Consider the following 57,671-nt stretch of genomic DNA (forward strand, 5'->3'; position numbering starts at 1 on the left):
ACTGCTACTTGTGGGAGAGTAGGTCGCCGCCTTTTTTTAGAAAACCCTTACTAAATTATTAGTAAGGGTTTTTTTGTTTAATCATGTAAGGTTGGAGAGATACTTTGACTAATGCTACAAATAATTTTGAAATTCATTTTATTTAGCTAAATTAGTTTCCATGAATAAAATCATTCAATCTAATCTAAAAAACCTTCAGAAATCTAAAAGGATATTATCAAATTTAACAGATGAAGTGTTATGCGAAACTTCTATTCCTCCATATTATTCTAGTATAGGTTCACACATCCGTCATATTTTGGATTTTTATGATTGTATTTTAAAAATGGACTCAAGCAAGCAAGTTGATTTGACTGCTAGAACTAGAAATAAAAGAGTTGAATCTGATTGCAAAATTGCAAGTTGTTATCTAAATATTATTATTGAAAAGCTCAATCTATTTGATTATGATATGAATGAAACAGTTGAAGTTATTGATGATTTAGGAATGGGAACTACGAAAATTATATATACTATTGGAGCATTATTTGCTCAAGCCAATAGTCATACAATACATCATTATGCTATAATCAATTACATTTTTGAAAAATTAGGTATCGTGTTGAATGATGATGATTTTGGTTATAATCCTACAACTCCAAAGGAGACTTCAGTTAATTAGAAATATTACTTTTAAACATACTATCTAGTATTGTTTTAATTCCTTTAAATCCAAAGTAGACTGCTAACGAACAAATTATTATTGCTACAATTAATATAGGTATATATAATGGTTTTTCTTGATTACTAAAAGCAATATAGATTAAGGTTGGACCGAGAAACATACATATTAAAGTAAGTCCCATTATTTTCAACCCTTTTAATAATAGGTCTTTATCTGTTCTTTTAGTTTTCAATTCTATAATTTTTAATTGCTAAACGTACACTTTGATATTTGTCAAGAAGCTTTTGAGCTTCGTTTTCTGATAAATTTAGCTCTTTCATAACCATTTTTATTCCTCTATCAACAAGCTTGTTGTTACTTAATTGCATATCTACCATTTTATTTCCTCTAACATGACCTAGTTGAATCATAGTCGAAGTTGAAATCATATTAAGTACTAATTTTTGAGCTGTGCCAGCTTTCATACGTGAACTTCCTGTTACAAACTCAGGACCTACAACAACTTCTATGGGATATTTAGCTATTTGAGCTAAAGGACTATTTTGGTTACAAGTAATACAACCAGTAATAATTTTATTCTCATTGCATTTTTTAAGAGCACCAATCACATAAGGTGTTGTACCAGAAGCGGCAATGCCCACAACAATATCGTTATTAGAAATGTGATACGCTTGTAAATCTTTCCATCCTTGTTCTATTGAGTCTTCTGCAAACTCTACAGCTTGACGAATAGCAGAATCACCACCAGCAATAATACCAATCACTAAATCATGAGGTACACCAAACGTTGGTGGACATTCAGATGCATCAACAATCCCCAATCTACCACTCGTGCCAGACCCAATATAAAATAAACGACCACCTTTTTTTAAGTTGCCAACTGCTTGTTCAACCAATGCTTTTATTTGGGGTATGGCTTTTTCAATGGCAAATGGTACTGTTTGATCTTCTTGGTTTATATTAATGAGTAATTCTTCCAGACTCATTTTTTCTAAATGATTGTAGTTTGAATCTTGCTCTGTAATTTTGTTAAAACTCATACATCAAAAGTAAACATTTATAAATGTTAATGAAAGATACAATTAACGAAATGAAGTATTAATTTTAATTTTTTAAAAAGCTAAATTCGCTAATCACGCGATAAGCGTTAATTGAATTCACTCTATTGTATAGACAAACTCATCTGTTTCAGAGAGTCTAAAATATCCAAAAGGAAAGTTGTCAGGATTTGTAATGTTTATACAATTACCTCTTACAGTCGCTGGTTGCGTTTCAAAAGGACCACCTCCATCTTCACTATTTTGTTGTAAAAGTACAAACATAAATTCATAGAATTGTTTTGAAACACCATTATTTCTTATCACAACTTCATCACCAGCTTCTAAATCTTCTTCGGTATAAAAGCCAAATACTTGGTTACCATTGGTAAATCTATCTTCGTAAACTTCAAGGGAAGGAATAGCTGTGACATCACTTATAAACTCAAAGAAATAATAGTTTTCTTCGTCTTCTGGATCTGTATAATAGACTTTAAGTTCCATTTCTTCTCCAGAAAACCCACCATCATTAATTTGCTCAACATATTCTATTGAACTAACTGATTTCAAGGTTTCGGTAGCCTTATAAGCATCACCATTATAAACAATATTGAGCGTATAGGTTTCATCTATAATAGGTATAAAGGTGGAGTTTTGATACATGCCAGTATTATTATCTTCTATAAAAACAAAGGTATTATTACTACTATCAGTTATTTCTACTACGGCATTATTAGCTGGTGGTACTGATGTATTAAAATATGGTGCAGAAAGCGAAAGTTTAATGCTTTGCTCATTTCCTGCGGTTCCTTTTACCCAATTAATTGAAGCATCTATAACTAATCTTGGAGCGGCTTCATTTAGATCAACATCTATTTGGTCTTCGCATGAAAAGCACAAAAATATAAGAAGTAAGTATATTATTTTTTTCATCGCTCTAGAATTTAAAATTATAAGAAACCGCCGGGACTATTCCAAAAATGGTTAATCGTATGGCTTCGTTATTTCCTGTTGTACGGTTTTCTCTAAAGGTAATTGAAGCGGCATTTTTTCTGTTATAAACATTATAGATTCCAAATACCCAATTGTTTTTCCAGCGCCTATCTTTTTTTGGTTTTGGTGTGTAATTAGCCGAAATATCTAATCTATGGTATAGTGGTAATCTGTTGGCATTACGTAATTCGAAACTTGGTATACTAATACCATTATATTCATATTGCGCATTTGGATAAGTTGTTGGTTGCCCAGTTTGAAGGAGAAAATTAGTACTAAAGCTCCATCGGTCATTTAACTTATAATTTCCTGTTACAGAAAGATCGTGGGTTTTGTCGTAAGCTGTATTGTACCATTGACCGTAATTTATTCCCGTTTCAGTAGGTGTTCTTCCCGCTGTTTGTTGTTCTGATTTAGATAGAGTATAGGCAACCCAACCTTGAAAATTACCTTCATTTTTTCGTAACAAAAATTCAAATCCATAAGCTCTTGCTTCACCATTTAAAATGACTTGTTCTATAGCATTATTTGCTATTAAATCGGCACCATCAACGTAATCGATTCTATTTTTAATGGTTTTGTAAAACCCTTCAACTTCTAAAGCATAGATGTTATTTATATTTTTGAAATAGCCCAAGGCGACTTGATCTAACAATTGAGGTTTTATGTATTTACCGCTAGGCGCCCAAACATCTAGAGGTGTTGGTGAACTTGTATTAGACAATAAGTGTAGGTATTGACTCATTCGATTATAACTGGCTTTGATAGAACTTGTCTCATTTAATTGATAGGCTAAAGATATCCTTGGTTCTATATTAAAGAAATCTTTTATTACATTACTTCTGCTAATACTTTCTGTGCCGATTGGTTCTGCTTTTTGATAAATTTGTAGATCTTCATTAAACACAATAGGATTATCATTATCATAGATATTTAATTCATCTTGACCTAATCTTAAAAAAGAGCTAAACCTTAATCCATAATACACTGAAAGTTTATTGGAAATCTTGTGCTCGGCATCAAGATATACGGCATTTTCAAACGCATATTTATCAATTAACTTGAAGGGATTTATACCTGAACTTTCTGTTGTTGGTTTAATATCACCAGGATTAAATTTGTAATAAATGCTATTTAAGCCAAATTCTAGTTTTAGCTTATCATTAATGTAATATTTAAAATCATATTTTAAATTGAAATTTCGAATGCCGGAAGTCCAATCAAATTCGACAAAATTTAATTTTAAATCGTAGTCATAGTCAGAATAAATTAATGAGAGATTAGAAAATAATTTACCAGAGAATAAGTGATTCCATCTGAAATTTAAGACTGTATTTCCGTAGGTGTTTTCAAAAGTATCTCCAATTTCAAAAACGTCTCTACCAAAGTAACCAGATAGATAAATGTTATTTCTATCATTTAATCTGTAGCTTAATTTGGTATTGAGGTCATAAAAATAAGCCACATTATCAATGTCAAATAGCGGCAAAAATAAATGTGCATAACTACTTCTACCACCAAATAAAAAAGCACCATTATCTTGTTTTATTGGCCCTTCCACAAGTAATCGACTAGAAATCAAACCAATGCCACCGTTCATTTTAAACGTATTGCTATTCCCTTCTTTTTGATAGATGTCAAGAACAGAAGATACGCGACCTCCATATTTTGCAGGAATGCCACCTTTATAGAGTTTGATATCTTTTATGGCATCTGGATTAAATACTGAAAACAAACCAAATAAATGTGATGAATTAAAAATAGTAGCTTCATCTAAAAGAATTAAATTCTGATCAACAGCACCACCTCTAACATTAAAACCAGATGAATTTTCACCTGCATTAGTAACACCAGGTAAAAGCGTTATAGATTTTATAACATCTACTTCACCAAGTACGACTGGCATTTGTTTAATCGTGTTAATTGATAATGCATTAACACTCATTTGAGGGTTTTTTATGTTTAACTTTTCAACATCAGTCTTTATAACAACTTCGTCTAAACTTTCTGTGCTTTCTGTAAGTTGAAAATTAAGTGTTTTATTTTCATTTAACTGAATGGATTGTTCCAAAGTTGAAAATCCTAAATAGCTAATCTGAATATTATAAATGCCTTCGGGTAATGTTATAGAGTAAAACCCATATTCGTTTGTTATCGTACCAGTCTCAAATTCGGTTATGATAATGTTTACACCTATAAGTGTTTCATTACTTTCTTGTTCTGAAATGTTACCACTTAATGTGAATTTCTCTTGTGCAGAAATTATGAGGGAACAAAAGCAAAAAGCAAAACACAAGATTGAATTATAAAACTTCACAATAGTATTTTAATTTTAAAAATAAAAAACCTACTCCTTTTAAACCTTGCTTTTTAATAAGGAAAGTCTATGACTACATTATAGAATTCAATATGCTATTAAATGTTTTGCTTGGTCTCATAGCTTGATTTACTAGATGCTCATTGGGCTTATAATAACCTCCTATATCAACAGGAGAACCTTGAGCTGCATTTAATTCATTTATAATTGTTGTTTCGTTTTCATTTAAATATTTTGCTAGTTTTTGAAACTTCGATTTTAAAATTTGATCTTTAGTTTGTTCAGCTAAAGATTGGGCCCAATAAAGAGCTAAATAAAAGTGACTTCCTCTATTATCTAACTCGCCAACCAATCTAGAAGGTGATTTTTTATTATCTAAAAACGTATCGGTTGCATCATCTAAAGTTTCTGATAGAACCAATGCCTTAGAGTTGTCATTTACATTCCCAAAATGCTCCAGAGAAACTGCTAATGCTAAAAATTCTCCGAGTGAATCCCAACGTAAATGACCTTCTTCTAAAAATTGTTCAACGTGCTTTGGAGCCGATCCACCAGCGCCGGTTTCAAATAATCCACCGCCATTCATTAACGGAACAATTGAAAGCATTTTTGCACTGGTTCCAACTTCTAATATTGGAAATAAATCGGTTAAATAATCTCTTAATACGTTACCAGTAACAGATATTGTATCTTTTCCATCTTTAATTCTTTCCAGGGTATAAAGTGTTGCCTTAAAAGGAGAAAGAATTTTAATTTCTAAACCAGAAGTATCATGATTTGGTAAATAAGTTTTTACTTTTTTAATCAGTTCAGCATCATGAGACCTGTTTTCATCTAACCAAAAAACAATTGGAGTATCTGTTGCCCTTGCTCTTGAAACCGCGAGTTTTATCCAATCCTGGATGGGAGCATCTTTAACTTGGCACATACGCCAAATATCTCCTTCTTCTACGTTGTGCTCAATCAAAATATTTTTATTGGTGTCAACAACGCGAACAACACCGTCTACTTCAATTTCAAATGTTTTATCGTGAGAACCATACTCTTCTGCTTTTTGAGCCATAAGGCCAACATTAGGAACTGTTCCCATTGTAGTTGGATCAAAAGCTCCATGCTCTTTACAAAAATCTATTGTAGCTTGATAAACAGGAGCATAACTGCTATCTGGAATAACAGCTTTGGTGTCTTGAAGCTCTCCTTTAGCATTCCACATTTTCCCTGAAGTTCTTATCATTGCTGGCATTGATGCATCAATTATAACATCACTTGGCACATGAAGATTGGTTACACCTTTATCTGAATTCACCATGGCGATTGCAGGACCATTTTGGTAAACGGCATTAATATCTGCTTCAATTTCTTTGCAAACATCTTGAGGTAATTCTTTAATTCTTTGCAGTAGATTGCCTAATCCAGAATTAACATTGACTCCCAAATTACTGATTGTCTTACCATGTTTTTCAAATACATCTTTGAAAAATATTTTTACAGCATGCCCAAAAATAATAGGATCAGACACTTTCATCATAGTGCCTTTCATGTGTAAAGAAAAAAGTACGTTTTTAGATTTAGAATCTCTAACTTGTTCTGTAAAGAAAGTGATTAGCGATCTTTTACTCATCACCGTAGCGTCAATGATTTCTCCTTCTTGTAATGCTATATCACTTTTTAAAATAGTCGTTTTGCCATTATTATCAATATGTTCTATATTTATTGAGGTGGTTTTGTTTATTGTAACAGATTTTTCATTGTGAAAAAAGTCACCTTCTTGCATCGTAGCAACATGTGTTTTAGAGTCTTTACTCCATGGGCCCATTGAATGAGGATTCTTTCTTGCATAATTCTTAACAGCTTTTGGAGCTCTTCTATCTGAATTCCCTTCTCTTAAAACAGGATTAACTGCACTACCTTTTATCTTATCGTATCTTGCTTTTACTTCTTTTTCAATTTCAGTTTCAGGCTCCTCTGGATAACTAGGAATATCATATCCTAACAATTGTAGTTCTGAAATAGCACTTTTTAATTGTGGAATTGACGCGCTAATATTAGGTAGTTTAATAATGTTAGCCTCTGGTTTTTTTGCCAATTCTCCTAATTCAGATAAAGCATCAGTAACTTTTTGTTCTTCAGAAAGGTAGTCTGGAAAATTAGCCAAAATTCTAGCTGCCAATGAAATATCTTTGGTTTCTATTTGTATGCCTCCTGTTGAAACAAATGATTGAACAATTGGTAATAGAGAATAGGTGGCTAAAGCTGGAGCTTCATCTGTTTTTGTATAAATTATCGTAGAATGATTAGACATGTAATAGATTATTTCTAGTAGATACTAAAGGTTATGTTTTTTCGAATTGCAAATATACAAAAATGAATAGGGAATAAGTGTATTTAGAATGTAGATTGGAGAAAAATTATTACACTAAAACAGGTATTTTTTTAAAAGACAAAAGCCATATCACTGTAGACTTAACTACTCTGACATGGCTTTCTATGAAATAGTTCTTGCGTGATCTATTTAGTATTTCTACTAACTCATTTAACACTTTCGTCTTAAACTTTTCAATTCAAGCTTTCACTATTTCAAGAAACGTTTTGTGTTGTAACTTTCAAAATGTATTGACATGTTACCAAATCGTTTCCGTCTAATTGTTTTTCTTGATGTTTGATTACTTATTTTTCGTTTTCACGTCAAACTTATTTTCAAACATTGCTTCCTTTTTCAAGATTTCCTTTCGTCTCTCTTGTTTTTGGAAACTTTCAACTGTTCCAGTTTGCTCTCTGCTTGCACATCTAGCTCTTCTTACAGCATCTTGGTTCTTCTGCTTCCACACGCCTACACGTGCTGCTTCTAAACCTCAAAAAACAATTATATATAAAGAACGTTGCTTTATAAGAACCTAACTCAAATTTACTTTTTCAAATAAAACCAACTTGCGTTGTTGTTAAATCCTTCTGCTAATATATATCAAGAATTCAAATTTGCAAATTTTTATAGCAATTAGATATTCACCAATTATAAACCGTAATTATTAACAATTGTTAATAAAAAAAGCCTTGATTTGTCAAGGCTTTTCAGAGATATTAAACGTTTGTTAACGTCTTCTTTCTTTAATTCTAGCTTTTTTGCCTGTAAGACCTCTGAAGTAATATATACGTGCTCTACGTACTTTACCTCTTTTATTGATCTCAATTTTCTGTAAAGCTGGCATGTTGATTGGAAATATACGCTCCACACCTACAGTTCCAGACATTTTTCTAATAGTAAAAGTTTCAGAAGCACCTGTTCCTCTTTTTTGAATAACCACACCTCTAAAGAACTGTGTACGTACCTTATCACCTTCTCTAATTTCGTAGTACACTGTGATTGTGTCTCCAGCTCCAAATTCTGGGAAGTCCTTTTTTGTTACAAACTCGTCTTGTACAAATTTTACTAAAGATTCCATTTTTAATTGATTTAAATATTTATCCGTAACAACATTCACGATTTTCGCCAGAGGTTAATCCGAAATTGGCTGCAAAGATAATTAATAATTAATAATGAACAATTAAAAATTATAATTTTTAAAACCGTTTAATCATTCAATAAATCAGGCCTTCTATCTTTTGTTCGCTGGTAAGCTTGTTCTTCTCGCCATTTTTCAATTTCTGGAAAGTTTCCACTGAAGAGTAAATCTGGTACTTTCCAACTTTTATATTCTCTTGGTCTGGTATAAATTGGAGGTGCTAATAAATTGTCTTGAAATGAATCTGTTAATGCTGAAGTCTCATTACCAAGAACTCCAGGGATTAATCTAATAATAGCGTCACAAAAAACTGCAGCACCAAGTTCTCCTCCAGATAACACATAATCACCAATAGATATTTCTCGTGTTATAAAATGGTCGCGTACACGTTGGTCTACACCTTTGTAATGTCCACAAAGAATTATGATATTTTTTTTTAAAGACATTTCGTTGGCAATGCTTTGCTTTAAAGTTTCTCCATCAGGTGTCATGTAGATAATCTCGTCGTAATCTCTTTCAGATTTTAGTTTGGTAATGCATTTGTCAATAGGTTCTACCATCATGACCATTCCTGCACCACCACCAAACTGATAGTCGTCAACAGATTTGTAATTGTCTGTTGTATAATCACGAAGATTATGTGTATGTACTTCTACCAAATTGGCTTCTATGGCACGTTTTAAAATAGAAGCTTCAAAAGGACTTTTAAGTAATTCTGGTAAAACTGTGATGATATCTATACGCATTACAAATGCTTTAAGTAATGCAAAGATAAATTATTTTGAATTGACTACTATAGGTTGTGTCCATGCAGATTCATACAACAAATTTTCAATGGGATTTCTATGTAATTTTGATGAAATCACTTTGCATCTTACAAAAAGGATATCATTAGTAATTTTAAAACTAGCTTTATTTCCTTCAACAATCATTAACTCTTCTGGGATAGTTTTTCCTTTTTTACATCCAATAAAGGATATTTTATAGTTTAAATCTTTTTCTTTTTTTACATCTATAGAAATCACATTATTATCGAAATTAATATCATTTAGTTCAACACCAGTACTTGAATAAAATTCTCCTTCCTCCAAAGCCTCAATTAACGATTTTGGATTAAGTTCATTCGACCTTACCATAATCCAACCTCTACCTGCATTACTCCATTGACTTCCATTATTGTGGTAATGATGTGAATCATCTGTTGCTAGTCCGTACATTATTGGTTTATTGTTTTTGATGTAAGCAATATTAATAAGGTCCCACATTTCTTCTGTAGAGATATGGATAGAATCTCCAAAATTATGAACCATAGGATGACCATTATATATTTCAAAAAAGCGCTCGCCTCTCAAAGCAACCATATCTTGTAGACCTATTGCATAGCCAAAATTGGGGTGATTAACATGTGGAATCATGGGAGTTCCTGTTGCTTCACGTTGGTTGATTACTGCATCAATATTATTTTGAAGCACTTCAATAACGCTATTTCCTCCTTGTGGTTCTATAAGATTTTGAATGTTGGTTGCGTTAAGATGGATTGGCTTGTTTTTATAATGGTCAGTAATTTCTTCGGATTTAATAATCAAAAACTTGCCTTGTTCTTCATATCGGTTTTGGTATTCTTCTAGAGTTTTCAATTTTACATTGATTTGACCAGAATCCACTTTGTAATTCACCCATTCTTCCCCGTAATTTTTAAGATAGTTGTTAAAACCTTGTAGATGAATACTATCATCATTGATAGTTACCCATTTATCTCCTTCTGCGAGAATATTATGATCAGACAGTGCAACAAAATTATAATTATTTGCTTTGTACCAATCCATGATTAATTCAGGAAATTCATCTCCATCACTCCAATAAGAATGAGTATGAAGATTCCCTTTAAACCAATGCTTTGTGGAAGATGATGTTTGTTTAGCACAACCATGGATTATCAAAAAAGAAGCTATTATGATTAATCTTGAAGAATGCATTCTATGATTTTTATAAAGTTTACTTGTTTGTCCAATAATAATCCAAATAGGGTTCTTTTTCCCAACCCAATTGTTCGTATAAAAATTGAGCTGGATTTTCTATACCGGTTTGCAACCCAAGACCTTTATAATTTTTCACTTTACAATGCTCTTTAGCTTTATTTAATAATGCAGATCCTACTCCTTTTTTTCTATAGTCTTTGTGTACATAGAGATCATTAAGAATATAACTTCTCTTCATTGAGACAGATGAAAAACTAGGATATAACTGTGTAAAACCAACGGCAACATCATCAATGTAAGCGATAAAGATTACGGATTGGTTTTTAGTTATTCTATCTTGTAAAAACTGTTTAGCACTTTCTTTATCTGATTCTTGTTCATAAAAAATTCTATAAGAATCAAATAATAATACTAAATCATTAACGTGTTCGGTGTTGGCTTCAATAATGTTCAAAATAAAAAAAATCTGTAAGTGAAATTACAGATTTTTAAATTATTTAAATAGGATTTTTAATTCGAAGTTTTTTGTTTGTTGATTTCGTCTTGAAGTTGGCGCCTTACTTTTTGTTCTCTTTCAAGTGCAACTTTTCTATGTTCTTCAAATTCTTCTTCGATTTCTGCAAGAGCATTTTTAGCTTGTTTTGTAACAGAGTTGCTATTTTTAAACTTGTAAATAAAAAATACCAGAAGAGCCAATAAACCAGCAATTATAACCCACATGAGCATATTGTAACCCGATTTACTCATTTGCATACCAAACAAAGTCATACTATCTTTTTCCTTATTAGTGGCATCTAGCGATGTTTGTGTTGTAGATAAGTTAGCCTTTAAATCGTTTATTTCTTTTTGCTGTTCTGAAACAACTAAATTTGTACTGTCAAGTTCATCATGAACAGCTTTAAGTGAGTCTATTACATGAGATTTCAAAGTATACAACCAGTTGGTTTTTACAACCTTGTAATCTTGATACCTGTTTGAACGTCGAATAATAAATTCAAATTGATTATCAATGCTTCCGCTATTTAAAGAAAGTGTTTCTTCTTCCTGACTTGGTTCTTGATTTGATTGTGCGTAGGTATTTACAGAACTAATTAATATTAAAAAGATTAATGCAATAAATTTAAATTGATTCATTCGGGAGTTTTTTTGGTTGAATATGTTTTTACGAATTTATAAAATAATGTTTACTTATATAGTTTAATTCAATAAAAAGCCTCTTTTTATTGAGGCCAATTTATATACGCAAAGAATAATGCTTTAGATTATTGTTTACTAATAGTATGTATAACGTCTTACTTTGGCGATATATTTTGCCAATCGGATAACTTGATGGCTGTAGCCATATTCATTATCATACCAAATATATAGTACAACATTCTTACCATTATTAGACACTATTGTTGCTTTACTGTCATAAATTGAAGGTGCCGAACTACCAACAATATCACTTGATACAAGCTCGTCACTCAATTCGAATTTTATCTGTTCAACCAAATCACCTTCCAGGGCATACTTTTTTATAATGGTATTAAAACCTTCTAAAGAAGTAGAATTTTCAAGTTCCAAATTTAAAATAGCCAAAGAACCATTTGGAACAGGAACTCTAATGGCATTAGATGTTAGTTTGCCTTCTAAACTTGGTAAGGCCTTTGCCACAGCTCTGCCAGCACCTGTTTCTGTTATCACCATATTTAATGCTGCAGCTCTACCACGACGATATTTTTTGTGAAAGTTGTCCACCAAATTTTGATCATTTGTGTAGGCGTGAATAGTTTCTAAATGCCCGTTTTTTACTCCAAAAGAATCTTCAACGGCTTTCAAAATTGGGGTGATGGCATTTGTAGTACATGATGCTGCCGAAAAAATATTGACTTTATCAGGATTATACTCATTGTGATTAACGCCATGAACAATATTTGGAATTCCTTTTCCAGGAGCAGTTAGTAATACTTTTTCAACCCCTTTTGATGCTAAATGTCTTTTTAATGCCTCTTCATCTCTAAAGGCTCCAGTATTATCTATAACTAAAGCATTATTGATACCAAATTTTGTGTAATCAATATCTTCGGGAGCATTAGCAGAAATCATTTTTACTGTAGTACCACTTAAGATTAATGCACTGTTTTTAAGGTCTGCAATAACGGTTCCTGGAAATTCACCATGCACGGAATCATTTCTTAAAAGGGAAGCTCTCTTTTCTAAAATGGTCTCATTTATTTCACCACGAGTTACAATAGCTCTTAATCGTAGTTGACTGCCTTTGCCTGTTCTAGTCATTAATTCACGAGCAACCAATCTACCAATTCTACCAAAACCATAAAGAATTACATCTTTTGGTTCTATTGTACCATTCTTATTAGCATCTTTAAGTTTGTTAGCTACAAAGGATGTGGCATTGCCATATTTCTTATCTTCAATATGATATTCATAGGTAAGTTTACCAATATCCAATTTTGCAGGCGGAACATCTAATGTTTTGATGGCTTGAGCAATTTCTACCGAATCAAAAATTGAAATTGGTTTTTGAACAAATTCGCCAGCATAAGCATGAAGGTTCAAAATCTGACTTACATTTCTGTCGATCAATTGATTTCTGAAAAGAACTAACTCAATTGATTTGTCATACCACAAATCACTCACAATTTTTATAAATTCTACCGTTGCTCTTCTTCTGTCAGCTTGAAAAGCCAACTCTTTTTCATAAGTTGTATTAAAACTCATTTGCTGATAATGTTTTGCGTTGTTAAATTTTGCGCAAAATTAGTTTATTTCAAACGTTTTCGTAAACAATTTTAACAAAAAAAACCCTCTAATTTTAATTAGAGGGTTAAGTAATTGTAACAAGAATAATCAAGCTAAACTACTTGAAATTGTATCGCTCTTTTTCGCCATTTAAATTGATAAGGTCAATTCTTAATGGCTCATAATCGCTTCTACCGCTCATAATCTGTTCAACATCATCTACAGATTTTACTTTAACGTCGTTAATTGCTGTAATAATGCAACCTTCTTTTATACCGTTGTTCTTCCAATAATCTTTATAACGGTCGCTTAACCTAGATATTTTAAGACCATTATTTACACCAAATTTTTTAAGTTCATTTTTATTAGCATTTTTCAGAACTCCTATAACTGGAACGAAAACAGTTTCATTTCTCGAGAGTTTTACAGGCAATACTTTAATATCTCCATTTCGTAGTACAGAAACTTTAACAACATCTTCTGGTCTTTTCGTACCTAGATAGCCTCTTAAATCAGCAAACTTTGAAATTTTTACATTATCTATTTTGGTAATGATATCACCACTTTTAACACCAGCCTTGTCTGCACCAGAGTCTTCTACAACTTCACTTACATAAAAACCTTCAGTAGTATTAATATCAAGCTCTTCAGCGGATTTACTATTGAGTGATCCACCTGTAACTCCTAGAATACCGTTTTGTACATTACCATACTCCATAATGTCTTCTATAACTTTTCTAGCAATGTTGCTTGGCACTGCAAAAGAATAACCGATATATGAACCTGTTTGAGAAGTAATAGCAGTATTAATTCCAATAAGTTCTCCTTTTGTATTTACTAAAGCACCACCCGAATTGCCTGGATTTACAGCGGCATCTGTTTGAATAAAAGATTGATAACTAGAACCGCTTAAATCGCGAGATTTTGCACTAATAATACCAGCTGTTACTGTAGATGTAAGATTGAAAGGATTACCGACTGCTAGAACCCATTCACCGATTTTGGCCTGATCTGAATCTCCAAAAGTAGCATATTCTAAATCTTCATCCGCTACAATTTTTAGTAGCGCAATATCTGTTTTGGCATCGGATCCAATAATTTCGGCATTATATGTTTTATTATTATTAAGTGTTACGGAAAGTGCTTGAGAACCATTTATAACATGATTGTTAGTGATAATATATCCATCTGGTGAAACAATTACACCAGAGCCTGTTCCTATTTGCTGCCTTTGTGAACTTCTACCAAATAGCAGATCTTGTAATGTCGTTGGACTGCCCACAATAGCTGTGTTCTTAACATGTACTACTGAATGTACGGCTTTTTCTGCTGCCTCTACAAAATTGCTCGGAACGGCTGTATCGTATATGTTACTAACCGTATGGTTTGTTGGCAAAAAAGTTGGTTGTTCAGTTGTTGCGACGACCATATCGCTTTTAGGTTCTAAAAAAATCTTGTAAGCACTTAAAGTTAAAATTCCACCTAATGCTGAAACAAGTACTAATCCAAAAATCTTTTTCATAATGTAAAACAGTTTAAGTTCAAAATTATAACGATTAAAATTAAATATTTATTGAATTTTCATATTTACTTTAACGACTATTTAACATCAACTTTAACGATGATTTAACAACCCATAATCCAGTTTAATATTTATATATTTGTGCTTTGTTATGATGCATACTTTTTATAAATATCAAGGAACTGGAAATGACTTTGTGATTATTGATAATCGTCAAGATATTTTTGACAAAAACAATACCAAACTCATTAAACGATTATGTGACAGACGTTTTGGCATTGGAGCTGACGGCTTAATTTTGTTGGAAAATCATAATTCTGCCGATTTTAAGATGGTGTATTATAATGCTGATGGTAACGAAAGTACCATGTGTGGAAATGGTGGTCGCTGTATTGTTGCATTTGCAAAATATTTAGGGATTGTAAAAGCAGAAGCCACTTTTGAAGCTGTTGATGGTTTGCATAAAGCAATTATTGAAGATGGTTTGGTGAAGCTACAAATGCATAATGTTCAAGGTATTCAAATGAATGATGACTTTGTTTTTTTAGATACAGGATCTCCACATCATGTTCAATTTCAAGAAAACCTAAAGCATTTAGATATAAAAACTGAAGGATCAACAATTAGGTTTAGTAATTTGTATAAAAAAGAAGGTGTTAATGTTAATTTTGTCGAAGCAATAGACACTGACAATTATTCTGTTAGAACATATGAAAGAGGTGTTGAAGATGAAACACTATCCTGTGGTACTGGTGTTACGGCAGTAGCGATTGCGATGCATTATATTGGAGAAACAGAAAAGAATCTAATTACTTTACTTACACCTGGAGGCAGCTTAAAAGTGTCTTTTGATGAAAACAAAGGAGCTTATAACAATGTTTGGTTAATTGGTCCAGCAGAATTTGTTTATAAAGGTGAAGTTTCATGGTAACATTAAAAGGAAAACATATCTACTTAAGAGCTTTAGAACCTGAAGATTTGGATTTTATCTTTAAAATTGAGAATGATGAAGATTTCTGGGAATTAAGCTCAACACAAACTCCATATTCCAGATATGTGATTAAGCAGTATTTAGAAAATGCCCATAAAGATATTTATGAAGTCAAACAATTAAGATTAATGATTTCTAGTTATAAAGATGAACCATTGGGTTTAATAGATTTTTTTGACTTTGATTTTAAAAACAAAAGAGCAGGAATAGGAATTATAATCAAAAAATCTGAAGATAGAGGCAAAGGTTATGGAGCTGAAGCTTTAGAGTTATTGGTTAATTATGGTTTTAGTCGTTTAAACTTACATCAGGTGTACTGTAATATTGCTGAAAATAATGAAGCTAGTATCAAGCTTTTTAAGAGTCAAAATTTTGAAGAAGGGGGTTTGAAAAAAGATTGGAACTTTTCTAACAAATCATTTAAAAACGAATATTTATTTCAACGTATTAACAAGTAAATGTATATCAAAAAGATTATTGTTGCTATTGCACTACTAGGTTTAGTTGCCGCTGCTTATTTCGCCTATTTTGTTTACAGTACAATGTTTGTAGACAATACAGCCTTTACTAATGATGAAGCCTACATTTACATACGAACAAACTCCAATTATCACGATGTAAGAGAAATTCTTTTTCCGTTATTAAAAGATATGGATGCATTTGATGCTCTGGCAAATAGGAAGCAATATGTATCCAATATAAAAGCTGGACGATATGTCATTAAAAAAGGAATGAACAATAATGACATTATTAACTCCATTAGAAGTAATAATATTCCAATCCAGCTTTCTTTTAATAATCAGGAAACTTTAGAAGATTTAGCTGGACGTATCTCTAATCAATTAGAAGCCGATAGTGTCTCTATTCTTGCTTCAATGTTAGACTCTACATTTTTAGAAGCCAACAGTTTTAATAAAAAAACTGCTTTAGGTATGTTTATTCCAAATAGTTATGAATTTTTCTGGAATACTTCTGCTGAAAAATTTAGAGATCGTATGCTCACAGAATATCATAAATTCTGGAATGAAAATAGATTGCAAAAAGCTAAAAGCATTAATTTATCACCAAAAGAGGTGATTACTTTAGCTTCTATTGTACAAAAAGAAACTTCAAAAGCAGAAGAAAGACCACGAGTGGCAGGTGTTTACATCAACAGATTGAAAAGAGGTATGCCTTTACAAGCCGATCCAACGGTTATCTTTGCTATTAAAGAAAAAAGTGGAAATTTCAATCAGATTATTAAACGGGTTTTATTTAAAGATTTAGAACTCGATTCGCCTTACAATACTTACAAGTATGCTGGCCTTCCACCAGGTTTAATTACCATGCCGGACATTTCTGCTATAGATGCAGTTTTAAATTATGAAAAACATGACTATTACTATTTTGTTGTTGATATAAATCGTTTTGGATATCACAAATTTGCAAAGACCTTATCACAACATAATAGAAATAGACAGGAGTATGTGAATTGGATAAACAAGCAAGGAATAAAAAGATAATGCAATATCGTAAATACTGTATTTGTTTCTTTTTATTTATTTTTTTTTGTTTGAGTACGTTTTCACAATCAAAAATCAACAATTTTTTAAAACCAAGTGACACTTTAAATAAGCCTAGACGCAATGCTGTTGTTATTACCGAAGCCACTTTGGCTGGAATAACATTAATAGGTTTAAATGAACTTTGGTACAACGATTATCCAAGATCAAAATTTCATGTGCTTAATGATAACGAAGAATGGCTTCAGATAGATAAGTTTGGACATGTTTTCACGTCTTATCAATTGGGAAGATTTGGAGCAAATATTCTGAATTGGAGCGGTGTTGATAAAAAAGAACAACTTATTTATGGTGGCACTCTGGGTTTTGTATTTTTGACTACTATTGAAGTACTCGATGGGTTTTCTGAAGAATGGGGATTTTCATGGGGAGATATTGCTGCCAATGCAGTAGGTACAGGACTCTATATTTCTCAAGAATTATTGTGGGAAGAGCAAAGAATTGCCTTAAAATACTCATTTCATCAAACAAAATATGCTTCTATGAACCCAGAAAAACTAGGAGATTCCTTTTCAGAGCAGGTTTTAAAAGACTATAACGGGCAAACATACTGGTTAAGTGCCAATATTCATTCGTTTTTTAAAGAAGCAAAATTGCCAAAATGGCTTAATGTTGCCGTAGGCTATGGAGCTGAAGGTATGTTGTATGGAATTGAAAATTCTGATAATGAGCTAATTGAAGATAGCGATAGGGTTAGACAGTATTATTTAAGTCTAGATATCGACCTAACAAAGATCAAAACAAATTCGCACCTTCTGAGATCCATTTTAGATGTTTTAAACGTATTTAAAGTCCCATTTCCTACCATTGAATTTAATAAAAATAGGGTTGCATTTCATCTATTCTACTATTAAAAAGATCACTTAAACGAGTAATTTTGAAATAATTGAAAAAAATTATAATTTTGCCGGCTCAAATTTTCAAGCATATTTCTAGTAAAAATGCTGAAGAAATTTTAAAGATTATGATAAAAAATATTGCAAGTTTTTTTGCCCTATCGCTTACAATATATTATTCATTATTGTTTGTTTCGTTTTCTAAAGATGAATCGATTGATTTGAGCAAATACTCGACTAAAGGAATGATGTTAAATTATACGGTTTCTCAAGGTGAAGATTTAGCCGATAATTCCGTATCATTTATTGAGCCTAATACAGCCTATTCTCCTTATTTAAATAAATGCTTTATTGGTTTTAAAGAGGCTTTAGCCTTTAAGGAATCTGGAGGAGACTACTTTACTGTAAACACTTTTGGTTATTTAGGAAAATATCAGTTTGGAAAAGAAACATTAAAAATGATTGGCATTAATAATCCTAACTTATTTTTAAATAATCCAGAACTTCAAGAAAAAGCGTTTATAGCTAATTTGGAGCGTAATAAATGGATTTTAAGACGGGATATCAAACAATTTGTTGGTAAGCGTATCAATGGTGTTGTTGTTACCGAGTCTGGTATTTTGGCTGCTGCTCATTTAGCAGGAGCTGGTAGTGTAAAAAAATACTTAAGAAGTTATGGCGCTGTTGGTTTTACAGATGGTTATGGAACGAGCATACAATATTATATGAAAAAGTTTTCTGGTTACGATACATCTTTTGCTAAACCTAACAGATTTGCAAAAGCTACAACAATCTAAAAGCTAAGAAATATTTAATATTTATGAATTATAAATATTGTAGGTCTCTTATGTAGGTCTACAATATTTTTTTGCCATTCAATTGCTGTTCTTGTTTTTATAAATTCTGAAGATAGAGTAATGTCTGTAGCAACACATATTTTGGTGTTTTGATCCAAAATATTGCAAAGGTCTTCAAGCATTTTGTTATTTCTATATGGAGTTTCAATAAAAATTTGCGATTGATTATTATCAAAAGAAAGTCGCTCTAATCGTTTGAGTTCTTTCCTTTTATCTTGTATATCTATTGGTAAATAACCATTGAAAGCAAAATTTTGGCCATTCATGCCAGAAGCCATCATAGCCAAAAGGATAGAAGAAGGTCCAACTAGAGGAATAACTTTTATATCTTTTTGATGTGCAATGTTAACAATATCTGCTCCTGGATCAGCTATTCCTGGACAACCTGCTTCCGATAGTAAACCTACATCTTCACCATTAGCACATGGTTCTAAAAACTTTGGAAGATCTAAAACATCTGTAAATTTATTTAACTTAAATAAATTTAATGAAGATTGAGACTTTCTGGAATGTACTTTTTTTATAAATGCTCTTGCAGATTTTTCATTCTCTACAATGTAATAATCTATTCGCTCAATTATTTTTTTTACAGAAATAGGAAGCACTTCTAAAGGAGGATTATCGCCTAAACGTGTAGGAATTAGATATAGTTTGCCTAAATTATTACTCATAATTAATTTATAATAAGCTTTTTAACTTCTTTAAATCCTTTGCTATTCATAATTTCAATTAAATATACTCCTTGTGAAATAGAACTTACTGGCAAAGTAAATATTAGATTTGTAAAGTTAGTAATAGATTTTATAAGCTTACCTTGAATTGTATAGATACTTATTGATTCAATATTTGAAAAAGCATCTGATAAATTAAAATTCACTTCATCTTTAGCTGGATTTGGATACATCTTGATTCTTGGAAGTTGATGATTTTCAGTACTTAAACTGGCATCAATTATTTTGAACACATTGCCGGAATCAACGCCAGCTAAATAAAGTTCTCCATTGATATCTTCACCAAAGCAACTCCAACCATTTCCGCTGTATTGTTGAGTAAATGACATATTCCAACTCATGCCAGATTGTTCCAAAATACCAATTTCATCACTACAATAGTCTGCAAAAAAGTAAAGGCCGTTCAAACTAGTTTGAGAAATTCCTCTGTGCCTGTAACCTCCAGTAATCGAACACTTAAAAACACCACTTCCTGAATGACTATATTCTGCAATTGGGAAAGTCATAGTACCTGGGTCTGCGCATCCTGTTGTATTGTATGTTGAATTACCTTCATAGCATCTCCAACCATAATTGAGGCCTAATGAAGAAATTGAAGGAATTGCCATATTAACCTCTTCATAGTTCATTTGTCCTACATCAGCTATCCATAAGTCATAGGTTGTTCTATCAAATGAAAATTTCCAAGGGTTTCTCAGTCCAAAAGCCCAGATTTCATCCAGCGCAGAACCACTGCCAATAAAAGGATTATCATTTGGAACGGCATAGTTTTTACCAGGATCTGTATTATTTACATCTATCCTTAAAATCTTTCCTAATAATGTCGTTAAATCTTGACCATTATCTTGTGGATCACCACCTGAACCACCATCTCCACTAGAAATATAGAGATAGCCATCAGCACCAAACGCCATATCACCACCATTATGATTTCCAAAAGGCTGTGTTATGGTAAGTAATATTAGTTCAGAAGTTGGGTCAGCTGTATTGAGAGCACTTCTTGTAAACCTTGAAATTACTGTATTCTCACTATTATTAATATAGTTTACATAAAAATAACCGTTCGTAGTATAATTTGGGTGAAATGCAATGCCTAATAAACCTTGTTCTCCACCATTATTGGAAACTTTTGTGTCTATGTCTAAAAAGGGTGTTGCGTTTACGGTGCCATCAATATTTGCAATTCTGATATAACCAGCCCTTTCAGCTATAAATAGCCTGTCATCACCAGCATGTTTGATGTTTACAGGATTATTTAGACCGGTTGAAAACGGTTCAATTTGGATGTTTTGAGCATTTAATAGATATGAGACAAATAACAAAAGTAAGGTTACATTCTTCATGGCATGGAAATTCAGGAAGTTTCATTTTACAAATTACAAAAAAAGCATATAAATGAGATCGACTAATTTTTGGTTAATCTTTGTGCTAAAATGCCACAAGCCTCATCTAGCATTTTAAAAACACTTTCAAAACCAGATTCTCCACCATAATATGGGTCTTGCACACTATAATTTTGGTTAGGATAAATCTCGTTTAGTATATATTGAACCTTATCGATATCATTTTTATTTCTAGCCAGCGATATAACATTATTGTAATTAGACTCATCCATTACAAAAATATAGTGAAAGGTGTCAAAATCAGACTGCCTAAATTGTCGGCCTTTTAAATGCGAAATATTGATACCATACTTTTTAGCAACTGCAACAGATCTTTTATCTGGAGGATTTCCAATATGATAATTGGCTGTACCAGCCGAATCAACAAAAAAAGAATTTTCAGGGAGTTTTGACCTTAAGATACCTTCAGCTAATGGCGACCGACAAATATTGCCAAGACAAACCATAAGAATTTTAACCATTTTTGAATGAATTTAAACCGAAAGTTTTTTGTTTAAATCTTCAACATACTTTCTAAACTGTTTGTCTGTTGAAGATAGATTGTCAACAGTTTTACAAGCATGTAGTACTGTAGCGTGATCACGTTTTCCAATTTGTGAACCAATACTTGCCAATGAAGCTTTAGTATATTTCTTTGCAAAGAACATAGCCAATTGCCTGGCTTGAACAATATGTCTCTTTCTAGTTTTAGATTGTAGTGTATCTACATCCATTTGGAAATAATCTGAAACCACTTTTTGGATATAATCTATAGAGACTTCTCGTTTAGTGTTTTTTACAAATTTTTCAACGACTTGTTTAGCTAAATCTATGGTGATCTCCTTTTTATTAAAGGATGATTGAGCAATTAATGAAATAATAGCACCTTCAAGCTCTCTAACATTGGTTTTTATGTTTTTAGCAACATATTCAATGATTTCGTCTGGCATTTCAACGCCATCACGATATAATTTGTTCTTTAATATAGAAACTCTGGTTTCAAAGTCAGGACTTTGTAATTCTGCAGAAAGACCCCATTTAAATCGAGATAGTAAACGCTGTTCAATATCTTGCATGTCCACAGGAGCTTTATCACTAGTCAAAATAACTTGCTTACCATTTTGGTGCAAATGATTGAAAATATGGAAGAATACATCTTGTGTTCCAGATTTTCCAGAAAAAAATTGAACATCATCAATAATTAACACGTCAATAATTTGATAAAAATGAATAAAGTCGTTTCTATTATTCTTTTTTACAGACTCAATATATTGCTGTGTAAATTTTTCGGCTGAAATATATAATACTGTTTTGTCTGGGTATTTGTCTTTTATTTGAACACCTATAGCATGGGATAAATGCGTTTTTCCTAAACCAACTCCCCCAAATACTAATAAAGGATTAAAGGAGGTTCCTCCTGGTTTTGCAGAAACAGCTAAACCTGCACTTCTAGCCAATCTATTAGAATCACCTTCTAAAAAATTTTCAAAATTATAATTTGGATTGAGTTGAGACTCAATTTTTACATTTCTAATACCAGGAATAACAAAAGGGTTTCTTAATTCTGGACTCTTATTATTAAGAGGAATATCTATATCTTGCGATTTTACATGTGTTCTGTTAGAACTTGGAATCTTTTCTGTAAAAGGTTGCTTGTTGCCATATGTGTTCTCCATTTTAATGATGTACACCAATTTGGCATTTTCTCCTAACTCTTTTGTTAATGAAACCTTTAAGATTTTTACATAATGTTCTTCAAGCCATTCATAGAAGAATTTACTAGGAACCTGAATACTTAAAGCATTGTCTGAAAGTTTAACTGCAATTATTGGTTCAAACCAAGTTTTATAAGCTTGCGGTTGGATGTTATCTTTTATGAATTCAAGACAATTATTCCATACCGTTTGCGCAGTTACACTCATTATTAATACTTATGATTTATTAGTTAGTTTACTAAAAAGAGAAGCGGATTCTCTGTTGATTTTATAGCATGACAAATATGTGAACAAAATTCTAAAAAAAAAAATGATTTGCTATTGAATTTCTAGAATTTTTTTTGCATGTTTAAAACCATCCTACAAACTACAAAAAAATATCCAAATACATTTATGAAAATCGATGAAATACAAATAAGAGTGAGATATGGAGAAACTGATCAAATGGGAATTGTACATCATTCCAATTATGCATTATATCTGGAAATGGCTAGAATTGAATGGTTGCGTAAGCTTGGGATTTCATATAAAAAAATGGAAGAAGATGGACTCATTTTACCTGTAGTTTCTTTGACTTTAAATTTCAAAAAATCAGCCTATTATGATGATGTAATTAAGGTAAAAACTCAACTTAAAAAAATGCCTATGGCAACCATAGAATTTGAGTATGAAATTACAAACGAACAAGATGAAATTATTACAACCGCAAATACAGTTTTAGCATTTCTGGACACAAAATCTAAACGACCATTAAGAGCTCCAAAATTTATTTTAGATTGTTTAAAGGATAATTTATAATTTTTTTATTCCAACTTTAAATGAAGTTTCAAAAATTTCTATCACTTTTTCTGCTTCACTTTTTCTTATCGAGATAATAATTTCACAGTTTAACTCTAGTTTTTGGTTTACAATGTTTAGGTTTCGCTCTTTTATTATACGCATAACTGTATTCATTATTTCATATTCAAATGAAATTAAATACTGAACGTCTATCGTTTTCTCGATAATTCTGGATGTTTCCAATGCCATTTGTGCAGATGTTTTGTAAGCATTTATCAATCCACTTACACCTAATTTTATACCACCGAAGTATCTTACAACTACAATTAAAACGTTGGTAAGTTCAAAAGACTGTATTTGTTTGTAAATTGGCATTCCAGCAGAATTACTGGGTTCGCCATCATCATTTACTCTATAGGTAAAATTTTCGGTTCCTATTTGATAAGCGTAACACCAATGCCGAGCTTTATGATGATAGTTCTTTACTGTGGATAGAATTTCTTTTGTATCATCTTCTGTACTTATAGGAAAAGCATAACCAAAAAACTTACTATTCTTGTCTTTAAATAAAACTTCTTCAGAAGGTTTTATAATGGTTTTGAATGTATCTTTTTCAGTCAAGAGTTAGTTGTTAAAGTAGATTTTCAGAACATCCTTTTCTATATGTTTTTCAGAAATTAACTTTCCGGAAAAAAGAGGAGCTTTTATTCCTTCACCAAATTCAACATTTCCAGTGAATATTCTGGCTTCATCCCAAATATTAGAATTAATAAACAATTGTAATGTTTTGGCACCACCTTCAACAATTACTGAAATGATGTTGTTTTGATATAATTTTTTACAAATGGCTTCAGCATCGGATTCTTTAATTAGAAGTGTTCCAGCTTTATTATTAAAAACATTATAATCTTTTGAAAGCATCTCATTTTTATCAAGTACAACTCTTAAAGGATTTTGTCCTTTCCAATCTCTTGCAGTTAAGCTTGGATTATCTTGCAGAATTGTATTTACTCCAACCATTATGGCTTGCTCTTCAGTTCTCCATTTATGTGTTAATTGCCTTGAATATACATTACTTATCCAAACAGGCTCTTTTTTATCTTTTGTTAATGGAGCAATAAATCCATCTTGTGTTTGTGCCCATTTTAAAATAATATAAGGGCGTTTTTTATTATGAAATGTAAAAAATCTTTTATGATGTTCTTTGCATTGATCCTCTAATACCCCAACTGTAACTTGGCATCCAGATTTAATTAGCTTTTCAATGCCTTTACCAGCGACCTTATTATTAATGTCTTTGATGCCAATCACCACATTAGGAATTTGGTGCTTAATAATTAAATCACTACATGGTGGCGTTTTACCAAAATGACTACATGGTTCTAGAGTGACATATAATGTTGCGCCATTTAGTAGAGATTGATCCTTTACAGAAGCAATGGCATTTACTTCAGCATGATTTCCTCCGTAAGCACTTGTAAAACCTTCACCTATTATACAATCGTTGAGAACAATCACACATCCTACCATAGGATTTGGTCTGGTTGAACCAAGCCCATTTTTGGCAATTTCAATACAACGATTTATATATTTTTCATGTATATTCACAGAGACAAAACTACATAATTTTTTAGTGTGAAGAATTATATAATAAGACCAATAAAAAAAGAAGATAATCAAGACATTGAAAACATTATCAGAGCCATTTTCCCAGAATTTAGTTTGGCTATGGTTGGCACGGCATATGAAGACAGAGAAACACCACAGATGTTTGAATCATACCAAAAAAGTAATGAAGTATATTTAATTTTGGAAGTTGATGGTAAAGTAGTTGGTGGAGCTGGAATAAAGCATTTAAAAGATTCAGGTAATGATGTTTGTGAATTGCAGAAAATGTATTTTTCTCCTGAAGTTAGAGGAAAAGGTTTTGGCAAAATAATGATACAACATTGTTTGGATAAAGCAAAGGGATTAGGCTATAAGAAATGTTATTTAGAATCTGCTTCACAACTTAAGGCAGCAATTCATTTATATAATAAATTTGGTTTTAAGAACTTAAATGCACCAATGGGTAACACAGGACACTATTCTTGTGGTGTTTGGATGATTAAGGATTTATGATTTTAAAAGACTTTCAGCAAAAATTTCACAATCATTTAGATACTATTTATGGTGAAAAGGAGGTGGATAGTTTTTTCTATTTATTGACAAATTATTATTTGTCTTTAAATAGGTTATCGCTAGTGTTAGAACCCAAATATAAATTAGATAAAAAAACTCATCATAAATTCAATGAAGCTTTAACTAGATTAAAGCAACAGGAACCTATACAATATATAATTGGAGAAGCAGAGTTTTTCGGATTAAAATTTAAGGTTAATGAGCATACTTTAATTCCGCGTCCAGAAACAGAAGAGCTTGTAGAATGGACTATTAGCAGTGTCGCTTCTAGCGCAGTTGAGAAGTCTTTAAAAATATTGGATATAGGGACAGGAACAGGCTGCATAGTTATTTCGTTGGCTAAAAATTTACCAAATGCTAAAGTTTATGCTTTGGATGTTTCTAAAGAAGCTTTAAAAATAGCCAAAAAAAATGCAGAGTTGAATAATACAAATATTGAATTCATTGAAGCTGATATTTTGTCCATTTGTGATTCTGTACTAAATGTAGAATCAAAATTTGACATTATAGTATCTAATCCACCTTACGTTAGGTTTTCTGAAAAACAACACATGAAACCTAATGTTTTAGGCTATGAACCAGAATTGGCATTATACGTTTATGATGACAACCCTTTACAATTCTATAGAGCAATCACAGAATTTGCTGTTAATAATTTGAATAATAAAGGCAAGCTGTTTTTTGAAATTAATCAATATCTTGGAAACCAAATAAAACAACTTCTATCAGATTATGAATTTAGTGATATTGAGCTAAAAAAGGATATTTTTGGCAAGGATAGAATGGTAAAATGTGTTTTTAATAAATGAATCCAAAACAACAAATAGAACAACTTCGCGAAGAACTTCGACAACATAATTATAATTATTATGTTCTTGACAACGCAACTATAAGCGATTATGAGTTTGATGTTAAACTCAAACAACTTCAGGATTTAGAGGCTAAATATCCAGAATTTTATGATGCCAATTCGCCAACACAACGTGTTGGTGGACAAATAACCAAGAATTTTGAAACCGTTGTTCATGAAAACAGAATGTATTCTTTGGATAACTCCTATTCTAAAGAAGATTTGGAAGATTGGGAAAAACGCATCAAAAAAATGGTAGATGGGAAAATACAATATACTTGTGAGCTTAAATATGATGGAGCTTCTATGAGTTTGACCTATGAAAACGGAACATTATTAAGAGCAGTTACAAGAGGTGATGGTTTTCAAGGAGATGATGTTACAAACAATGTAAGAACCATTAAATCTGTTCCATTGCAATTAAAAGGGAACTATCCAGATAAGTTGGAGATACGTGGTGAAATTATTTTACCAATAGAAGGTTTCAACCAAATGAATGAGGAGCGTATAGAAATTGGAGAGGAGCCCTACAGAAATCCTAGAAATACAGCTTCTGGAAGCCTGAAATTACAAGATAGTACAGAAGTTGCTAAACGCCCTTTAGAATGTCTTTTGTATAGCATAAAAGGAAATAATCTTGGTATAAATACACAATTTGAAATTTTACAAAGAGCTAGGGAATGGGGTTTTAAAGTTCCTAATGAGGCCAAATTAGTGAATTCTATTGATGAGGTTTTGGACTATATCAATTATTGGGACAAACACAGACATAATCTACCTTATGAAATAGATGGTGTAGTAATTAAAGTTAATAGCTTGTATCAACAGGAAGAATTGGGCTATACTGCCAAAGCACCGCGCTGGGCAATGGCTTACAAGTTTAAAGCAGAGCAAGTTTCTACACGATTAAATAGTATAACCTATCAAGTTGGAAGAACAGGAGCAATTACACCTGTAGCTAACCTAGAACCTATAGAGTTGGGAGGAACTACTGTTAAAAGAGCTTCCTTACACAATGCAGATCAGATAGAAAAATTGGATATTAGAGTTGGAGATGAGGTTTTTGTTGAAAAAGGAGGTGAGATCATTCCAAAGATTATAGCTGTAGATTTAAGCAAAAGACCTCGAGATTCAGAACCTACAATATATATTACTAACTGCCCTGAATGTAGTACAGAATTAGTTAGAACAGAAGGCGAAGCACAACATTATTGCCCGAACTACAATGGTTGTAATCCTCAAATTATAGGTAGAATACAGCACTATATTTCTAGAAAAGCAATGGATATTGAAGGTTTAGGAGGAGAAACGGTTGCACTTTTGGTTAATGAAGGTTTAATAAGTAATTACTCTGATTTGTATGAATTATCCACAGAACAAGTAATTCCTCTAGAAAGAATGGCAGAAAAAAGCGCAGAAAACCTTATTAATGGTATTGAAGCATCTAAACAAATTCCTTTTGAGCGTGTGTTGTACGCATTAGGTATTAGATATGTAGGCGAAACTGTTGCTAAAAAATTAGCCAAACATTACAAGAATATTGATGCTTTAGCTGAAGCTACTCAAGATGACCTGATAAATGTGGATGAAATAGGAAGTAAAATAGCAGAAAGTGTTATAGAATTTTTTAGTTCAGAACAAAACAGATTTATTGTTGACAAATTAAAAAGTTTTGGTGTACAATTAGCAATTTCAGCAGAAAAATTAGCTAATCAAACAGAAATTTTAAAAGATTTAACCTTCGTAGTTTCTGGTGTGTTTGAAACAGTTTCGAGGGACGAACTTAAAAAACTAATTGAAGACAATGGTGGCAAAGTATCTTCTTCTATATCATCTAAAACAAGCTTTATTGTTGCAGGAGATAAAATGGGACCTAGTAAAAAACAAAAAGCAGAACAATTGAATATTACACTGCTTTCCGAAGCTGAATTCCTACAAAAAATTAAATAATTTAAACTTTTTATCGATAAAATGTATTTTTTTATCGTTTAATTGCAAAAAATTATTTATGTTTGCCTTGTACTGTTGAATTAAATTATGAGTAGGACAAAGTTATTAGTAGGATTTCTTATAGTATTATGTATACTATTTGTCATTTTTCAATTTAATGAGAACGACAAATTTTCATGTATAACCAGATCATTGATCATTCCTGCATTTACTGTATTGTATTTTCAAAGTGTAAAGCGTAAAACTTTTTATTTTTCAATGTTTTTGGTTTTATATTCTATTTCGGAGTTAACTTCGTTAATTAGTGAATATATTCCTTATGAAGTGGATTATTTTATGGGTAATGGACTTTACATAGCGGCCTATGTCTTCTTAATTTTAGAGGTCTTGAAATCTTTAAACTTTAACTATGTCTTGAATAACTATTCAATTCATTTAATTGTATTAGGAGCATTGAATATATACATAGTGTATGTCTTACTTAAAATTGTTTATCCTTTCGTAAGTTTTTCATTTGAGTTTTTAGTAGAGCTCATGTACAATATTGTAATGTTAATATTATTATCTGTTTCTTTATTGAATTATTTTTACAGAGACAATAGAAAATCATTACTAATGTTTGTTGGCTCTTTATGTCTTGTGTTTTCTGAAGTAATTCTGGTGGCTTATTTGTATATATCGGATAAAAACCTTTTAATTTTCTCGTCTTCTATTCTATCTATCTTGGCATTTTATTTTTTTTATATTCAAGCTTCGCTTAAAAATGAAAAAGTTAAGTCTTTAGCTAATCTTTAAGTTTAGCTCCAATAATTGGAATATTTTTTCGGTATAAGTACAGAATGACAGCTGAAAGAATAAAAGTAACTACCGCAGTAATAAAAAGGACACCATGATCATTATTAACTTCAATCCCTAATTGAGTAAGATGCATGAAAATCGCACCTCCAATAAGACCAAGTGTCAACATAGCTCCAGCCCAAACCGTTTTGGGTATTAAAAGTAGAATACCAGCTATAAGTTCTAAAATTCCAATACCTATTCTTCCGGTAGGCTCTAATCCTACAGTTTCAAAAATATAAACACTATCAGGATGCGCAGTAAATTTAAAGCGTAAGGTTTGAATTAAGATTAGGGCGACCATGATTCTTAATATAAAAGGAATATGCTTCATAATGTTACTTTTCTGTTTGTTTTGACGCATTTTTCAAGAATACTTACAAAAAAAAACATCACACAATTATTGAAGTACCATTGGCAGCTTTGTTTTTGTCAGAATCAAAATAGAAGTCTATTTTACCAAGATTAATTCCATAACACCCAACCTGATTAACAAGCATGTTTTTACCTTCAACATTCTTTACTACTGTTGGTTTTGGTAAAAATGTGTGTGTATGACCGCCAATTATCAAATCTATATTCTTGGTTTTTTTTGCTAACATCAAATCGCTTATTTTGGTAGATTCATCTCCGTAATAATAACCTAAATGAGATAAACATATAACCAGATCACATTGTTTTTCTTCTTTAAGTATTCTAGTCATTTCTTGAGTAGTTTCAAGAGGATCGAGATATTTAGTTTCTTTAAAAAGTCTTTCAAGAACAAGGCCATCTAATTCAATACCTAGACCAAAGACACCAACCTTAATACCTTCTAGATCAAATATTTTGTATGGCTTTACATGAGTATCCAAAATGGTGTTTTTGAAATCATAATTAGCTGATAAAAAATCGAATTTAGCATGTGGTAATTGTGCAAAAAGACCATCTATACCGTTATCAAAATCATGATTTCCTATAGTTGCGGCATCATATTTTAACATACTCATCAACTTAAACTCTAATTCGCCGCCATAATAATTAAAATAAGGAGTGCCTTGGAAAATATCACCAGCATCAAGTAATAACGTATTTGGATTTTCCTTTCTAATATTCTCTACTAAACTTGCTCTTCTGGCAACACCACCTTTATTTGCGTTTCTCCCATCTTCTGGTCCAAAAGGGTCTATATGACTATGTACATCGTTAGTATGAAGAATGGTTATTTTCTTTGTTTTTTCTGCTATTGAAAATGATGAAAGACCCAAAGCTCCTAGACCAATAGCCGAAGTTGCAACCGTTGTTTGCTGAATAAAATCTCTTCGTTTCATAAGTTTATTTTATTTGAATAAACCTATCGTCTATAACAGGTTTGATAGTATCTGTTTTTTTAAAGTAATCTATAAGAGCATTACGTATTTTATAATTTAAATCGTACAAACTATCATTGGGTTTAAAAAAAGACATGTTATCACCACCACTGTATAAATAATCGTTTGTTGCTACGTAGTAAGTGTTAGATGTATCTATTTCTTTTCCATTAATTAAAGCTTCAATTACATCAAAATCTTTGTCAATAGTTAATTTAAGTTTAGAAATTGGGTGTGCTCTTTTGGCTTTTGTTAAATAGTCTATCAAAGCATTTACGTTTATTCCTTTTAGCTCAACAACAACTATAGAGTTTTCAAAAGGCATAATTTCATAGGCTGTTCTAGTAGTTATGTTTCCTTTAGAAAGAATAGAACGAATACTTCCATGATTTAAAATGACCATGTCAATATCTTTTCCTGTTCTACTTTTAAAAACAGGGTTGGCTTGCTCATAAACGGCATCTGCCATAAAATTACCTATAGCCGTATTAAATTCACCATCCCTTTTGGAATACGTATGAACAGCATAAGACAAAACATTATCTAAATCACTTTCAACACGTTCCTTAAATGGTTTTACATAGGCATGAATTTCAGTATTAGAATCCAAAGTATCGGTAATTTCAATTTGCTTGCCTTCAATCTTAATTAAATTATAGTGTTCTTTCTTGCAAGAGAAAATAGTCAAAACAAAAAAGAATATAAAAAAGACATTAATTTTCATGTTAAAACGTAAATGATTTAGTAATCTTTTGAGGCTACTTTTCCTACCTTTGCCTGAAACCATAAAGTTAAATGATTTTAAAGATTTTAAAAGGGTTTAAACAAAAATCTAATGAAAAATATCTGAATTCAATTTTAAATTCTCGAGAGTTAAATGTGAATAATGATAAAATAAAGAGTTTAGGTATTATCTTTTGCATTGACGAATTGGAGGATTTCGAATTGTTTAGAAATTTAGCTGAAGCTATTAAGGTAAGACCTAATAAACTAAAGATCATTGCTTATACAGAAAGTATTAAAGATGCACCCAATTTTTGGGATACATACTATCATTCTGAAGATTTTGGTTGGAATGGTAAAATTAAAAACGTAGAATTGCAATCTTTTTTAGACATTAAATTTGATGCTTTAGTTAGTTATTATGAAAAAGACATATTAGAGCTTAAGTTGTTAACAGCAATGTCTAAAGCAAAATTTAAAATAGGAATACTTAAAACAGACCAACGATTAAATGATTTTATCATTAAAACAAAGTTGAAGGAGTTTTATTTATTTAAAAGAGAACTAATTAGATATTTAAACATTTTAAAGAAGATATAAAATGAATAATAAATTTTTGGGTACCGGTGTTGCTTTGGTGACACCATTTAATGAAGATTTGAGTGTAGATTTTGATGCTTTAATTAATGTTGTAAACCACAATATTGAGAATGGAGTAGAATACCTCGTGATTAGTGGAACAACTGGTGAAAGTGTAACTATTACAAAGCAAGAGAAAAAGGAAATTACAGATAAGATTATTAAAACTAATAATGGAAGAGTTCCTTTGGTTTTAGGAATTGGAGGCAATAATACGGATGCCATAATTGAAGAAATTAAAACTACAGATTTAAATAATATTGATGCTATTTTATCTGTTTCACCATATTATAGCAAACCTACCCAAGAAGGTTTATATCAGCATTTTAAGACTATTTCAGAAGCTTCACCTGTTGATGTTATTTTGTATAATGTACCAGGAAGAACATCCAAGAACATGGAACCAGAAACAACCTTACGTCTGGCTAACGATTGTGAAAATATTATTGCGATAAAAGAGGCAGGAAACAATGTTGCTCAATATTTAAAATTATTAAAAGATAAACCTGAAGATTTTTTAATCATTTCAGGTGATGACGATCTAGCTCTTGGTATAGTGCTGGCTGGAGGAGCTGGTGTGATATCGGTTATTGGGCAAGCCTTTCCAAAGGAATTTTCAGAAATGATCAGGCTTGGCTTACAAGGCAAAGCTAAAGAAGCATACAAATTACATTACAGACTAATGGATGTAACTGGTTATATTTTTGAAGAAAATAATCCTGCAGGTATTAAGGCAGTTTTGCAAGCTTTGAATTTATGTGAAGATTTTGTAAGATTACCTTTGGTTCCAGCGTCGCAACAACTAAAGGATAAAATAAGAAAATTTGCTGAACGTTTTTAATATTATTTACAAACGTTAAATAATACTTAAACCTAATGATTACCTATTGTTATCCATTATTTTAGCCAGAAAAATATATTTTTTAATTAGATAATAATAGTTTAATTTTGCAACTTGTTTAAAAATAATGAAGAAATTCTTATACATACTTGTTTTTTTTACGATTTTAAGTTCTTGTAATGAATATCAAAAGGCACTAAAGTCTGAAGATATCGCCACTAAATTTAAAATGGGAGAAGAACTTTACAACGAAGGTAAATTTAGTAAAGCAAATAAGTTATTTGCCCAAATTGTACCAGGTTACCGTGGAAAACCACAAGCTGAAAAATTAATGTATTTATATAGTCTTTCGTTTTATGAAATGAAAGATTACTATCTAGCGGGTTACCAATGTGAAAGATTTGCCGATTCTTATCCGCAAAGCGAAAAAATAGAAGAGGTTTCATTTATTGGAGCAAAAAGTTATTACATGCTTTCTCCTGTTTATACCAAAGATCAAAAAGATACAAAGGAAGCTATTGAAAAATTACAAGGATTTATCAATCTTTTTCCAAACTCTGAATATACATCAGAAGCAAACACTTTGTTGCAGGAATTAGATTATAAATTAGAACTTAAAGCTTATAGTATTGCTAAACAGTATAATCACTTATCTGATTATGAACCTTCAATAAAAGCTTTTGATAATTTTATTTTTGATTTTCCTGGGTCTAAATTGTTGGAAGACGCCTTATTTTATAAATTAGACTCAGCTTACAAATTAGCAATTAATAGTGTAGAATATAAAAAGCAAAATCGTTTGGAAGCTGCAAAGTCTTACGCAGATGCTTTTTTAAAAAGATATAGCGGTTCAGAATATATAGAAGAAGTTAACAATATGGTTTCTGTTATTGATGAACAATTAACAAATTTCACGAATATAAGTACAGCCAAAATTTAATTTTATGATAGATTTAAAAAATCCTAACATTCCTGTTAACACCACAACTTACGATAGAAATCAAGTTGATGAGCCAACAGAAAATATCTACGAAGCTATTTCGATTATTTCTAGAAGAGCAGAGCAGATCAATGTGGAAATTAAAAAAGAACTTATAGACAAATTAGAAGAGTTTGCAACTTATAATGACAGTCTAGAAGAAATTTTTGAAAACAAAGAACAAATTGAGGTGTCTAAATTTTATGAAAGGCTTCCAAAACCTCATGCCATAGCCATTCAAGAATGGTTAACAGATAAGATATACTATAGAAATACAGAGGAAGATTCTCAAGAATAATTTTTCCAAATGTCAATATTAAGCGGCAAGAATATACTATTGGGCGTAAGCGCAGGTATTGCCGCTTATAAAACGGCTTCTTTAGTTAGACTTTTTATAAAAAAAGGAGCCAATGTTAAAGTGGTAATGACACCTGCGTCAAAAGACTTTGTTACACCTTTAACCTTATCTACACTTTCTAAAAATCCTGTTCATTCTTCATTTACCAATGAAGAAGATGAGAACGCCAGTTGGAATAACCACGTGGAACTAGGTCTATGGGCAGACCTTTTTATTGTAGCTCCAGCAACAGCAAACACACTTTCTAAAATGGCTAATGGCAGTTGTGACAATTTACTGTTGGCAACATATTTGTCAGCAAAGTGTCCTGTATATTTTGCTCCTGCAATGGATTTAGATATGTATAAACACCCTTCAACTTTAAGATCGTTTAAGCTTTTAAAAGATTTTGGAAATATTATAATTCCTGCGACTTCTGGTGAATTGGCTAGTGGATTGGTCGGAGAAGGCAGAATGGCAGAACCAGAAGATATAGTTTCTTTTATAGAAAATCATATTCTTGATCAATTACCTTTAAACGGTAAAAAGGTTTTAATAACAGCTGGTCCAACTTACGAAGCTATAGATCCTGTTCGTTTTATTGGAAATCATTCAAGCGGTAAAATGGGATTTGAATTGGCAAAAGTTTCTGCAAACCTTGGAGGAGAAGTAATTTTAATTACTGGCCCTTCGCATGAAAAAGTAACTCATAGTTTAATAAATACAATACCGGTTACCAGTGCTCAACAAATGTATGATGAGGTTCATGCTCATTTCAATAATGTTAATGTGGCTATTCTTTCGGCAGCAGTTGCAGATTATAGACCAAAAGAAGTTGCCGATCAAAAAATAAAAAAGAAGGACAAAACGTTAACTTTAGAGTTAGAAAAAACAGTTGATATTTTAGCATCTTTAGGTGAAATAAAAAAACATCAGTGCCTTGTTGGCTTTGCATTAGAAACCAATAATGAATTGGAAAACGCAAAAGCAAAACTAAAAAAGAAGAATTTAAATTTAATTGTTTTAAATTCGTTGAATGACAAAGGAGCTGGTTTTAAAAAAAACACTAATAAAGTGACTATCATTGACCATTATGATAATATCACTCGTTATGAATTAAAGCCTAAATCTGAAGTTGCTAAAGACATTTTAACAGAAATAATAAAACAATTAAATGCGTAGTTTCTTAATAATTTTATTCTCTTTTTTTGGCTTCTTAAGTTTTTCACAAGAATTAAATTGTACTGTTGTGGTAGATGCTACACAAACGGGTGATGAGAATTTACCAATATTTAATACTTTAGAAAGACAACTCACAGAGTTTATTAATAACACTACTTGGACTAACAAGACTTTTGCAACACAAGAACGAATAGAGTGTAGCATGTTTATCAATATTTCACAACGTTCAGGAGACGCCTTTAATGCTACATTACAAGTTCAGTCTTCAAGACCAGTTTTTGGATCTTCATACAGCACACCTATCTATAATTTTAACGATCGTGATTTTACTTTTAGGTATTCGGAGTATCAGAATATGATTTACAATCCAAATCAATTTGAGTCCAATTTAATCTCTGTTATAGCATTTCATATACAAATGATTTTTGCATTAGATGCGGATTCATTCTCCTTGAATGGAGGAGATCAATATTACAGGCAAGCTCAAAATATTGTTAATTATTCTCAACGGGATAATACTAAAGGGTGGAAACTTGAAGACGGTCTTCAAACACGTTATATACTAATTGATAATATCTTATCTCCTACTTTTAAAGAGTTTAGAACAGTTATGTATGAATACCACAGAGAAGGTTTGGATGTCATGAGTGAAAACCCTAAACAAGGTAAACAAAAAATTGCTGCAAGTCTCCAAGATTTTAATGCAATGAATAGTAGAAGGCCTAATTCTTATTTGTTACGAACTTTTTTTGACGCTAAAGGAAATGAAATACAAGAAATATTTTCAAGTGGACCTAGTATAAATACTGCTACTCTCGTTGAAACATTAAATAAAGTATCTCCTACTCAAGCAAGCAAATGGAGAAATATTAAGTAAGTTTTAATTTGCAACAAAATTAAAACTCGACTATATTTAATTCTATTTAATAACTCAATACATTGCTCACATCACTTTCAATAAAAAATTATGCATTAATAGATAACCTAGATGTTAATTTTAACAATGGATTAACCATAATAACTGGTGAAACAGGAGCAGGGAAATCTATTCTATTAGGTGGGCTTTCATTAATTTTGGGAAAGCGAGCAGATTTAAGCAGTATCAAAGACGCAAGCAAAAAATGCGTTATTGAAGCTGTTTTCGATGTTACCAATTATAACCTGAAAAATATTTTTAAAGAAGAAGATCTCGATTATGAAGAGCAAACCATCATAAGACGAGAAATTCTTCCATCTAGCAAATCCAGAGCATTTATTAATGATTCACCTGTAAATTTAGATAGCTTAAAGCGATTAGTAGAACAACTTATCGATATTCACTCACAGCATCAAACATTAGAGTTAGTAAGTAATGATTTTCAATATCAGGTCATCGATTGTTTAGCAAATAATGAAAAATTATTGGAAGATTACACAAATGAGTTAAATGACTTTAAAAAACTTGAAAAAGAACTTCAAGAACTTATAAAATTTCAGGCTGAAGCTATAAAAGAACATGATTACAACTCGTTTCTTTTAAATGAATTAACAGAAACCGAGCTTGAAAATATTAATCTTCAAGAGCTTGAAGAAGAATACGAAACTTTAGATAATATTGAAGACATTACAGAAAAATTATCTTATTCTAATCAACTATTAAATAACGAAGATATTGGGTTGTTAAAAACACTTTTAGAGTTAAAAAACACAATTCAAAAGCTTTCAGGTTTTTCAACTAGATATGAAGCTTTATTTAACAGAATAGATAGCAGTCTTATCGAATTGAACGATATTCAGAATGAAATAGAATTGCTTAAAGAAAGTTTAGAGACCAATCCGGGTAGATTAGAAGAGGTTAACTTTCAATTACAGACACTTCATAATTTAATGCAGAAACATGTTGCCCAAGATGTTGGGGAACTGATTGAAATCAGAAACAAATTGAACGATAAAGTTTTGGTTACCCAAAACATGGAAGAAACAATAATACAAAAGAATAAAGATATTTTAGAAACAAAGGCTGTACTGCTAAATCTTTCAAAAAATATTCATAAAAATAGAAAATCAGCAATACCTTTATTAACAAAACAATTAGAAGACATCCTAAAAAGTTTAGGAATTCCAAATGCAAAATTCAACATCGAATTAAATAATACAGATACTTTTTATAAAAATGGTTGTGACGATTTAATTTTTTTATTTTCAGCCAATAAAGGCGGTAATTTCAATGAATTAAAAAAGGCAGCTTCAGGAGGAGAACTTTCCAGAATTATGCTAGCTATAAAATTAATTTTATCAAATTATGTACAATTACCAACCATTATGTTTGATGAAATTGATTCTGGAGTGTCTGGAGAAATCGCAAATAGAATGGCAGATATCATGTTGCAAATGAGTAAAACTATGCAGGTTTTCACCATTACACATTTACCACAAATTGCAGCAAAAGGACATACACATTTTAAAGTCTTTAAAGAAGATATTGACGATGTTACACAAACAAGTTTAACAAAATTAAATCACGACGAACGTGTTGTAGAAATTGCACAAATGTTAAGTGGTATAGAATTATCGACTTCTGCAATTGCCCATGCAAAACAATTATTGAATTAATAGTATATTTATACTCTATTATAGACCAATACTAAAAAGTAAAACGAACTAAACATGTCATACAACTTATTGAAAGGAAAAAAAGGAATCATTTTTGGAGCATTGGATGCCAATTCCATAGCTTGGAAAACAGCAGAAAGAGTTCATGAAGAAGGAGGTCAGTTTGTGCTTACAAATGCACCAATAGCTATGAGAATGGGGCAGATTAATGAACTTGCAGAAAAAACAGGATCTCAAATTATTCCTGCTGATGCAACTTCTATTGAAGATTTAGAAAATCTAATAGAAAAATCAGTGGAAATTTTTGGAGGCAAACTTGATTTTGTTTTGCATTCTATAGGAATGTCTATTAATGTAAGAAAAGGACGAGCTTACACAGATCAAAACTACGATTGGACTCAAAAAGGAACAGATGTATCAGCTATGTCTTTTCATAAAGTAATGCAAACACTTTATAAGAAAGATGCAATGAACGAATGGGGAAGTATAGTGGCTTTAACTTATATGGCTGCCCAACGTGTATTTCCAGATTATAATGATATGGCAGACAATAAAGCATATTTAGAAAGTATTGCACGTAGTTTCGGTTATTTCTTTGGAAGAGACAAAAACGTTCGCGTTAATACTATTTCACAATCACCTACACCAACAACTGCAGGTCAAGGTGTTAAAGGCTTCGACGGCTTTATTGCTTATGCAGATAAGATGTCTCCTTTAGGAAATGCTACTGCTTTAGATTGCGCAAATTATACAGTTACCTTATTTAGTGATTTAACCAAACGTGTTACGTTACAAAATTTATTTAATGATGGTGGCTTTAGTAATATGGGAGTTAGTAATGAAGTTATGGAAGCTTTTATGAAAGAAGAATAAAAATTTCAAAATATTATGTAATTAGCCACCTTTTTTACGGTGGCTTTTGTTTTTTGTTTAATTACATTTGTAATGTATGAAAGTTCAAGATTTTTCATTTATTATTCCTGTTTATAATAGGCCTGAAGAGGTTAAAGAACTTCTTGAAAGCTTTGTTAACTTAAATACCAACAAAACATTTGAAATAGTAATCATTGAAGATGGATCTCCATTGCCCTCAAAACAAGTAATTGACAGCTTTACGGATAAGCTGAATATATCATATTATATAAAAAATAACACAGGACCTGGAGATTCTAGAAATTTTGGAATGCAAAGAGCCAAAGGCAATTACTTTATTATTCTGGATTCTGATTGTGTTCTTCCAAAAGAATACTTGAATAATGTTATTTCTAGCTTGAACGCAGAATTTACAGATTGTTTTGGAGGGCCAGATGCAGCAGATAATTCGTTCACTAATCTTCAAAAAGCTATAAATTTTGCCATGACATCTTTTATAAGTACTGGTGGTATAAGAGGAAAAAGTCAAAGTATTAATGAGTTTCAACCAAGAAGTTTTAATATGGGAATTTCAAAAACTGCTTTTGAAGCCTCTAAAGGATTTGGTAGAATTCATCCTGGAGAAGATCCAGATTTATCAATTAGACTTAAGAAGTTAGGTTTTAATACCAAACTTATTTCAGAAGCGCTTGTTTTTCATAAAAGAAGGATTTCATGGTCAAAGTTTTATAATCAAGTTTATAAATTCGGACTAGCAAGAGGTATATTAAACAAGTGGCATCCTAAAACTAAAAAGATTACGTATTGGTTTCCAAGTTTGTTTATTCTAATGTTTGTCGCCTCTCTTATTTGTTACTTTTTGAATTTTAAATGGCTTTTAATTGGCTTTACTATTTATTTTACGATGGCATTTATTATTTCGTTAATTTCAAACAAAAATATAATTGTGGCTATGTTATCAGTTTTTGCAATTGGAATACAGTTTTATGGTTATGGTTATGGTTTTTTGAAATCGACTTTTTTTATTGATTTATTGAATAAAGACCCAGAAGAACAGTTTCCTAATTTATTCTTTAAATAAAAATGAGTACAATAAAATCAAAAATATTCTCATTATTTAAAAGTGGAAAACTGAATGTATTTCTACTCTTTTTATTGCTATCGTTTGCTATTTTAATATTAACTAAACTCTCAAAAACCTATACGAATACAATAACATTTGACATCATAAAGAAAAACATCCCCGAAAATCATGTAGTTTTAAGTGATTCTAATGCAAAATTAAATGTAACTATAAAAACATTTGGATTTAATTTGCTTCCATATTATTTAAAAAGACCAAAACTCAATATTGATTTTGAGACTAATGTAATTAAAAATGATTCCGCATATATTTGGACTAAAGAAAAAGGCTTTCCAGAATTAAATTCACAATTTGACAAACAAATTGAAGTTGTTAATATTAATCCTGATACATTACGTTTTAGATATGATAAGAACTTGGTTTTAAAAGTACCTATTAAACTCCATTCAAATATTCAGTATAGTCCTGGTTATGATATTAGAGATTCCATTGTTTTAAATCCAGATTCTATCAAAGTTATTGGGCCACATGGCGTAGTTTCCAAAATAGACCATATTTTAACAGAAGAAGTCATTCTCAAAAATATCAAATCAAACATATCAAAAACTGTCAAATTACAGTTGCCAGATAGTATAAAAGATATTAAATTTTTGGAAAACAAAGTTACTTTGAAGGCTATGGTTGAAAAATTTACTGAAGGAGAACTTAAAATCCCTGTGTTTGTTAAGAATGTCCCAGACAGCATTTCTCTAAAATATTACCCAAAAGAAGTAGACGTTTATTATTACACAGGTTTGAGCGATTTTAATTCGATAGCAGTAAAAGATTTTATTGTAGAATGTGATTATAGTAAAATAGATAGTGAACATGAGTATTTAACACCACAAATTACCAAGAAACCAAAGGTTGTTAAATCTACTAGAATTGGGCAAAATAGAATAGAATTTATAATTATAGAATGATAATAGTTGGTCTAACAGGTGGTATTGGGAGTGGAAAAACTACGGTAGCAGAAAAGTTTAAAGCTTTAGGGATTCCTATTTACATTGCGGATGAAGAAGCCAAGAAACTTATGAAATCTTCAAAAATTATTAAAAGAAAATTGAAAAGTCTTTTTGGAGAAGAAACATATCTAAATGATGATTTAAATAGACCGTTTATTGCTAATAAAATATTTAATAATAAAGACCTTTTAGATAAAATGAATGCCATTGTTCATCCTAGAGTTAAAAGACATTTTGAACGATGGTTAAATAAACAAACCTCTATATATGTTATTAAAGAATCTGCCATTTTATTTGAAAATAACTTGCAAGAGCAGTGCGATTTTGTCATTTTGGTTACAGCTCCAAAGAGGTTGAGGATAAACAGACTAATAGAGCGAGATTACACAACTAAAGAAAAGATTGAAGCCATAATGAGCAATCAATTAAGTGACGAAGAAAAAATAAAGCGTTCAGATTTTGTTATTACAAATACCACTTTAGAAAGCACTTACAAACAAGTAGAAACCATACATAAGAAGCTTCTTAAAAAACGTTAAAAAACAAAAATTTTAACATTTTTGTTAATGTAAGGTTAAATGCTAAGGCAACTAAATGTTAAAATGTTAATTTTGATTGATGAGCAAAAGAATATTCATCCTATTGGTGCTATTAATGAGTTTATCACTTATAGGTATCATATTTGTTCAAGCGTATTATATTAATAATTCGGTAGAAAATAAAGAAGAACAATTTACCTACAATGTAAAGCGTATTTTAATAGATGTTTCAAGCGGTATTGAAGAAAGAGAATATACAGAATACGTCTATAAATTTCAGGATTTAATGGCTAGAGGTGTCAAGGTTGACACTACAGCAATTAAGAATTTATATATTGTTCAGGATGATCAGGATTCTAACGAAACGCTCATTTACAGAAACGGTATTTTAGAAGAAAACTATAAATTATCGTCATCGCTCTTTGACATAGGTTTAGATAGTATTAATATAAAAAGAATACTTAACGAACGGGAAACAAAAATTTATAAAAGCTCTGATATTGAAAGCAGTTCAGGTTTTAGCCCAGAAGAACGTCTACTCTTAACAGAAAAGATTTCTAGAAGTGATGAGATTGTTTTTGAAACCACCTATAAAGATATTGCTTACAGAACTCCTATACATAAAAGAGTTTCCAAGAATGAAATACAAGAACTTTTGTATAGAAAACTTCGTGAAGTAGATATTGATATTAATTATGAGTTTGCCATTTATGCCAATGATTTAGCAACAAAAGTGCAAAGTGATGGGTTTGAGCTTCAAAAAGCTTCAACCTATAGTGTTCCAATTTTTTATAACGAGAATAATATTAGTAATTATAATTTATTAGTAAATTTTCCAGAACGAAATAAATTTATTTTATCATCAATCATTGGGATGACATTATTATCCGTCATTTTTACGCTCATAATCATTATTGCTTATACAAGTGCCTTGTACCAGTTGATCAAGCAACGTAAAATTTCTGAAATCAAAACAGATTTTATTAATAACATGACGCATGAGTTCAAGACTCCGATAGCAACTATAAACTTGGCTTTAGATTCAATAAAAAACCCTAAAGTTATTGATGATAAAGAAAAAGTGAAGCGCTACCTTAATATGATTAAAGACGAGAACAAGCGTATGCATGCACAGGTAGAAAACGTATTAAGAATATCTAAACTAGAAAAAAACGAACTAAACATTAGTAAGGATAGGGTTAAGTTACACGACTTAATACTAGATGCTTTAACTCATGTAGAGTTAATTGTTGAAAATAAAAATGGGTATATAAAAACTCGATTGGATGCCGATAAATCCTCTGTTCTTGCAAACGAGTCCCATTTTACTAATGTTATTGTTAATATTTTGGATAATGCGATAAAGTATTCGCCAGAAAAACCTCAGATTGAAGTTTCAACAGAAAATGTAGGAACCAATATTTTGTTGAAAATTAAAGACCATGGTAGCGGGATGAGTAAAGCTGCACAAAAAAGAGTGTTCGAAAAATTTTATAGAGAGCACACAGGAAATATACATAATGTTAAAGGTCATGGATTAGGCTTGGCATATGTAAAACGAATAGTAGAAGACCATCAAGGTCATGTTTCAGTAGAAAGTGAAAAAGGAAAAGGAAGTACTTTTATTATAAAACTTCCGTTAATATCATAAATTATGGACGAACAAAACAAGAAAATTTTATTAGTAGAAGACGACCCAAATTTTGGAACTGTGCTTAAAGACTATCTTATGATGAATGACTATGATGTTGTTCATGCTAAAAATGGGATGGAAGGTTTCGAAAAATTTAAAAAGGATGATTTTGATCTTTGTATTCTAGATGTCATGATGCCTTATAAAGATGGTTTTACATTAGCAAAAGAAATAAGAGAGAAAAATGCTGATGTTCCAATTATTTTCTTAACCGCTAAAGCAATGAAAGAAGATGTTTTAAAGGGTTATAAAGTCGGAGCTGATGATTACTTAAATAAACCTTTTGACAGTGAGGTGCTATTAATGAAAATTAAAGCAATCATTGCCAGAAAAGCTTCAGATACAATAGCCGATAGCAAGCAGTTTGAATTTACAATAGGAGATTTTCATTTAAATTCTAAACTTCGTTTTTTACGTTTTAGAGGTGGAGACCCAATTAAATTATCTCCTAAAGAGTGCGAATTATTACGTTTATTGGCTTTACATGAAAATGACCTAATGCCTAGAGAATTAGCTCTAACTAAAATTTGGAGAGATGATAATTATTTCACCTCAAGAAGTATGGACGTATATATAGCTAAGTTACGTAAATATTTAAAACCTGATGAAAAAGTTGAGATATTAAATATTCATGGAGAAGGTTTTAGGCTAGTAGTCAATGCAAGTGTTTAATAATAAATAGTGTAAATAAAAAAGCCAGCTAGAAAGCTGGCTTTTTTATTTGAATTTATTAAAATCATACATTACATAAGCATCATTATATGATGTTTCATTTATGGTATTGTTTTCTGAAGAATCATAATCAACCATAATTTTCCATGATGAACTTTCCATTTTTAAGATAACATGAAATTTTCCAAAATAAGACTTTTCAATATCTGAATTTGGATTTCTAGTTAGTTTATAAATTCCACGTTCAGAAGCAATACTATCATTACAAATACGCTCTAAAAATCTAAATGAAATGGTTTTATTCAATGACTTGTTTTGCCACCTTTGCTTATAACCGCTTAAATAATTTTCTTTATCTCTGATGTTCTTACTATCTCCTCCAATTCTAATAAAATCTTCGGAGTGTAGACTTCCAAACAACTCAAAGTCTAATGTCTCAAATGCTTTGGTGAAATTATTCCAAATCTGTTTATTTATTTCTTTCAGGTTAGTATTATCTTGAGCTCTGATAACGAAGCAATATAGAATGAATATAAGGCATAAATAATTTCGCTTCATTTTAAATAATTTACAACTGTAGATAAGAAAGATACAAAAACAACTAGATTCTTTTTGTTAACCAATCTTTAAATTCGAAAAAATTTTGTGGAGCAACACCATGACCAACTGGAAATTCTGAATATTGATGCTTGATATTCAGTGATTTTAAAAAAGGCGAGTTTTTTCTGGCCCATTCAACTGGAATGACTTGGTCTACACTGCCATGAGAACAATAAAAATCCAGATGAGAATAATCTTTATCTTCTAAATTTTCTGGTAAAATATCGTGATGAACATAACCACTTAATGCAATAATGTTTTTCACTTTTTCAGGATAGGTTATAGCTACTGCATAACTTAAAATAGTACCTTGACTAAAGCCTAGAAGCGTGACATTATGTTTATCAACTGGATAAGTTGTAATAACTTCATCTATAAAAACAGCAATTAAATCTCTGGATTTTGTAGCTTGATTATTATCGTTCCATTTACCTTTATCTGCATCAAAATTTATTGCATACCAAGCATTTCCAAAGGGCATCATAGTGAAAGGTGCTCTGGCAGAAATAATAAAAAGTTCTTTAGGTAATTCGTTTGCAAAAGAAAACAGATCCTTTTCATCACTGCCATAACCATGAAGCATAATTAAAACAGGTGCATTTTCTTTTATGGACGATTCTCTAATAATATGTATTAATGAAAGGTTTTTGCTCATCATTTAACTTCCAAAACTAGAAAACCATTTCTGGTACAATTCACCCAAAAGCGGTACTGGTTGTGTTTTTCCTGAAATGGCATTGCCAAATCCATAAATAAAGAGAACTGCAAAAAATATATAAAATCCAATAGATGCTAACCAACTATCAAATTGGCTAACTAATAACCCTATTGCTGCATATGTTAACCATAGCCCTAAAGCTTGTCTCAAGTGAAAACCCGCAAAGGTATTTTTCTTTTCAACATTCATAAAATAAGCAATCAAAGTTCCAATGATGGTTAGATAGCTTACAATGGCTATAGTTTTCCCATTATTTATATCTTCTTCTGTCATAATGAATAATTTAAAACCACTTTATTATTTGAAACAATACCATAGACCTTTCCTTTTAAAGCAATATTTTGAAATATAGAGTTTTTTGATTTCGAGACGATATTCTCATCATTAAAACCATATTTTGTTTCAGGATTGAAGAGTGTTACATTAGCTTTTCTTCCTATATTTATAGGGTCATTTTTTAAACCAAAACGCTCTTTTCCATTTGTCAATAAGTTAATTGCTTTTTTTACAGTGAATAAAGAATTTAAAGCTCCAAAAGAACTTTCCAACCCAATGGTTCCATAGTCTGCATGATCAAATTCAATTTTCTTTCTTTCAATATTCAAAGGGTTGTGATCACTAGTCACCATATCTATTGTTCCGTCTTTTAGTCCTTCTTTTAAAGCGTTTATATCGTCTTCAGTTCTTAAAGGTGGTAATACCTTAAAGTTTGTGTTGAAATCTTTTAAATCGCTATCAGAAAACCACAAATTATGAACAGCAACACTACATGTCACATCTAATTTCTTACGTTTTGCATCTCTAATTAATTCAACAGATTTTGCTGTAGATATGGTTGGAATATGAAGTTTTCCTTGCGTATATTCCAATATAAACAGATCTCTTGCAATTTGAAGTTCTTCTGCCAACGCAGGATTTCCATTAAGGCCTAATAAAGTACTTGTTATACCTTCATTCATTACGCCAGAAGTGACTATTTTATCCTCTTGAGCAAAAGAGCAAATCAGTCCATCAAAATTACTGGCATATTGTAGTGCAATTTTCAGCAGGTTAGGGTTTGAAATAGATTTTTTATAATCACAAAAAGCTTTTGCTCCAGCATTTTTCATATCAAAAAGTTCTGCTAAATCCTGTCCTTTACTTTCTTTGGTCAAAGCACCTATTGGTATTAAAGTAGTTGCACTTTTTTCCGCTTTAGATTTAATAAAAGCTATATCAGAATTGGTATCAATCACAGGATTTGTGTTTGGATTCAATGCCACAGCAGTAAACCCAGATTTGGAAGCAGTTCTTAAACCGTTTTCAATGGTTTCGCGCTCTTCAAAACCCGGTTCTCCAAAACAAACACTACTATCAAACCAACCTTGAGATATATGCAAATTCTCTAAATTGATTTCACGATACTTATTTGGGTTCCTTATTGATTTTGCAATTTTAGAGATATTGCCTTTTTCAATTAAAATATCTTGTTGCGTATTATGAAAATCACTTTTAGTATCTAAAACGGTCGCAGACTTTATGAGTAGATTCATTTCAAGTATTTTAATATGAGCATCTCAATAATTAAGAAAAGCAATGCAAAAATAACAAACCATTTCCATAGCTCGTTAACTTTTAGGTCACTTTTTAATGTGTCAAAAACATTAATTATAGAATTACTTATCGTTACACTATTGTTTTTAGCCGGTAGGTTTTCATACACCAAGTTGCTTTCGTCTCTATTATAGTTATAACTTACATACATTAATGCTTGGCCCTGATCTGTTACAGAATAAATTCCAGATTTGTCAGGCATATCCATTGTTGTGATTGCTATTTTATTATTAAAATATTGTTGCTGAGGAATAATATTTTCGGTTTCAGAAGCTAAAGACAGAATATGATCTTGTTGTAGTTGTACATTAACATCATAGGTGTTTTCATTTCCAATAGTGTAATATAAGCGTGGTGTTTTTAAACTTAACATTCCAATATTGTATAGTGTTGGAACTATTAGAGGAGACTTTTTAAAATTTGAATTTTCATTATTCAATGGAGATGAAAACACAAAAATTTCTGATGATTGATACAAAAACGGTTTACCATCTTCGTACAGTAATATATTGGATAAATTGGTTGCATTTACATTGTAATAACTATTCACTTTTGGATATTGAAAATTGCTGACTTGTTTTTCAAAAACTCCGTTGTTATATAATGGATGAGAGTAATTTATAGTTGTAATTCTTTTTTCATTATCTATTTTCTCTAATAAAATGCCATTGTTATAATTGATTAGAAAATTATTATACGCCTGTAGATTAATTTCTTCAGAAGGAATTACAACAATAAAACCACCATTATCGGTAAATGATGTTAAAACAGAAACTAATGAAGCTGGTATATTCTCTAGTTCATTTAAGACAATTAAATTTTGAGAATCTATACTGTTATAATTTAATTGCTCTAAAGATGTTGATGTAAAATTAAATTCATCATTAGTGAAAATGTTATTCAAAAACCCATCTTCTGATACTGAAATTGTCAGCACATTAATTTTTTCTATCGGGTTTACACTAAAAAACAACTCATTATCAAATTGTAAACTTGCATCGTCAATAGTTATTTTTCCATTAATAGCAGTATTCACTGGAAGTAAAAAGTTGGTACTAGTCGCTTTGTCTATAGAAACTGACGCTTTCGCTAGAAGATTATTGCCATCAAAAAGAGAAATAGGCAGATTATCTATGCGGTTGCCATTATTTTTTAAATTAACACTAATCTTAAAATTACTTGGTGTGTTTTTAGAAACATAAATACTGTCTATATAAATGTTATTGATATTTACTGGACTTAACTTAACTAATTGATAATTGATAATGGAGTCATTTTCTAAAGTGAAAGGCTCGGATTGTTGTTGAAAGTCTGAAATAAACACGAGGTTTTTTAATCCATTATTAGAGTTTTTAAACAATTGTTTGGCCTTAAGTAATGCTGAATTATACGTTAATTGGTTTGGAGAATATTCCAATTGAAGCAAATCATTCTTTATGGTTTTTAAGGTTGAGTTCTTATACGTGCCATTATTTGTAATAATTGAAATTTCTTCATCTTCATCAATAGCATTTATGATATCCTGAACAGCTCTCTTTAAGAGTTCACCTGCCGGACCTTTAGCTTGCATGCTAAATGAATTATCGAGATAAATTACGGTTTGGTTTTTAGCAGAAAAGTGTTCCGATTTTGATTTGTAAGGTTGTGCAAATGCTACAATTATTGCTGCTAATAACAATAATCTAGTTAATAAGGTTAGCCACTTTTTTATTTGTGAACTTTTACGTGTTTGTAAAGTCACTTTTTTCAAGAAAGCAACATTGGTAAACGCTTCTTTCTGAAATTTTCGTAATTGGAATAAGTGAACAATAATTGGAATGACTAGTAAAAATAATGCGTAAAGAAGTTCTGGGTGTTTAAACTGCATTCCTGTTTAGATTTGTCAAACCTACATATTTTTTTTGATTTAAGAAATATAGAAAACGAAAATGAATAAAAGCGTTTTATTTTAAGAACTTTAACAAAAGAAGAAATAATCTTTCATATGTCTTTTATTCAACTTTTGCATGTATGTTTTAATGTAGGCTTGTGCATCTTCGTTAGCAACAGTAATAATACTTTGAGAGTTTTCTAGTTGTTCAATATAAGTGAAATCGAGCATTTTTTGCTTGTATATTTTTTTGCCAATTTTCTTTGGGTTATTACAAATCCAATAGAATGGAATCTGCTTTTCAACTAAAGTCTTTGCTACCATTTTTCCTTTAAAACCAGCTCCCCAAACCACTAATGGCCTTGAAGTATCATAATCTAGTTTTAGGAAGTAGTGCATTTTTAAATCTAGAAAATAGTTCAACGCATAATGTTCATGTGTTCTTGATGAACGTGTTGGGTAATCTCTCCAGTAATGAAGAATTTCTTGGCATGGAATACAACTAAAACCTTGTTCATAAAACCGAAAAGTTAAATCGTAATCTTCAGGATAACGGTATGGGTTAAATGCATCGCTAGTCATTAAATCCTCTTTATGTATCATCCAACAAGGCGATGGAATGACACATTCTTTATAGATTTCAAAAAAGTTAGAACCTGTTTTGGTGAGTTCGTTTAGCCAGTTTTCGTATTTGCTGTACCCATCTCCAATATCATCTTCAGAAAAATATTTAACCAAACCAACTGCAACATGGTTATTGCCATGCTCTTTTAAATTATGTGCAAGAATTTCCAATTTTTGCACATCCATAATATCGTCGCTATCCATTCTAGTTATGAAAGAACCTTGAGAATGTTCAAAAGCTAATTGTAATGCACCAATAATGCCTTTATTGGTGTTTTTAAAGAGTTTAATTCTTAAGTCTTTTTTAGAGAATTCTTTAACAAGTTTATAGCTTTCATCGGTTGAGAAATCGTCCACAAGAATCATTTCCCAATTGGTAAATGTTTGATTAAGAACAGAGTCTATGCAATCGGTCAAAAAAGCTTTAGTATTTTTAAAAGGTGTAAGAATACTTACTAATGGGATTTGCATACGCAAATGTAATTATTTCAATTTTAAAACCCTTCGAAAACACCCAACCCAAAAAGCGCAAAATCATATTTAACGGGATCGTTTGGGTCTAATGTTCTTAAAGAAATATCTAATTCTGCTAAAGCTTTGGCATCGTTTTGTGTTCTTGTTAGCAATTCCAGTTTTCTGGCTACATTTCCAGAGTGCACATCCAAAGGGCAAGACAATTGGCTAGAAGAGATACTTTTCCAGATGCCAAAATCTACTCCAGCATTATCCTGGCGTACCATCCAGCGTAAAAACATGTTAATTCGTTTTGCTGCCGAATTCTTTAAAGGATCACTAATGTGTTTTTGAGTTCTTTGTAAATGATTTATTTCAAAAAAACCCTGTTTAAAATGATGTATCGATTTTTGAAGCGAATCAGTTTCTGCATGTTTTGCAAAAACAACTTCCAAACCACCATACGTTTTGTAGATATGTTGTAAACCTTTAATAAAGGTTATAAAATCTGTACCGTTAAAAGTTCTGTGTACAAAAGGCGAAAGTGCTTCTAAATCTGATTCTTGATGATATATTATAAAATCATGAGGTGAATTATCCAATAACAGCATCATCCGTTTTGCATTGTTGATAATGCTTTTTCTATTTCCCCAAGCTATAGTTGCAGTTAAAAAACCAGCAATTTCTATATCTTCTTTTTTACTAAATAGATGCGGTATTTGTATTGGATCGCTCTCAATAAATTTTGGATTGTTGTATTGTACAACTTTTGTGTCTAGAAAATCTTTGAGTTCAGCTTTACTAAAATTTTGTAGCACTTAAGGTTTTATTTGTTATCATCTTCTTTTTCTTTACTATTCTTTTCCTTCTCTTTTCGTTCAGCTTCATATTTAGCAAGTTGTTCTTTTTTTGAAGCCTCAATTTCCTCTTGTTGTTTTTTCTTTATTTCTGCAATAGCTGCTGCGTTTTCTTTGTTTTCTACTGTTTTTGTAACAACTTCTTTCTCTTCTACTTTAGTATTAGTAGAATATACTTCGTTCTGATTTTCTTCGCCAGTATCATCAATTTCAATAACTTGTTTTTCCTTTTTCACAACAACTGTTTCAGTCGTTTCCTCTGTAACACCTTTAATAGTAACCGTTTTAGTAATTGTTTCTTCTAGGGTGTTTTTTAATTTATCATTCTCTTGAGAGTTTAAAATTGCAACGGAAGAAAATAACAGCCCAAATAGTAAAATATAATTTTTCATAATTCAATGGTTTTAATTGTTACTTTGTATAAAGATACTTCATTGTTAGCCTCATAGCAAATCGTTAAAAATATTTAGTCGCCAAAATTATCGATATCCTTCATAAAGAAAACCGATAGACGTCACTTCAGTTTTTTTAATACAATCCATCTTTCAAGGCTTCTGTGTATTGTTGATGATGCTTTTTCTATTTCCCCAAGCAATGGTAGTCGTTAAAAAACCAGTAATCTCTATATGATCTTTTTTGCTTAAATGATGAGGTACTTGTACAGCGGTCGCTCTTTATAAATTTTGCTTATTGTATTGTAAAACTTTAGTATCTAAAATGTCTTTAAGTTCTGTATGAGTCACTTAAGGTTTATTTGTGGCTAAAATTAAAACTATTCTTAATATGTTTGTATAATATACAGATTAAGAGTCTTGAATTTATGATTTAAAAACTAACTTCGTTTATTGTTTGATATAAATCATTTGATCGTTAAATATCAAATCGTTGTAATTAATCTTGTAATATGAACACTGAACCAATCATTAATTACTTTTCTAACATTTCACCTCTAAATAAAGCGGAAATTAATGTTATAAAAAAAGTTTTCAAAGAACGACGAATTAAACGGAGGCAATTTATTCTTCAAGAAGGCGATGTATGCAAGCTAAACACATTTGTTGTTGAAGGTTGTTTCAGAATGTACTTTGTTGATGAAAAAGGCAAAGAACATAATATCCAATTTGCAGTGGAAAATTGGTGGATTGGTGATATTGGAAGTTTTCATTCTGAAGAACCAAGTAAATTATATATAGAGGCTATTGAGAATTCTGTTATTCTTCAAATAAAAAAAAAAGACCAACTAGACCTATTTGTCAACTATCCAAAATTCAATCAAATATTCAGAGTCTTCACCGAAAATGCATTAGTGGCCTATCAAAGAAGAGTATTACAAAATATAAGTTCTTCAGCAGAAGAACGTTATCTCGACTTTGTGAAACGATATCCATATTTCTTTAACCGTATTTCGAATGTTCAAATCGCATCTTTTCTTGGGGTGACACCAGAATTTTTAAGTACCATTCGAAAAAAAATAGCAAAATCTTAATCTACATTAAGAGTCTTTCTTAAAGTACCTTATAGGTATATCTTTTCAATACATTGCATCTTTGTAGTGTTAACTAATAATACTTACAAAAAATGAAAAATTTAGTAATAATTTTAATGACAACAACTCTATTCGCTTTCAGTCAAAACACATCTAAAAACACAAATAGCACAAACATTAAAAACACTGAAACAATGGAAAAATTAGCAAAACAAGAAATTGAAAACTTATTGATGGCCTATATGGAAACATTAAACACGTCTAATGCAGAAAAAGCAACTTCTTTATACACTAAAGATGGTGCTTTCATGCCAAGTGGTGCACCAACGGCTATTGGAACTGAAAATATTAAAAGAGCTTACGACTTTGTATTTTCTCAAATACAATTGAACCTTGAGTTTTACATTGAAGAGATTACAATTGAAAACACAATGGCTTACGCTGTCACAAGTTCAAAAGGGTCTACATTAATTCATGCAAATGGAGAAACAATTCCTGAAGAAAATAGAGAGTTATTTGTTTTTGAAAAGGAAAACGACACTTGGAAAATAGCACGTTATATGTTCAATAAAACAAAATAAACAGCGAAGACTACCTACTACAATAGATATGAGTTAACCGTTTAGGAGCAAACTTGATCCGCTTCTCACATAAGTGTGTATCTTGTACTCTGATGATTGAGTAGAAACCAAACCGCTATGCTCATTTACGAAACCATTAAGCGTTACTCCAAACTTTTAGAATAAAAACCGTCTTTTATGTCTTCTGTACGTTGTTGAGGAATGATTTTAAAATAAGTTTTAAAATACTCCAATTGTTTTGTGTTTATGGCAGGAATTGGTGTATTGCCTGTTGCCCAAAAGAAATCTATATTGGTTGGCGTGTTTAAGGTAGTGTTCTCGAAGGTTAGTGTTTTAAAATCGCTTTCAAATTGGCTATTGTTATATGGATTAAGAATATAATTAAGTTTAAAAACACTTGTGGTTTGGGTAGGATTTTCAGATAGCATTGTTACTTTCATGCCAAACAGTAGCGGAACAACAGGAACAACTAAACAAAGACTTACAATAACTTTTATTGTTTTTTGCTTTTTAATGAGCATGCTCAAAATATATAAAGACAATATGATGACAAAAGGAAAGAAAAACCTGTATTGTGGCGAAACTACAAATAAAAACAACAGATTTAGTACAGCAACACTATAAATAACACCAAAGGCTTTTTGGTGTTTACTTTTTATAATAAACCAAGGCGAAACTAGAAGTAACAAAATCATGAGTCCATTGAAAATACCATGCAAATCAGGTTGAAGTAACCAGCTTTTAAATAATTCTAAAAAGGAAGCGGTTTCAAAAATTTCTGGAGTCACATTGTAGCCATACGCCAATCCGTAATTCTGAAAATAGGTTTCAATAGTTTTTGGCAAATGCCAATCTAAACTCAAACTTTCAATGCTTGCAATGGGATATATAGCATTTCCTGTAACAACCAAATTTTTAACTACAATTAATAAAAGTGTCAAGCTACCTAAAGCAATTAATTGCCGTGTATGCTTTTTTGCATGAACAAAATGTTTTACAAAAATCACCAATGGAAATGCGAGGAAGAAGAATGTCGATATTTTAATAATTACTAAAAACAGTGAGAGTACAGCTATTGTAGTAAAAGCCATTTTGCTATAGTTTGAATAGTTTTTAGCAAATACATAAAACACAATCAAACCAATAACATATACAGCAATATCTGGCGAAGGCGCAGCAATAAACTGAAACAAAAACACATTAAAAACAGGAAACAACCCAATAATTAAATCAAGTTTATTTTTCTCATTACCAACTACGTATTGATTCAATCTTACGATCGCAAAGTAGTTTCCAAGTAGCAAACATAATCCACTTAAGTCGTTAAAACTGTCATAGACAAAACTAAAGCTAAATGCACTTTGCAAGATATGCCAACCAGACGTTTGCCCTAAAAACAAATGCAAATTTACCAGACCTTTGACAAGACCATATTCATTTAACCATTTAATAGTATGAATGTAATAGGATTCATTATCAATTATAAATGGAGGAGAAGCACATTGTGCCAAAATGAAGATGCATAAAAGACCTAAAATAATTTTAAAGAATTGAGAAAGATCGTGTATTTCTTGTTTCAAGTTTTCAAAATAACTTCTTACAGCATGTCCATTAAACTTTAGAGCAATGGCAGATAAAACTAAAAGTATAATATGAAATTGCCAACTTACGGCAAAGAAAATAGCCCAAAATCCTGTAAAAAGTGTAATACCGAAAAACCCAAGAAAAATAGTAACAACGCTATCTGTAGTGAAAACTTTAAACCCCTTATTAATACATAAACCAAGAACAATGCTTATTGCTAAAATATAAACCCATGATAACAGTATTAAAAGCATAAAAATGGTTTAAGTTACAATCTTGCCATCAACCATAGTTAGTTTTCTGTCGGCCAAATCGGCTAATTCTTTATTATGTGTTACGATAACGAAGGTTTGCCCAAACTCATCACGAAGCTTAAAAAACAAGTTGTGCAGGTTCTCTGCAGATTCACTATCCAGATTACCTGATGGTTCGTCTGCAAAAATAACATCGGGATTATTTATGATGGCTCTTGCCACAGCAACACGTTGTTGTTCACCACCAGAAAGTTCGTTAGGCTTGTGGTCCATTCTATTAGAAAGCCCAAGATATTCCAATATTTTTTTGGCTTGAGTTTCTGCTTCAGCTTTAGAACGATTTGCGATAAAAGCTGGAATGCAAACATTTTCCAATGCAGTAAATTCAGGTAATAACTGATGAAACTGAAAAATAAATCCCAAATGCTTATTTCTAAATTTAGCTAAAGCTCTGTCATTCAATTCATTGACATTAGTGCTGTTAATTGTTAATTGAAAAGGGTCTTTACTAGAAGCTTTATCTAATGTTCCTAAAATTTGAAGTAAAGTAGTCTTGCCAGCACCAGAAGGACCGACAATAGAAATTATTTCTCCTTTTCTTATATGAATATCAACACCTTTTAAAACATGGAGACTACCGTAATATTTATGGATATTTTTTGCCTGAATCATTCTTTGTATTTCGAGCAATGAAAATACTACTTTACAAATTATTGCACAAGCAAGGATTAGCTTACTTTTTTCTTGAATGCTTTTTTTACGTTGTTATAATCTATATAGTAAATAAAGCGAAGCGAAAAGATATGTTGAATTGGTTCTTTAAAAAGGGAATTCAAGCTTTCAATATAGTTGTCTTGAGAAGCATTAGTATTATTGGTTAGCTGATTTCTATAAAGAGCAATTAATTGACTTCCTGGTGCAAATTCCCATGAATATTTAAGATCAAGATTCCAGATATTGAAGTTTTGGTTTGGGTTATCAATATTTTCTACAGTATAGCCATCACCAATTGAAAGGGTTCCATCATCTTGCAGTACAAATAGGTCATGATCATAAGTTACTGCACTCCAATAATTTCTGAATGTTAGGAACACAGCATGTTTTGTGGTAAAATTATAACTGCCAGAAATACTGTTGGTTATTATTTCTCTATAGCGTTGACCAAAAATAATATCTTCACCTACTTTGGTAACGTAGCCACGACTACCATTTCTGGTTTGATAGTCAATACTATAAACTATTAAAGACCTATCATTAAGGCGAATCCTTGGACTTACTCTAATATTGTAACCGAAATAATCTCTATCTCTATCGAACAAAGTTCCGAGACCTATTCTACCATCAAGAGCAAAAATTTTATCGTAATTACTAGAAAACCAAGCTTCTCCATTAAACCAGTTTTTATAAATAAACGGTTTGTTTTCTTCTCTTGACTCAAAATAATCATACTGTTTTCCTATTTGTGTGTTAAACTCAAAACCATACGCAAAGATCTTTTTAGTAAATACCCAATAACTGAAACCAATGTCGTTTCCAGTATACGTGCTGGGATTAAACAATCTATGGTAGTTTGCCCAGGCACTAAAAGTTTGATTGTTGAATTTCTCCGTTGGCTTAAATATTCTATAAGAAAATCGAGTGTGAATATCGTTATAATTATTTCGAAACTGAATACCTAAATCATTTATATCGTATTTGTCATCAGCCAATCTATGTATGATACTATATTGATAATTGCCACTTATTTTTCCTATTTCAAAGCGAGAACTGTACCCATTTTTATTGCCCTCTTGCAGGTTCAAAAAACTGCCTTTTACCTCGGCTTCAATACCATAAGTATTTTTATTGTTATTTAATCTTGTGAGTAACCCCGTTACATTGGCATCTCTATAATGACCTTCTCTAGAGACATTGGTATTCACCAAACTAACCGAAGAATTTTTATTAAATTGCTGATCCAGAACCAAAACACTATAATTTGCTAAAGGTTCCACAATAACTTTTCTTTTCTCTCCAGTAATAGTGTCCGTTATTTTGGCAAAAGATTCTTCTGTTATAGCGTTGAGAATACCAATACCCAATCCATTTTTTGAACGTCCCGAAACTTTAATAGCATTAATGGTCTTGATTTTGTCATCAGGATTTGTGATTTCTTCATTTTCACCAAGGGTATCAACTACATTATCATAATTTACGGGATTATTGCCTATTCGCCTGGAATAAAATAGGTTCCCTTTATTGAACAAGTCAACTCCTTCTTTAAAAAATTGTCGCTGTTCCTCAAATTGCTGTTCAAATGGACCAAGGTTTAGCTCTACATCATCAAAACCAGCTTGGCTAAAATCTGGAATTAAAGTAGCATCTAGAGTGAAATTTTCACTAATTCCATATTTTAGATCTAAACCTAAATTAAATTCATCTGTGGTTTCCCCATCATAGGTTTCAAAGTGAGCAGAAGAATAAGGATAAAGACTCAATCTTGTAGGAGGTTCTATATTTTCTATCCCAGTAATTTCGCCATGATAAAGACCACCATAGCCTGTTGTTGGGTCTATAGGATTCCATGAGTATTGTTCTCTGGTCTTTCTAAAATGGCGGTGAAAATTTATGCCCCAAGTTTGAACTTCCTTATTGGAGAACCGTAAAGCAGAATACGGAATTTTTATTTCTACTATCCACCCGTCATCAACAATTTTTACAGCACTAACCCAAACAGCATTCCATCCAAAGTCTTCATTTGAGCTAGAAGAAACTACCGCATCTGCTTGAGCTCCTGTACTAAACACAAAAAACTCCGTATCATTTTGCCCATCGTTATTTGGGTTTACTATAACAGCAAAAAAATCAGACTGCCCAAAATTATCTCGACTTGTAAATTGTTGTCTTATTTCTTTAGGATTGTCATGAAGGTAAGCGGCAATAAAAACAGCATCATCATTATAGGTCATCTGTATTTGACTTTTTTGATGAGGTCGCTCTGCAATTCCCATATCCGGTCTGAACTGGACAAAATCGTTACCTATTTGAGCATTTTCCCAAGCGTCATCATCTAAAACACCATCAATTTTTGGGGGAATTTCTGTCTTTTTAATGTTAAGGACTTTTTTTTCTTGCGCTG

General features: G+C 31.2%; 58 protein-coding genes and 1 pseudogene (1 of these 59 running past the window's edge). 26 read left to right on the plus strand and 33 right to left on the minus strand.

Annotated features, from left to right (window positions below):
• The first annotated feature begins 160 nt into the window (after window positions 1-160).
• On the plus strand, window positions 161-661 hold the full coding sequence (locus AAFP94_RS13830) for a hypothetical protein (protein ID WP_316663608.1): 501 nt from the start codon (window positions 161-163) through the stop codon (window positions 659-661).
• Here AAFP94_RS13830 and AAFP94_RS13835 read toward each other — a convergent pair.
• From AAFP94_RS13835 to AAFP94_RS13890, 12 genes are all read right to left on the minus strand, one after another.
• Complete coding sequence (locus AAFP94_RS13835) at window positions 654-896, minus strand: DUF6095 family protein (RefSeq protein WP_316663606.1); 243 nt, start codon at window positions 894-896, stop codon at window positions 654-656. The genes AAFP94_RS13830 and AAFP94_RS13835 overlap by 8 nt on opposite strands.
• Window positions 886-1,704: an N-acetylmuramic acid 6-phosphate etherase gene (gene murQ / locus AAFP94_RS13840; protein ID WP_316663601.1), complete on the minus strand. Its 819-nt coding sequence runs from the start codon at window positions 1,702-1,704 to the stop codon at window positions 886-888. Before murQ ends, AAFP94_RS13835 begins: the two co-directional genes overlap by 11 nt.
• A 117-nt stretch (window positions 1,705-1,821) precedes the next feature.
• Entirely contained in the window at window positions 1,822-2,634 is an 813-nt protein-coding gene (locus AAFP94_RS13845; RefSeq protein WP_316663598.1) for a DUF4249 family protein, read from the minus strand.
• A 4-nt stretch (window positions 2,635-2,638) separates the two neighbouring features.
• Window positions 2,639-5,011, minus strand: a complete 2,373-nt coding sequence (locus tag AAFP94_RS13850; protein ID WP_316663596.1) for a TonB-dependent receptor — start codon at window positions 5,009-5,011, stop codon at window positions 2,639-2,641.
• A gap of 73 nt (window positions 5,012-5,084) precedes the next feature.
• Window positions 5,085-7,313 carry an NADP-dependent isocitrate dehydrogenase gene (locus tag AAFP94_RS13855; RefSeq protein ID WP_316663593.1) on the minus strand — a complete coding sequence of 743 codons (2,229 nt, stop codon included), beginning with the start codon at window positions 7,311-7,313 and terminating at the stop codon, window positions 5,085-5,087.
• 787 nt (window positions 7,314-8,100) lie between these two features.
• Window positions 8,101-8,451: a 50S ribosomal protein L19 gene (rplS, locus tag AAFP94_RS13860; protein ID WP_316663590.1), complete on the minus strand. Its 351-nt coding sequence runs from the start codon at window positions 8,449-8,451 to the stop codon at window positions 8,101-8,103.
• 128 nt (window positions 8,452-8,579) lie between these two features.
• Entirely contained in the window at window positions 8,580-9,257 is a 678-nt protein-coding gene (gene trmD, locus AAFP94_RS13865; protein WP_316663587.1) for a tRNA (guanosine(37)-N1)-methyltransferase TrmD, read from the minus strand.
• 30 nt (window positions 9,258-9,287) lie between these two features.
• Window positions 9,288-10,487, minus strand: coding sequence for a PHP domain-containing protein (locus tag AAFP94_RS13870; RefSeq protein ID WP_316663584.1), 1,200 nt, complete (start codon window positions 10,485-10,487; stop codon window positions 9,288-9,290).
• Window positions 10,488-10,506: 19 nt separating this feature from the next.
• The gene (locus tag AAFP94_RS13875; RefSeq protein ID WP_316663581.1) at window positions 10,507-10,944 is read right to left on the minus strand and encodes a GNAT family N-acetyltransferase; all 438 of its coding nucleotides are present in this window, start codon (window positions 10,942-10,944) and stop codon (window positions 10,507-10,509) included.
• Between the two features lie 56 nt (window positions 10,945-11,000).
• Window positions 11,001-11,624 carry a tRNA (guanine-N1)-methyltransferase gene (locus tag AAFP94_RS13880; protein WP_316663579.1) on the minus strand — a complete coding sequence of 208 codons (624 nt, stop codon included), beginning with the start codon at window positions 11,622-11,624 and terminating at the stop codon, window positions 11,001-11,003.
• 138 nt (window positions 11,625-11,762) lie between these two features.
• A complete protein-coding gene (locus tag AAFP94_RS13885; protein ID WP_316663577.1) occupies window positions 11,763-13,211 on the minus strand; it encodes a glyceraldehyde-3-phosphate dehydrogenase in 1,449 nt (482 codons plus the stop codon).
• A gap of 139 nt (window positions 13,212-13,350) precedes the next feature.
• Window positions 13,351-14,754 (minus strand): trypsin-like peptidase domain-containing protein, encoded by a 1,404-nt coding sequence (locus AAFP94_RS13890; RefSeq protein WP_316663576.1) that lies wholly within the window; start codon window positions 14,752-14,754, stop codon window positions 13,351-13,353.
• 151 nt (window positions 14,755-14,905) lie between these two features.
• Between AAFP94_RS13890 and dapF the strand changes: the two genes are divergently transcribed.
• The 5 genes from dapF (at window position 14,906) to AAFP94_RS13915 (ending at window position 18,940) form a co-directional block, all read left to right on the plus strand.
• Window positions 14,906-15,685, plus strand: coding sequence for a diaminopimelate epimerase (dapF, locus tag AAFP94_RS13895; protein ID WP_316663575.1), 780 nt, complete (start codon window positions 14,906-14,908; stop codon window positions 15,683-15,685).
• Window positions 15,679-16,203, plus strand: coding sequence for a GNAT family N-acetyltransferase (locus AAFP94_RS13900; protein WP_316663572.1), 525 nt, complete (start codon window positions 15,679-15,681; stop codon window positions 16,201-16,203). The genes dapF and AAFP94_RS13900 overlap by 7 nt, the downstream gene beginning before the upstream one ends.
• Window positions 16,204-17,247: an endolytic transglycosylase MltG gene (gene mltG, locus AAFP94_RS13905; RefSeq protein ID WP_316663570.1), complete on the plus strand. Its 1,044-nt coding sequence runs from the start codon at window positions 16,204-16,206 to the stop codon at window positions 17,245-17,247.
• Window positions 17,247-18,161: a DUF2279 domain-containing protein gene (locus tag AAFP94_RS13910; RefSeq protein WP_316663568.1), complete on the plus strand. Its 915-nt coding sequence runs from the start codon at window positions 17,247-17,249 to the stop codon at window positions 18,159-18,161. The genes mltG and AAFP94_RS13910 overlap by 1 nt, the downstream gene beginning before the upstream one ends.
• 110 nt (window positions 18,162-18,271) lie before the next feature.
• On the plus strand, window positions 18,272-18,940 hold the full coding sequence (locus tag AAFP94_RS13915; protein WP_316663565.1) for a peptidoglycan-binding protein LysM: 669 nt from the start codon (window positions 18,272-18,274) through the stop codon (window positions 18,938-18,940).
• Between the two features lie 14 nt (window positions 18,941-18,954).
• On the opposite strand, the gene AAFP94_RS13920 is transcribed toward AAFP94_RS13915, so the two are convergent.
• From AAFP94_RS13920 to dnaA, 4 genes are all read right to left on the minus strand, one after another.
• On the minus strand, window positions 18,955-19,671 hold the full coding sequence (locus AAFP94_RS13920; RefSeq protein ID WP_316663562.1) for an SAM-dependent methyltransferase: 717 nt from the start codon (window positions 19,669-19,671) through the stop codon (window positions 18,955-18,957).
• Between the two features lie 2 nt (window positions 19,672-19,673).
• Window positions 19,674-21,074 carry a PQQ-dependent sugar dehydrogenase gene (locus tag AAFP94_RS13925; protein WP_316663559.1) on the minus strand — a complete coding sequence of 467 codons (1,401 nt, stop codon included), beginning with the start codon at window positions 21,072-21,074 and terminating at the stop codon, window positions 19,674-19,676.
• A gap of 62 nt (window positions 21,075-21,136) precedes the next feature.
• Window positions 21,137-21,595, minus strand: a complete 459-nt coding sequence (locus AAFP94_RS13930) for a low molecular weight protein-tyrosine-phosphatase (RefSeq protein ID WP_316663557.1) — start codon at window positions 21,593-21,595, stop codon at window positions 21,137-21,139.
• A 12-nt stretch (window positions 21,596-21,607) separates the two neighbouring features.
• A complete protein-coding gene (gene dnaA, locus AAFP94_RS13935) occupies window positions 21,608-23,035 on the minus strand; it encodes a chromosomal replication initiator protein DnaA (RefSeq protein WP_316663554.1) in 1,428 nt (475 codons plus the stop codon).
• A gap of 186 nt (window positions 23,036-23,221) precedes the next feature.
• Between dnaA and AAFP94_RS13940 the strand changes: the two genes are divergently transcribed.
• On the plus strand, window positions 23,222-23,626 hold the full coding sequence (locus AAFP94_RS13940) for an acyl-CoA thioesterase (protein WP_316663609.1): 405 nt from the start codon (window positions 23,222-23,224) through the stop codon (window positions 23,624-23,626).
• On the opposite strand, the gene AAFP94_RS13945 is transcribed toward AAFP94_RS13940, so the two are convergent.
• Both AAFP94_RS13945 and ribD read right to left on the minus strand, forming a co-directional pair.
• Entirely contained in the window at window positions 23,621-24,229 is a 609-nt protein-coding gene (locus AAFP94_RS13945) for an IMPACT family protein (RefSeq protein WP_316663552.1), read from the minus strand. The genes AAFP94_RS13940 and AAFP94_RS13945 overlap by 6 nt on opposite strands.
• A gap of 3 nt (window positions 24,230-24,232) precedes the next feature.
• Entirely contained in the window at window positions 24,233-25,216 is a 984-nt protein-coding gene (ribD, locus tag AAFP94_RS13950) for a bifunctional diaminohydroxyphosphoribosylaminopyrimidine deaminase/5-amino-6-(5-phosphoribosylamino)uracil reductase RibD (protein WP_316663549.1), read from the minus strand.
• Between the two features lie 27 nt (window positions 25,217-25,243).
• Here ribD and AAFP94_RS13955 point away from each other — a divergent pair, with 27 nt between their 5' ends.
• From AAFP94_RS13955 to AAFP94_RS13970, 4 genes are all read left to right on the plus strand, one after another.
• Window positions 25,244-25,729: a GNAT family N-acetyltransferase gene (locus AAFP94_RS13955; RefSeq protein ID WP_316663547.1), complete on the plus strand. Its 486-nt coding sequence runs from the start codon at window positions 25,244-25,246 to the stop codon at window positions 25,727-25,729.
• Window positions 25,726-26,598, plus strand: a complete 873-nt coding sequence (prmC, locus tag AAFP94_RS13960) for a peptide chain release factor N(5)-glutamine methyltransferase (RefSeq protein WP_316663544.1) — start codon at window positions 25,726-25,728, stop codon at window positions 26,596-26,598. The genes AAFP94_RS13955 and prmC overlap by 4 nt, the downstream gene beginning before the upstream one ends.
• Window positions 26,595-28,589, plus strand: coding sequence for an NAD-dependent DNA ligase LigA (gene ligA, locus AAFP94_RS13965; RefSeq protein WP_316663542.1), 1,995 nt, complete (start codon window positions 26,595-26,597; stop codon window positions 28,587-28,589). The genes prmC and ligA overlap by 4 nt, the downstream gene beginning before the upstream one ends.
• An 87-nt stretch (window positions 28,590-28,676) precedes the next feature.
• Entirely contained in the window at window positions 28,677-29,384 is a 708-nt protein-coding gene (locus AAFP94_RS13970; protein ID WP_316663541.1) for a hypothetical protein, read from the plus strand.
• On the opposite strand, the gene AAFP94_RS13975 is transcribed toward AAFP94_RS13970, so the two are convergent.
• The 3 genes from AAFP94_RS13975 to AAFP94_RS13985 are packed head-to-tail and all read right to left on the minus strand — an operon-like array spanning window position 29,374 to window position 31,499.
• Window positions 29,374-29,790: a DoxX family membrane protein gene (locus AAFP94_RS13975; RefSeq protein ID WP_316663539.1), complete on the minus strand. Its 417-nt coding sequence runs from the start codon at window positions 29,788-29,790 to the stop codon at window positions 29,374-29,376. The two genes, AAFP94_RS13970 and AAFP94_RS13975, sit on opposite strands and share 11 nt — an antisense overlap.
• Before the next feature lie 28 nt (window positions 29,791-29,818).
• Window positions 29,819-30,736 (minus strand): bifunctional metallophosphatase/5'-nucleotidase, encoded by a 918-nt coding sequence (locus AAFP94_RS13980; protein WP_316663537.1) that lies wholly within the window; start codon window positions 30,734-30,736, stop codon window positions 29,819-29,821.
• A gap of 4 nt (window positions 30,737-30,740) precedes the next feature.
• On the minus strand, window positions 30,741-31,499 hold the full coding sequence (locus tag AAFP94_RS13985; RefSeq protein ID WP_316663534.1) for a 5'-nucleotidase: 759 nt from the start codon (window positions 31,497-31,499) through the stop codon (window positions 30,741-30,743).
• 71 nt (window positions 31,500-31,570) lie between these two features.
• Between AAFP94_RS13985 and AAFP94_RS13990 the strand changes: the two genes are divergently transcribed.
• From AAFP94_RS13990 to AAFP94_RS14050, 13 genes are all read left to right on the plus strand, one after another.
• The gene (locus tag AAFP94_RS13990) at window positions 31,571-32,098 is read left to right on the plus strand and encodes a DUF6913 domain-containing protein (RefSeq protein ID WP_316663532.1); all 528 of its coding nucleotides are present in this window, start codon (window positions 31,571-31,573) and stop codon (window positions 32,096-32,098) included.
• Between the two features lies 1 nt (window position 32,099).
• Entirely contained in the window at window positions 32,100-32,978 is an 879-nt protein-coding gene (dapA, locus tag AAFP94_RS13995; RefSeq protein WP_316663530.1) for a 4-hydroxy-tetrahydrodipicolinate synthase, read from the plus strand.
• A 127-nt stretch (window positions 32,979-33,105) separates the two neighbouring features.
• Window positions 33,106-33,918, plus strand: a complete 813-nt coding sequence (locus AAFP94_RS14000; protein WP_316663527.1) for an outer membrane protein assembly factor BamD — start codon at window positions 33,106-33,108, stop codon at window positions 33,916-33,918.
• Between the two features lie 4 nt (window positions 33,919-33,922).
• Window positions 33,923-34,255 (plus strand): DNA-directed RNA polymerase subunit omega, encoded by a 333-nt coding sequence (locus AAFP94_RS14005; protein ID WP_316663525.1) that lies wholly within the window; start codon window positions 33,923-33,925, stop codon window positions 34,253-34,255.
• A gap of 9 nt (window positions 34,256-34,264) precedes the next feature.
• On the plus strand, window positions 34,265-35,476 hold the full coding sequence (gene coaBC, locus AAFP94_RS14010; protein ID WP_316663523.1) for a bifunctional phosphopantothenoylcysteine decarboxylase/phosphopantothenate--cysteine ligase CoaBC: 1,212 nt from the start codon (window positions 34,265-34,267) through the stop codon (window positions 35,474-35,476).
• On the plus strand, window positions 35,469-36,353 hold the full coding sequence (gene porD, locus AAFP94_RS14015; protein ID WP_316663522.1) for a type IX secretion system protein PorD: 885 nt from the start codon (window positions 35,469-35,471) through the stop codon (window positions 36,351-36,353). Before coaBC ends, porD begins: the two co-directional genes overlap by 8 nt.
• Before the next feature lie 62 nt (window positions 36,354-36,415).
• Window positions 36,416-38,068, plus strand: a complete 1,653-nt coding sequence (recN, locus tag AAFP94_RS14020) for a DNA repair protein RecN (protein ID WP_316663519.1) — start codon at window positions 36,416-36,418, stop codon at window positions 38,066-38,068.
• A 54-nt stretch (window positions 38,069-38,122) separates the two neighbouring features.
• Window positions 38,123-38,941 carry an enoyl-ACP reductase FabI gene (locus AAFP94_RS14025; RefSeq protein WP_316663518.1) on the plus strand — a complete coding sequence of 273 codons (819 nt, stop codon included), beginning with the start codon at window positions 38,123-38,125 and terminating at the stop codon, window positions 38,939-38,941.
• 76 nt (window positions 38,942-39,017) lie between these two features.
• On the plus strand, window positions 39,018-40,022 hold the full coding sequence (locus AAFP94_RS14030; RefSeq protein ID WP_316663517.1) for a glycosyltransferase family 2 protein: 1,005 nt from the start codon (window positions 39,018-39,020) through the stop codon (window positions 40,020-40,022).
• A 2-nt stretch (window positions 40,023-40,024) separates the two neighbouring features.
• Window positions 40,025-40,987, plus strand: coding sequence for a YbbR-like domain-containing protein (locus AAFP94_RS14035; RefSeq protein WP_316663516.1), 963 nt, complete (start codon window positions 40,025-40,027; stop codon window positions 40,985-40,987).
• Window positions 40,984-41,568, plus strand: coding sequence for a dephospho-CoA kinase (gene coaE, locus AAFP94_RS14040; RefSeq protein WP_316663514.1), 585 nt, complete (start codon window positions 40,984-40,986; stop codon window positions 41,566-41,568). The genes AAFP94_RS14035 and coaE overlap by 4 nt, the downstream gene beginning before the upstream one ends.
• A gap of 79 nt (window positions 41,569-41,647) precedes the next feature.
• The gene (locus AAFP94_RS14045) at window positions 41,648-43,219 is read left to right on the plus strand and encodes a sensor histidine kinase (RefSeq protein ID WP_316663512.1); all 1,572 of its coding nucleotides are present in this window, start codon (window positions 41,648-41,650) and stop codon (window positions 43,217-43,219) included.
• 3 nt (window positions 43,220-43,222) lie between these two features.
• A complete protein-coding gene (locus AAFP94_RS14050; protein ID WP_316663510.1) occupies window positions 43,223-43,933 on the plus strand; it encodes a response regulator transcription factor in 711 nt (236 codons plus the stop codon).
• Window positions 43,934-43,978: 45 nt separating this feature from the next.
• Here AAFP94_RS14050 and AAFP94_RS14055 read toward each other — a convergent pair whose 3' ends face one another.
• The 9 genes and pseudogenes from AAFP94_RS14055 to AAFP94_RS14095 form a co-directional block, all read right to left on the minus strand.
• Window positions 43,979-44,491, minus strand: coding sequence for a YybH family protein (locus AAFP94_RS14055; protein ID WP_316663508.1), 513 nt, complete (start codon window positions 44,489-44,491; stop codon window positions 43,979-43,981).
• Window positions 44,492-44,534: 43 nt separating this feature from the next.
• Window positions 44,535-45,191, minus strand: coding sequence for an alpha/beta hydrolase (locus AAFP94_RS14060; protein ID WP_316663506.1), 657 nt, complete (start codon window positions 45,189-45,191; stop codon window positions 44,535-44,537).
• Window positions 45,192-45,524, minus strand: coding sequence for a hypothetical protein (locus AAFP94_RS14065; protein ID WP_316663504.1), 333 nt, complete (start codon window positions 45,522-45,524; stop codon window positions 45,192-45,194).
• Window positions 45,521-46,783: a dihydroorotase gene (locus AAFP94_RS14070; RefSeq protein ID WP_316663501.1), complete on the minus strand. Its 1,263-nt coding sequence runs from the start codon at window positions 46,781-46,783 to the stop codon at window positions 45,521-45,523. The genes AAFP94_RS14065 and AAFP94_RS14070 overlap by 4 nt, the downstream gene beginning before the upstream one ends.
• On the minus strand, window positions 46,780-48,711 hold the full coding sequence (locus AAFP94_RS14075; RefSeq protein WP_316663499.1) for a vWA domain-containing protein: 1,932 nt from the start codon (window positions 48,709-48,711) through the stop codon (window positions 46,780-46,782). Before AAFP94_RS14075 ends, AAFP94_RS14070 begins: the two co-directional genes overlap by 4 nt.
• Before the next feature lie 90 nt (window positions 48,712-48,801).
• Window positions 48,802-49,809 (minus strand): glycosyltransferase family 2 protein, encoded by a 1,008-nt coding sequence (locus AAFP94_RS14080; RefSeq protein ID WP_316663496.1) that lies wholly within the window; start codon window positions 49,807-49,809, stop codon window positions 48,802-48,804.
• A 23-nt stretch (window positions 49,810-49,832) separates the two neighbouring features.
• Window positions 49,833-50,609, minus strand: a complete 777-nt coding sequence (locus AAFP94_RS14085; RefSeq protein WP_316663494.1) for a TIGR02757 family protein — start codon at window positions 50,607-50,609, stop codon at window positions 49,833-49,835.
• A gap of 8 nt (window positions 50,610-50,617) precedes the next feature.
• Window positions 50,618-51,040 carry a hypothetical protein gene (locus AAFP94_RS14090; protein WP_316663492.1) on the minus strand — a complete coding sequence of 141 codons (423 nt, stop codon included), beginning with the start codon at window positions 51,038-51,040 and terminating at the stop codon, window positions 50,618-50,620.
• A 153-nt stretch (window positions 51,041-51,193) separates the two neighbouring features.
• Window positions 51,194-51,298, minus strand: a pseudogene (locus AAFP94_RS14095) (DUF2400 family protein); the annotation flags it as partial.
• A gap of 254 nt (window positions 51,299-51,552) precedes the next feature.
• On the opposite strand from AAFP94_RS14095, the gene AAFP94_RS14100 reads away from it, so the two are divergent.
• Window positions 51,553-52,134 carry a Crp/Fnr family transcriptional regulator gene (locus AAFP94_RS14100; RefSeq protein ID WP_316663488.1) on the plus strand — a complete coding sequence of 194 codons (582 nt, stop codon included), beginning with the start codon at window positions 51,553-51,555 and terminating at the stop codon, window positions 52,132-52,134.
• A 92-nt stretch (window positions 52,135-52,226) separates the two neighbouring features.
• Window positions 52,227-52,715, plus strand: coding sequence for a YybH family protein (locus AAFP94_RS14105; protein WP_316663485.1), 489 nt, complete (start codon window positions 52,227-52,229; stop codon window positions 52,713-52,715).
• A 143-nt stretch (window positions 52,716-52,858) separates the two neighbouring features.
• Here the strand turns inward: AAFP94_RS14105 and AAFP94_RS14110 are convergent, their stop codons facing one another.
• The 3 genes in view from AAFP94_RS14110 to AAFP94_RS14120 are tightly spaced (at most 56 nt apart) and all read right to left on the minus strand, a layout consistent with a single transcriptional unit that may run on beyond the window.
• Complete coding sequence (locus tag AAFP94_RS14110) at window positions 52,859-54,553, minus strand: LIC_10190 family membrane protein (protein ID WP_316663483.1); 1,695 nt, start codon at window positions 54,551-54,553, stop codon at window positions 52,859-52,861.
• 9 nt (window positions 54,554-54,562) lie between these two features.
• Window positions 54,563-55,225 (minus strand): ABC transporter ATP-binding protein, encoded by a 663-nt coding sequence (locus AAFP94_RS14115; protein ID WP_316663481.1) that lies wholly within the window; start codon window positions 55,223-55,225, stop codon window positions 54,563-54,565.
• Window positions 55,226-55,281: 56 nt separating this feature from the next.
• Window positions 55,282-57,671, minus strand: partial view of a DUF5916 domain-containing protein gene (locus tag AAFP94_RS14120; RefSeq protein ID WP_316663479.1) — the 3' portion only. It continues 52 nt past the right edge of the window; only the last 2,390 of its 2,442 coding nucleotides appear in the window; its start codon lies beyond the right edge, outside the window; its stop codon occupies window positions 55,282-55,284.

The organism is Gilvirhabdus luticola (assembly GCF_040117515.1).
GTDB classification, from domain to species: Bacteria; Bacteroidota; Bacteroidia; order Flavobacteriales; family Flavobacteriaceae; genus Gilvirhabdus; species Gilvirhabdus luticola.

Excerpts from the sequence above, each read along its gene's own strand:
- AAFP94_RS13830 (WP_316663608.1), top strand. The coding sequence starts at position 161 with ATGAATAAAATCATTCAATCTAATCTAAAAAACCTTCAGAAATCTAAA.
- murQ (WP_316663601.1), bottom strand. The coding sequence starts at position 1,704 with ATGAGTTTTAACAAAATTACAGAGCAAGATTCAAACTACAATCATTTA.
- AAFP94_RS13845 (WP_316663598.1), bottom strand. The coding sequence starts at position 2,634 with ATGAAAAAAATAATATACTTACTTCTTATATTTTTGTGCTTTTCATGC.
- AAFP94_RS13855 (WP_316663593.1), bottom strand. The coding sequence starts at position 7,313 with ATGTCTAATCATTCTACGATAATTTATACAAAAACAGATGAAGCTCCA.
- rplS (WP_316663590.1), bottom strand. The coding sequence starts at position 8,451 with ATGGAATCTTTAGTAAAATTTGTACAAGACGAGTTTGTAACAAAAAAG.
- trmD (WP_316663587.1), bottom strand. The coding sequence starts at position 9,257 with ATGCGTATAGATATCATCACAGTTTTACCAGAATTACTTAAAAGTCCT.
- AAFP94_RS13870 (WP_316663584.1), bottom strand. The coding sequence starts at position 10,487 with ATGCATTCTTCAAGATTAATCATAATAGCTTCTTTTTTGATAATCCAT.
- AAFP94_RS13880 (WP_316663579.1), bottom strand. The coding sequence starts at position 11,624 with ATGAATCAATTTAAATTTATTGCATTAATCTTTTTAATATTAATTAGT.
- AAFP94_RS13885 (WP_316663577.1), bottom strand. The coding sequence starts at position 13,211 with ATGAGTTTTAATACAACTTATGAAAAAGAGTTGGCTTTTCAAGCTGAC.
- AAFP94_RS13890 (WP_316663576.1), bottom strand. The coding sequence starts at position 14,754 with ATGAAAAAGATTTTTGGATTAGTACTTGTTTCAGCATTAGGTGGAATT.
- dapF (WP_316663575.1), top strand. The coding sequence starts at position 14,906 with ATGATGCATACTTTTTATAAATATCAAGGAACTGGAAATGACTTTGTG.
- AAFP94_RS13900 (WP_316663572.1), top strand. The coding sequence starts at position 15,679 with ATGGTAACATTAAAAGGAAAACATATCTACTTAAGAGCTTTAGAACCT.
- mltG (WP_316663570.1), top strand. The coding sequence starts at position 16,204 with ATGTATATCAAAAAGATTATTGTTGCTATTGCACTACTAGGTTTAGTT.
- AAFP94_RS13910 (WP_316663568.1), top strand. The coding sequence starts at position 17,247 with ATGCAATATCGTAAATACTGTATTTGTTTCTTTTTATTTATTTTTTTT.
- AAFP94_RS13915 (WP_316663565.1), top strand. The coding sequence starts at position 18,272 with ATGATAAAAAATATTGCAAGTTTTTTTGCCCTATCGCTTACAATATAT.
- AAFP94_RS13920 (WP_316663562.1), bottom strand. The coding sequence starts at position 19,671 with ATGAGTAATAATTTAGGCAAACTATATCTAATTCCTACACGTTTAGGC.
- AAFP94_RS13925 (WP_316663559.1), bottom strand. The coding sequence starts at position 21,074 with ATGAAGAATGTAACCTTACTTTTGTTATTTGTCTCATATCTATTAAAT.
- AAFP94_RS13930 (WP_316663557.1), bottom strand. The coding sequence starts at position 21,595 with ATGGTTAAAATTCTTATGGTTTGTCTTGGCAATATTTGTCGGTCGCCA.
- dnaA (WP_316663554.1), bottom strand. The coding sequence starts at position 23,035 with ATGAGTGTAACTGCGCAAACGGTATGGAATAATTGTCTTGAATTCATA.
- AAFP94_RS13940 (WP_316663609.1), top strand. The coding sequence starts at position 23,222 with ATGAAAATCGATGAAATACAAATAAGAGTGAGATATGGAGAAACTGAT.
- prmC (WP_316663544.1), top strand. The coding sequence starts at position 25,726 with ATGATTTTAAAAGACTTTCAGCAAAAATTTCACAATCATTTAGATACT.
- ligA (WP_316663542.1), top strand. The coding sequence starts at position 26,595 with ATGAATCCAAAACAACAAATAGAACAACTTCGCGAAGAACTTCGACAA.
- AAFP94_RS13970 (WP_316663541.1), top strand. The coding sequence starts at position 28,677 with ATGAGTAGGACAAAGTTATTAGTAGGATTTCTTATAGTATTATGTATA.
- AAFP94_RS13975 (WP_316663539.1), bottom strand. The coding sequence starts at position 29,790 with ATGCGTCAAAACAAACAGAAAAGTAACATTATGAAGCATATTCCTTTT.
- AAFP94_RS13980 (WP_316663537.1), bottom strand. The coding sequence starts at position 30,736 with ATGAAACGAAGAGATTTTATTCAGCAAACAACGGTTGCAACTTCGGCT.
- AAFP94_RS13985 (WP_316663534.1), bottom strand. The coding sequence starts at position 31,499 with ATGAAAATTAATGTCTTTTTTATATTCTTTTTTGTTTTGACTATTTTC.
- AAFP94_RS13990 (WP_316663532.1), top strand. The coding sequence starts at position 31,571 with ATGATTTTAAAGATTTTAAAAGGGTTTAAACAAAAATCTAATGAAAAA.
- dapA (WP_316663530.1), top strand. The coding sequence starts at position 32,100 with ATGAATAATAAATTTTTGGGTACCGGTGTTGCTTTGGTGACACCATTT.
- AAFP94_RS14000 (WP_316663527.1), top strand. The coding sequence starts at position 33,106 with ATGAAGAAATTCTTATACATACTTGTTTTTTTTACGATTTTAAGTTCT.
- AAFP94_RS14005 (WP_316663525.1), top strand. The coding sequence starts at position 33,923 with ATGATAGATTTAAAAAATCCTAACATTCCTGTTAACACCACAACTTAC.
- coaBC (WP_316663523.1), top strand. The coding sequence starts at position 34,265 with ATGTCAATATTAAGCGGCAAGAATATACTATTGGGCGTAAGCGCAGGT.
- porD (WP_316663522.1), top strand. The coding sequence starts at position 35,469 with ATGCGTAGTTTCTTAATAATTTTATTCTCTTTTTTTGGCTTCTTAAGT.
- AAFP94_RS14025 (WP_316663518.1), top strand. The coding sequence starts at position 38,123 with ATGTCATACAACTTATTGAAAGGAAAAAAAGGAATCATTTTTGGAGCA.
- AAFP94_RS14030 (WP_316663517.1), top strand. The coding sequence starts at position 39,018 with ATGAAAGTTCAAGATTTTTCATTTATTATTCCTGTTTATAATAGGCCT.
- AAFP94_RS14035 (WP_316663516.1), top strand. The coding sequence starts at position 40,025 with ATGAGTACAATAAAATCAAAAATATTCTCATTATTTAAAAGTGGAAAA.
- coaE (WP_316663514.1), top strand. The coding sequence starts at position 40,984 with ATGATAATAGTTGGTCTAACAGGTGGTATTGGGAGTGGAAAAACTACG.
- AAFP94_RS14045 (WP_316663512.1), top strand. The coding sequence starts at position 41,648 with ATGAGCAAAAGAATATTCATCCTATTGGTGCTATTAATGAGTTTATCA.
- AAFP94_RS14050 (WP_316663510.1), top strand. The coding sequence starts at position 43,223 with ATGGACGAACAAAACAAGAAAATTTTATTAGTAGAAGACGACCCAAAT.
- AAFP94_RS14055 (WP_316663508.1), bottom strand. The coding sequence starts at position 44,491 with ATGAAGCGAAATTATTTATGCCTTATATTCATTCTATATTGCTTCGTT.
- AAFP94_RS14060 (WP_316663506.1), bottom strand. The coding sequence starts at position 45,191 with ATGATGAGCAAAAACCTTTCATTAATACATATTATTAGAGAATCGTCC.
- AAFP94_RS14065 (WP_316663504.1), bottom strand. The coding sequence starts at position 45,524 with ATGACAGAAGAAGATATAAATAATGGGAAAACTATAGCCATTGTAAGC.
- AAFP94_RS14070 (WP_316663501.1), bottom strand. The coding sequence starts at position 46,783 with ATGAATCTACTCATAAAGTCTGCGACCGTTTTAGATACTAAAAGTGAT.
- AAFP94_RS14075 (WP_316663499.1), bottom strand. The coding sequence starts at position 48,711 with ATGCAGTTTAAACACCCAGAACTTCTTTACGCATTATTTTTACTAGTC.
- AAFP94_RS14080 (WP_316663496.1), bottom strand. The coding sequence starts at position 49,809 with ATGCAAATCCCATTAGTAAGTATTCTTACACCTTTTAAAAATACTAAA.
- AAFP94_RS14090 (WP_316663492.1), bottom strand. The coding sequence starts at position 51,040 with ATGAAAAATTATATTTTACTATTTGGGCTGTTATTTTCTTCCGTTGCA.
- AAFP94_RS14100 (WP_316663488.1), top strand. The coding sequence starts at position 51,553 with ATGAACACTGAACCAATCATTAATTACTTTTCTAACATTTCACCTCTA.
- AAFP94_RS14105 (WP_316663485.1), top strand. The coding sequence starts at position 52,227 with ATGAAAAATTTAGTAATAATTTTAATGACAACAACTCTATTCGCTTTC.
- AAFP94_RS14110 (WP_316663483.1), bottom strand. The coding sequence starts at position 54,553 with ATGCTTTTAATACTGTTATCATGGGTTTATATTTTAGCAATAAGCATT.
- AAFP94_RS14115 (WP_316663481.1), bottom strand. The coding sequence starts at position 55,225 with ATGATTCAGGCAAAAAATATCCATAAATATTACGGTAGTCTCCATGTT.